Source organism: Gluconobacter sphaericus NBRC 12467 (genome assembly GCF_006539125.1).
GTDB lineage: Bacteria > Pseudomonadota > Alphaproteobacteria > Acetobacterales > Acetobacteraceae > Gluconobacter > Gluconobacter sphaericus.
This window is the reverse complement of sequence record NZ_BJMK01000007.1, coordinates 57,672-115,342: the sequence shown is the minus strand read 5'-3', so window position 1 is coordinate 115,342 and position 57,671 is coordinate 57,672. Positions and strand designations below refer to the sequence as shown.

General features: G+C 60.4%; 49 protein-coding genes and 1 pseudogene (2 of these 50 cut by a window edge). 28 read left to right on the top strand and 22 right to left on the bottom strand.

Going from position 1 to position 57,671, the window contains the following annotated elements; all coding sequences use genetic code 11:
• Positions 1-664, bottom strand: partial view of a penicillin-binding protein 1A gene (locus tag GSP01_RS07070; RefSeq protein ID WP_141352126.1) — the beginning only. Its footprint begins 1,997 nt before the window's first position; the window shows 664 of its 2,661 coding nt (coding positions 1-664); the start codon lies at positions 662-664; its stop codon lies beyond the left edge, outside the window.
• 103 nt (positions 665-767) lie between these two features.
• Positions 768-1,838, bottom strand: coding sequence for a heat-inducible transcriptional repressor HrcA (gene hrcA / locus GSP01_RS07065; protein ID WP_141352125.1), 1,071 nt, complete (start codon positions 1,836-1,838; stop codon positions 768-770).
• An 82-nt stretch (positions 1,839-1,920) separates the two neighbouring features.
• Here hrcA and rph point away from each other — a divergent pair, with 82 nt between their 5' ends.
• From rph to GSP01_RS07040, 5 genes and pseudogenes are all read left to right on the top strand, one after another.
• Complete coding sequence (gene rph / locus GSP01_RS07060) at positions 1,921-2,643, top strand: ribonuclease PH (protein WP_141352123.1); 723 nt, start codon at positions 1,921-1,923, stop codon at positions 2,641-2,643.
• On the top strand, positions 2,643-3,248 hold the full coding sequence (rdgB, locus tag GSP01_RS07055; protein WP_141352195.1) for an RdgB/HAM1 family non-canonical purine NTP pyrophosphatase: 606 nt from the start codon (positions 2,643-2,645) through the stop codon (positions 3,246-3,248). The genes rph and rdgB overlap by 1 nt, the downstream gene beginning before the upstream one ends.
• Positions 3,249-3,498: 250 nt before the next feature.
• A pseudogene (locus GSP01_RS15130) lies at positions 3,499-4,021 on the top strand (IS5 family transposase); the annotation flags it as partial.
• 203 nt (positions 4,022-4,224) lie between these two features.
• On the top strand, positions 4,225-5,568 hold the full coding sequence (locus tag GSP01_RS07045) for a glycosyltransferase family protein (RefSeq protein ID WP_141352121.1): 1,344 nt from the start codon (positions 4,225-4,227) through the stop codon (positions 5,566-5,568).
• A gap of 180 nt (positions 5,569-5,748) precedes the next feature.
• Positions 5,749-6,972, top strand: a complete 1,224-nt coding sequence (locus GSP01_RS07040) for a cation:proton antiporter (RefSeq protein WP_141352119.1) — start codon at positions 5,749-5,751, stop codon at positions 6,970-6,972.
• 7 nt (positions 6,973-6,979) lie between these two features.
• Here GSP01_RS07040 and GSP01_RS07035 read toward each other — a convergent pair whose 3' ends face one another.
• Entirely contained in the window at positions 6,980-8,359 is a 1,380-nt protein-coding gene (locus GSP01_RS07035; RefSeq protein ID WP_141352117.1) for an amidohydrolase family protein, read from the bottom strand.
• A gap of 119 nt (positions 8,360-8,478) precedes the next feature.
• Entirely contained in the window at positions 8,479-10,296 is a 1,818-nt protein-coding gene (locus GSP01_RS07030; protein ID WP_228123876.1) for an ABC transporter ATP-binding protein, read from the bottom strand.
• A gap of 167 nt (positions 10,297-10,463) precedes the next feature.
• Between GSP01_RS07030 and nth the strand changes: the two genes are divergently transcribed.
• Positions 10,464-11,162, top strand: a complete 699-nt coding sequence (gene nth / locus GSP01_RS07025) for an endonuclease III (RefSeq protein WP_174787561.1) — start codon at positions 10,464-10,466, stop codon at positions 11,160-11,162.
• On the opposite strand, the gene GSP01_RS07020 is transcribed toward nth, so the two are convergent.
• From GSP01_RS07020 to GSP01_RS07005, 4 genes are all read right to left on the bottom strand, one after another.
• The gene (locus GSP01_RS07020; protein ID WP_141352113.1) at positions 11,159-11,668 is read right to left on the bottom strand and encodes a hypothetical protein; all 510 of its coding nucleotides are present in this window, start codon (positions 11,666-11,668) and stop codon (positions 11,159-11,161) included. The two genes, nth and GSP01_RS07020, sit on opposite strands and share 4 nt — an antisense overlap.
• A 64-nt stretch (positions 11,669-11,732) precedes the next feature.
• Positions 11,733-13,934 (bottom strand): ComEC/Rec2 family competence protein, encoded by a 2,202-nt coding sequence (locus GSP01_RS07015; RefSeq protein WP_255320881.1) that lies wholly within the window; start codon positions 13,932-13,934, stop codon positions 11,733-11,735.
• Between the two features lie 75 nt (positions 13,935-14,009).
• Complete coding sequence (locus GSP01_RS07010) at positions 14,010-14,645, bottom strand: NADPH-dependent F420 reductase (protein WP_228123864.1); 636 nt, start codon at positions 14,643-14,645, stop codon at positions 14,010-14,012.
• Positions 14,646-14,732: 87 nt separating this feature from the next.
• Positions 14,733-15,320, bottom strand: coding sequence for a cupin (locus tag GSP01_RS07005; RefSeq protein ID WP_141352187.1), 588 nt, complete (start codon positions 15,318-15,320; stop codon positions 14,733-14,735).
• 178 nt (positions 15,321-15,498) lie between these two features.
• Here GSP01_RS07005 and gltX point away from each other — a divergent pair, with 178 nt between their 5' ends.
• The 9 genes from gltX to GSP01_RS06960 all read left to right on the top strand — a co-directional run bounded on the left by gltX (position 15,499) and on the right by GSP01_RS06960 (position 27,330).
• On the top strand, positions 15,499-16,917 hold the full coding sequence (gene gltX / locus GSP01_RS07000; protein WP_141352111.1) for a glutamate--tRNA ligase: 1,419 nt from the start codon (positions 15,499-15,501) through the stop codon (positions 16,915-16,917).
• Complete coding sequence (locus GSP01_RS06995) at positions 16,910-17,851, top strand: aspartate carbamoyltransferase catalytic subunit (protein WP_141352109.1); 942 nt, start codon at positions 16,910-16,912, stop codon at positions 17,849-17,851. Before gltX ends, GSP01_RS06995 begins: the two co-directional genes overlap by 8 nt.
• On the top strand, positions 17,848-19,149 hold the full coding sequence (locus GSP01_RS06990; protein WP_141352107.1) for a dihydroorotase: 1,302 nt from the start codon (positions 17,848-17,850) through the stop codon (positions 19,147-19,149). Before GSP01_RS06995 ends, GSP01_RS06990 begins: the two co-directional genes overlap by 4 nt.
• On the top strand, positions 19,146-19,778 hold the full coding sequence (gene plsY / locus GSP01_RS06985) for a glycerol-3-phosphate 1-O-acyltransferase PlsY (RefSeq protein ID WP_141352105.1): 633 nt from the start codon (positions 19,146-19,148) through the stop codon (positions 19,776-19,778). The genes GSP01_RS06990 and plsY overlap by 4 nt, the downstream gene beginning before the upstream one ends.
• Positions 19,779-19,822: 44 nt before the next feature.
• Positions 19,823-21,007 (top strand): DNA-processing protein DprA, encoded by a 1,185-nt coding sequence (gene dprA, locus GSP01_RS06980; protein WP_141352103.1) that lies wholly within the window; start codon positions 19,823-19,825, stop codon positions 21,005-21,007.
• A gap of 25 nt (positions 21,008-21,032) precedes the next feature.
• A complete protein-coding gene (topA, locus tag GSP01_RS06975) occupies positions 21,033-23,729 on the top strand; it encodes a type I DNA topoisomerase (RefSeq protein ID WP_141352101.1) in 2,697 nt (898 codons plus the stop codon).
• Positions 23,730-23,907: 178 nt separating this feature from the next.
• Positions 23,908-25,659, top strand: a complete 1,752-nt coding sequence (locus GSP01_RS06970) for a S41 family peptidase (RefSeq protein ID WP_255320880.1) — start codon at positions 23,908-23,910, stop codon at positions 25,657-25,659.
• Between the two features lie 25 nt (positions 25,660-25,684).
• Positions 25,685-26,026, top strand: a complete 342-nt coding sequence (locus tag GSP01_RS06965) for a DUF1491 family protein (RefSeq protein ID WP_141352097.1) — start codon at positions 25,685-25,687, stop codon at positions 26,024-26,026.
• Positions 26,027-26,181: 155 nt separating this feature from the next.
• Positions 26,182-27,330 (top strand): OmpA family protein, encoded by a 1,149-nt coding sequence (locus GSP01_RS06960; protein ID WP_141352095.1) that lies wholly within the window; start codon positions 26,182-26,184, stop codon positions 27,328-27,330.
• Positions 27,331-27,479: 149 nt separating this feature from the next.
• On the opposite strand, the gene GSP01_RS06955 is transcribed toward GSP01_RS06960, so the two are convergent.
• Positions 27,480-28,025 (bottom strand): hypothetical protein, encoded by a 546-nt coding sequence (locus GSP01_RS06955; RefSeq protein WP_373320010.1) that lies wholly within the window; start codon positions 28,023-28,025, stop codon positions 27,480-27,482.
• Between the two features lie 312 nt (positions 28,026-28,337).
• Between GSP01_RS06955 and GSP01_RS06950 the strand changes: the two genes are divergently transcribed.
• The 5 genes from GSP01_RS06950 to GSP01_RS06930 all read left to right on the top strand — a co-directional run bounded on the left by GSP01_RS06950 (position 28,338) and on the right by GSP01_RS06930 (position 34,655).
• Positions 28,338-28,898, top strand: coding sequence for a hypothetical protein (locus GSP01_RS06950; RefSeq protein ID WP_141352093.1), 561 nt, complete (start codon positions 28,338-28,340; stop codon positions 28,896-28,898).
• Positions 28,899-28,965: 67 nt separating this feature from the next.
• Positions 28,966-30,981 (top strand): DNA topoisomerase IV subunit B, encoded by a 2,016-nt coding sequence (parE, locus tag GSP01_RS06945; RefSeq protein WP_141352091.1) that lies wholly within the window; start codon positions 28,966-28,968, stop codon positions 30,979-30,981.
• 2 nt (positions 30,982-30,983) lie between these two features.
• Positions 30,984-31,874 (top strand): EamA family transporter, encoded by an 891-nt coding sequence (locus GSP01_RS06940; RefSeq protein ID WP_141352089.1) that lies wholly within the window; start codon positions 30,984-30,986, stop codon positions 31,872-31,874.
• A gap of 103 nt (positions 31,875-31,977) precedes the next feature.
• Complete coding sequence (locus GSP01_RS06935; RefSeq protein ID WP_141352087.1) at positions 31,978-32,400, top strand: DUF2946 family protein; 423 nt, start codon at positions 31,978-31,980, stop codon at positions 32,398-32,400.
• Positions 32,401-32,513: 113 nt separating this feature from the next.
• The gene (locus tag GSP01_RS06930) at positions 32,514-34,655 is read left to right on the top strand and encodes a TonB-dependent receptor (RefSeq protein ID WP_141352085.1); all 2,142 of its coding nucleotides are present in this window, start codon (positions 32,514-32,516) and stop codon (positions 34,653-34,655) included.
• 15 nt (positions 34,656-34,670) lie between these two features.
• On the opposite strand, the gene dld is transcribed toward GSP01_RS06930, so the two are convergent.
• The 5 genes from dld to ileS form a co-directional block, all read right to left on the bottom strand.
• Positions 34,671-36,401, bottom strand: a complete 1,731-nt coding sequence (gene dld, locus GSP01_RS06925; RefSeq protein ID WP_141352083.1) for a D-lactate dehydrogenase — start codon at positions 36,399-36,401, stop codon at positions 34,671-34,673.
• An 81-nt stretch (positions 36,402-36,482) separates the two neighbouring features.
• Positions 36,483-38,342 (bottom strand): DNA mismatch repair endonuclease MutL, encoded by a 1,860-nt coding sequence (gene mutL, locus GSP01_RS06920; protein ID WP_141352081.1) that lies wholly within the window; start codon positions 38,340-38,342, stop codon positions 36,483-36,485.
• Positions 38,343-38,431: 89 nt separating this feature from the next.
• Positions 38,432-39,004, bottom strand: coding sequence for a DUF3035 domain-containing protein (locus GSP01_RS06915; RefSeq protein ID WP_141352079.1), 573 nt, complete (start codon positions 39,002-39,004; stop codon positions 38,432-38,434).
• A gap of 65 nt (positions 39,005-39,069) precedes the next feature.
• A complete protein-coding gene (gene lspA / locus GSP01_RS06910) occupies positions 39,070-39,582 on the bottom strand; it encodes a signal peptidase II (RefSeq protein ID WP_141352077.1) in 513 nt (170 codons plus the stop codon).
• Entirely contained in the window at positions 39,582-42,440 is a 2,859-nt protein-coding gene (gene ileS, locus GSP01_RS06905) for an isoleucine--tRNA ligase (RefSeq protein ID WP_141352075.1), read from the bottom strand. Before ileS ends, lspA begins: the two co-directional genes overlap by 1 nt.
• Positions 42,441-42,618: 178 nt before the next feature.
• Between ileS and GSP01_RS06900 the strand changes: the two genes are divergently transcribed.
• Positions 42,619-43,590: a TraB/GumN family protein gene (locus GSP01_RS06900; RefSeq protein WP_255320879.1), complete on the top strand. Its 972-nt coding sequence runs from the start codon at positions 42,619-42,621 to the stop codon at positions 43,588-43,590.
• Positions 43,590-44,366 carry a tetratricopeptide repeat protein gene (locus tag GSP01_RS06895; RefSeq protein ID WP_141352073.1) on the top strand — a complete coding sequence of 259 codons (777 nt, stop codon included), beginning with the start codon at positions 43,590-43,592 and terminating at the stop codon, positions 44,364-44,366. Before GSP01_RS06900 ends, GSP01_RS06895 begins: the two co-directional genes overlap by 1 nt.
• Here GSP01_RS06895 and GSP01_RS06890 read toward each other — a convergent pair.
• The 8 genes from GSP01_RS06890 to GSP01_RS06855 form a co-directional block, all read right to left on the bottom strand.
• Complete coding sequence (locus tag GSP01_RS06890; RefSeq protein WP_141352071.1) at positions 44,363-46,762, bottom strand: TonB-dependent receptor; 2,400 nt, start codon at positions 46,760-46,762, stop codon at positions 44,363-44,365. The genes GSP01_RS06895 and GSP01_RS06890 overlap by 4 nt on opposite strands.
• 210 nt (positions 46,763-46,972) lie before the next feature.
• Positions 46,973-47,896, bottom strand: a complete 924-nt coding sequence (locus tag GSP01_RS06885; RefSeq protein ID WP_141352069.1) for a bifunctional riboflavin kinase/FAD synthetase — start codon at positions 47,894-47,896, stop codon at positions 46,973-46,975.
• Positions 47,893-48,576 (bottom strand): acireductone synthase, encoded by a 684-nt coding sequence (gene mtnC, locus GSP01_RS06880; protein WP_141352067.1) that lies wholly within the window; start codon positions 48,574-48,576, stop codon positions 47,893-47,895. The genes GSP01_RS06885 and mtnC overlap by 4 nt, the downstream gene beginning before the upstream one ends.
• Before the next feature lie 9 nt (positions 48,577-48,585).
• The gene (locus GSP01_RS06875) at positions 48,586-49,131 is read right to left on the bottom strand and encodes a 1,2-dihydroxy-3-keto-5-methylthiopentene dioxygenase (protein ID WP_141352065.1); all 546 of its coding nucleotides are present in this window, start codon (positions 49,129-49,131) and stop codon (positions 48,586-48,588) included.
• 2 nt (positions 49,132-49,133) lie between these two features.
• Entirely contained in the window at positions 49,134-49,760 is a 627-nt protein-coding gene (locus GSP01_RS06870; protein WP_141352063.1) for a methylthioribulose 1-phosphate dehydratase, read from the bottom strand.
• Complete coding sequence (locus GSP01_RS06865) at positions 49,760-50,014, bottom strand: twin-arginine translocase TatA/TatE family subunit (protein ID WP_141352061.1); 255 nt, start codon at positions 50,012-50,014, stop codon at positions 49,760-49,762. Before GSP01_RS06865 ends, GSP01_RS06870 begins: the two co-directional genes overlap by 1 nt.
• Before the next feature lie 71 nt (positions 50,015-50,085).
• Positions 50,086-50,562, bottom strand: a complete 477-nt coding sequence (locus GSP01_RS06860) for a CHAP domain-containing protein (protein ID WP_141352059.1) — start codon at positions 50,560-50,562, stop codon at positions 50,086-50,088.
• Between the two features lie 2 nt (positions 50,563-50,564).
• Positions 50,565-51,179: a regulatory protein RecX gene (locus GSP01_RS06855; protein ID WP_141352057.1), complete on the bottom strand. Its 615-nt coding sequence runs from the start codon at positions 51,177-51,179 to the stop codon at positions 50,565-50,567.
• Positions 51,180-51,244: 65 nt separating this feature from the next.
• On the opposite strand from GSP01_RS06855, the gene GSP01_RS06850 reads away from it, so the two are divergent.
• The 6 genes from GSP01_RS06850 to GSP01_RS06825 all read left to right on the top strand — a co-directional run.
• A complete protein-coding gene (locus tag GSP01_RS06850) occupies positions 51,245-52,822 on the top strand; it encodes a D-aminopeptidase (protein ID WP_141352055.1) in 1,578 nt (525 codons plus the stop codon).
• A 168-nt stretch (positions 52,823-52,990) separates the two neighbouring features.
• Entirely contained in the window at positions 52,991-54,187 is a 1,197-nt protein-coding gene (locus GSP01_RS06845) for an aspartate aminotransferase family protein (RefSeq protein ID WP_167495487.1), read from the top strand.
• Positions 54,184-55,128, top strand: coding sequence for an ornithine carbamoyltransferase (argF, locus tag GSP01_RS06840; protein WP_255320878.1), 945 nt, complete (start codon positions 54,184-54,186; stop codon positions 55,126-55,128). Before GSP01_RS06845 ends, argF begins: the two co-directional genes overlap by 4 nt.
• The gene (gene hslO / locus GSP01_RS06835) at positions 55,128-56,057 is read left to right on the top strand and encodes an Hsp33 family molecular chaperone HslO (protein ID WP_167495486.1); all 930 of its coding nucleotides are present in this window, start codon (positions 55,128-55,130) and stop codon (positions 56,055-56,057) included. Before argF ends, hslO begins: the two co-directional genes overlap by 1 nt.
• Positions 56,054-57,013, top strand: a complete 960-nt coding sequence (locus GSP01_RS06830; protein WP_141352049.1) for a hypothetical protein — start codon at positions 56,054-56,056, stop codon at positions 57,011-57,013. Before hslO ends, GSP01_RS06830 begins: the two co-directional genes overlap by 4 nt.
• 19 nt (positions 57,014-57,032) lie before the next feature.
• On the top strand, positions 57,033-57,671 hold the 5' portion of the coding sequence (locus GSP01_RS06825; protein ID WP_141352047.1) for a hypothetical protein. 180 nt of this gene lie beyond the right edge of the window; 639 of the gene's 819 nt are visible here — the first part of the coding sequence; it begins with the start codon at positions 57,033-57,035; its stop codon lies beyond the right edge, outside the window.

The window sequence follows — 57,671 nt, the reverse complement described above, 5'->3', positions numbered from 1 at the left end:
TGTTGAAATAGCTCTGGGCGGCGGCGGCGACACCATAAGCGCCGTTCCCCAGATAGATGCCGTTCAGGTAAATCTCGAGAATCTTGTCCTTGGACAGCACCTGCTCCATTTTCATGGCAAGCAGGGCTTCCTTGATCTTGCGATCGAGGCTCACGACGTTGCTGTTGAGCAGCATGACCTTCGCCACCTGCTGAGTGATGGTCGAAGCACCCAGCGGACGGCGGCCATGACGCGCAAAAATGTCCGTCAGGCCCGCACGGCCGATCGCCATGAAATCCACGCCGCCATGCGTATAGAAATTATGGTCTTCGGTCGCGATGAAGGCATTCTTCACGCGCTCAGGAATAGCGTTGATCGGCACAAAAATCCGGCGCTCATTGGCCAGTTCCGCCATCAGACGGTCATCGGAAGCATAAATACGACTGACGGTCGGCGGCTGGTAGGCGCGCAGACTATCCACGCTGGGCAGATCCGCCACCAGCTTGGCATAGGTCGTCCAGCCCAGAACCCCTGCTCCGGCGATCCCCACCAGCCCTACACCGGCAATTATCGCCAAGGACTGCCGATAGCGGCGGAAACGTGGAGGACGGGGCGGCATAGCGCCAGGACCCTGTGGATTGCCAGAGCCTTGGGGATTATGGGAGCGGAAGGAACGTCGCGTCATGGCTTCTGCATAGCATTGTTCCGTATCCGCCGTCGCCCCCGTCTAAAAGGGTCATTTCGTGACAAAGATGCAGGTCTGGGACAAGCGGTATTTCCGCGTTACCTCAGCCCAGAAGCCGCCCAACCATCCGCGCAGTGTAGTCCACGACCGGCACGATCCGCCCATAGTTCAGACGGGTCGGGCCGATCACGCCAATGGCGCCTACAATCTTCTGGGCTTCGTTGCGGGCAGGCGCCACGATCATGGACACGCCCGACATCCCGAACATGCCGCTTTCACGCCCGATATAGATCCGCACCCCTTCGGACGCATCCGCCAGTTGCAGAAGCTGGAGCATAGTCTCCTGCGTCTCAAGATGGTCGAACAGCATCCGAATACTGGTCAGGCGTTCGATCTCAGTGATATCGGCCAGCAGTTTCCCCTGTCCTTTCACAAACAGCGTACCTCCATCAGCATCCCACGTAGCCAGTCCGCTTTCGATGACGCTGGCAGTCAGCGCTCCCAGTTCGTGACGGCTAGCATCCATCTCCGTCCGGACCCGTTCGCGAAGATTGCCGAGCGTCAGATCACCGAGACAGGAATTGAGGTAGTTCCCAGCCTCGACCAGCGCCGCGGGCGGAACACCAGGCGGCGTCTCGATGATACGGTTCTCCACCTGCCCGTCCGAACCAACCAGAATCACCAGAGCACGTCCCGGCCCGAGGGCCACGAACTCGATATGCTTGAGCGTGGCATCCGATTTCGGAGCGAGCACCAGTCCAGCTGCAGAAGATAGGCCCGACAACAGGGACGACGCTTCGGAAAGAATATCCTGATAGGAGCGGCCATGAATATCAAGGCGGCTATCGATGCTCGCTCGGTCTTCTTCCGTCAAAGAACTGAACTGAAGCAGGCCATCCACGAACAGGCGAACGCCTTTTTCGGTCGGCAATCGCCCGGCCGAGACATGTGGGCTGAACAGCAATCCGGCGCGGGCCAGTTCCGCCATGACATTGCGGATGGTGGCCGGAGACAGGCTAGGCTGCAGGCGCTGGGCCAGAGTTTGGCTGCCGATAGGTTCGCCGGTTTCAACATATTCCTCAACGATTTCTCGCAAGATCGCGGCTTCCCGATCTCCCAGTCCGTGGGACATCGGGATGGAGGGACGGAACAGGGAAGACTGGGGTCGCATCATGGTAAAACCAACTGTCGGGGCTGGATGCCTTCACGTCAAACGCGGTAGAGGCGGGACATATTCGACCACAGGATCTTTTTACATGACAGACACCGCAGGCAAACGTCCTTCAGGACGTGCGCCGGACGAAAGCCGCATTATTTCCATCGAGACGGGTTTTGCCCGCCATGCCGAAGGTTCGGCCCTCATCCGCGTTGGCGGAACCGAAGTCCTGTGCACGGCCACGATCGAAGACCGCGTACCGTCCTTCCTGCGCAACAAAGGACAGGGCTGGATCACGGCGGAATACGGGATGCTCCCGCGCGCCACGCACAACCGGGGGCAGCGCGAGGCGGCCAAAGGCAAGCAGTCCGGCCGAACGCAGGAAATCCAACGTCTGATCGCACGTTCGCTGCGGGCCTGTATGGATCTGAAGAAAATCGGCGAACGGACCATCACGCTCGACTGCGACGTACTGAATGCGGACGGCGGCACGCGCTGCGCATCCATCACAGGCGCTTGGGTGGCACTCTCTCTGGCGCTAAAAAAAGCCAAACGGTCGCAGGCCCTGACGGCACAGGTCGCGGCTGTTTCCTGCGGGCTAACGAAGACCGGAGCCGTGCTGGATCTGGATTACATCGAGGACAGCAGCGCACAGGCAGATACGAATTTCGTCCTGACAGCAGATGGTGGCATCATCGAAATTCAGGGAACGGCAGAGGACAAACCGTTTCAGGAAAGCGAATTCTTCGAACTTCTGCGGCTGGCGAAGCTCGGCACGGCCCGACTGTTCGAATCGCAGAATAAAGCGCTGGAGACTGCATGATGCGTACACTTACCCGCGGCTCGAAGATTGTTCTCGCCAGCCATAATGCCGGCAAGCTCCGCGAGTTCTCCACCCTGCTAGCCAAGAGCGGAATCACCGTACTCTCGGCCGCAGAGCTGGATCTGCCCGAGCCGGAAGAAACGGAAGAGACCTTCACCGGCAATGCCGCTATCAAGGCTCTGGCTGCCGCCCGGGCTTCCGGACTGCCCGCGCTGGCCGATGATTCCGGGTTCTGCGTTTCAGCGTTGGATAACCGACCGGGTGTCTATTCCGCCCGCTGGGGCGGCCCCACGAAAGACATGCAGGTTGCGATGGAGCGCGTGCATCGAGAGATGGGCGATAATCCGGATCACCGGGCATTCTTCGTCGCCGCCCTATGCCTGGCCTGGCCGAATGGCGAGACCCGGACCGTACAAGGCGAATGTCACGGCACCGTCGTCTGGCCCCCGAGAGGCGAACATGGACACGGTTACGACCCGATGTTCGTGCCCGAAGGTGAAAGCCGGACTTTCGCGGAAATGACTGAAACCGAAAAAAACGCCGTGAGCCATCGCGGGCGGGCTCTGACAGCGTTTCTGGACACTTGCCTGGATCTTTCCGCATGAGAAAGGCGAGGAACGCTTTTCCTGTCTTGTTGTTCAGTCCCGTATTTTAATAGTGTAGTATTTTCACGAGAGTGAAAGGAAGCCTTATGGGACAGCTGCGTTATGGAAGCGCAACGACGATATAACGCAGGCGTCAAACGGTTGAGGATTAGAAGACAGACCCTAGGCTCAGGCCCCATTGATATGAGTAATTGGAGGAATCCAAGCTCTGTAAGGGAGACTGAAGATGAACGGCCCCTTATGGATGACGGATGGTCTGTCTTCCGAAAAGGCAGAGCCTCAGACGATTATGATTGATGCGACGTATCTCAAGGCGCACCGCACAGCTTCAATCCTGCGGTCAAAAAGGGGATCCACGCTGCCTGACCAGTCGCGCCAAAGACGGCGTGAACACTAAACTGCATGCGGTCACCGATCAGAACGGACGATCGCTAAGCTTCTTCATGATAACAAGACAGGTCAGTAATGGCACCGAAGCCTCAGCTCTTCTGAACAGCCCTTCCATGGCACAGTGGCTACTGGCGGACCGGGGCTATGATGCGAACTGGTGCCGGGATGTTCTGGAGGCATAAGGAAGTAGGCCCTGCATTCCGGGAAGAAGATCCCACACAAAACCAGTCAAATACAACAGGTGGGAGTACAAACGCCGCAACCGCATTGAAATCATGTTTGGCAGCCTCAAGGACTGGCGGCGTATTGCAACATGCTATGACAGATACCCGACCGCGTTCTCCTCCGCCATCGGCCTCGCTGCAATCGTCATCTTCTGCCTATGTGGCCTGAGCCTAATATCTTTCAATTCCGCAAAAACAGACGCCAAAAAAAAGCATAATACCAGCTTCTGAACTCCTCCCCTAATCTTCCTCCAAGAGGTACTGACAGCAACCCTTACTTTCCTTTTTTCGACTGTTTGTTTCCGAATATGATTTATGCAATGTTGTGATCCGCCATTCACAAAGAAAGTGCGCGGGAACCAATGCTAAAAATTCTGGTCAGCCACGATTTGAAAGTTTTTCATGTGGAAGGAGAGCGCATCGTTCAGCGCGATCTTTCAAACATTACACGTCCTGAAGATGTCCTTTGTTTTTACAACAAAAACGGCCTCCAAGGATTCTGCACGCTGGGAGATTCAGATCGCTGGTTGGATCTTGCGACACTGACCATCACGCGTGCCGTCCCCACTGTTGCGATAACTTCAGAGTATCATGGCAATGGGCATTACAGCTTTCAGTACGATGGCAAATTTGGCCGGGCTAACCATCTTGGCGGTCTTGATTTCATTGCTGAGCACCGCAACCTCTGGGAAACATTCAAGCTTCTCGATATCGAAACCTTCCATGCCGCTAAGCGAGTTGCCAGCTACCGCTGGATTTTGGGAGGCAGCGACACCGTCGTAAAGCTGAATCTCCGAGAATCGAATTTCGACCAGGTCACTTTCGGAGAAAAGAAGCTTCCAATGGAAGCATTCTTCAACAGCGCCGCAACCACGAAACACCTGCCCCGATTCATATTTTTCGACGACTGGAAAGTTCATGAAGCGTTTCTGCTCAATCCCGCCGTCGTCCTCGTCGTTTTCGGGCATGGAGTGGCTCTGCAACAGTATTGTGAATGTATTCGCAGCATTGGATCGCTGGCAAAATACGACGGCACGATACTGATCGTCAGCAACATTGAAGCAGACCATCTGAAAGGTCTGGCCCCTGAGGCCCTTCGCGGCCAGATCCAGGTCATTCCGATGCAGGGCTCAGACCAACTCGACTATGTCGGTGCCCGCCTGACGATCTTCAACACGTCATTACTCGATGAATACCAGCCCATCCTGTATTCGGATGTTGATATCGTTTTTGACCGCCCGATTGAGCCCTTCCTTCTCGAAGCTATAAAAGCTAGGCGCTGCAGCGCACAGATCGAGCCTTTTCATCAGATCGCTACATCGGAACACACAGGATCCACCCTCGTACAGGCCGATCCGTTCATATGCGAAGGACTGCATGGTTTCAACGGCGGCCTTCTCCTGGTACCGAACATGGCAGATCATGCCCGCTACATCAGAGCCGCCTATCAGACACTGGTCCGCTACACATCGCAGCATGGCCGCAAATCCATTCCGTTCTATGACCAGAGCGTGCTAAACTACACACTGTACAAACTCGACGACTTCGATGGCGAGCCCGTCAGTGCACACACGCAAGTCGGTGGTTACGACCATCCTACAGACCCTGCCTATCCCCGTGGCTTCATCCACTTCTGGAATACTGCAGAGAAACATCTGGCTATGCGAGCTTACATCGACGAAGCTGAGAAACTTAGCCAAGCATAAGAAAAAAATGGGCTTCCGCGAAAAATTCCTGAAGCCCGTTTTTTCCGAACTCAATTATTGTTTTAACATTACGTTTTAATTCTGAAGCATTTTTATATTTATTAAGATTTTTTATTAGTTTTCATTAACCTCATTTTCCATGTTACCTTACGCGCGCCTGAAACAAAAAAAGGGAACGTCATGGGGAATGTGACAGCACTGTTTACGGATGCATTTATATTTGTCCTTATTCCGTGGGGACTGTGGCAGCTGCTCAGACGCTCCATTCCAATTGCCATCCTGCCCATTCTTATCGGCATTTTTCTGGCTGTCCTGCATTTTCCCGCGTCAAAAGTCGGTATCCCCTCGCTTTACGGCGACTATATCGGCTGGCTGGCCGTTCTGGTTCTGGCGTTCACCGCCGGACTGGAAATGTGGCAGAACCCCACCCATGCTCCCGAAACCGCAAACCTCCCCTCCCCGACACTCGGGCGCCTGCTGGGCGGAGCACTCGTGGCACTGGGAATCCCGTTCGTCATTGGAAGCATTCTGGTCAAATTTTTCTTTCTACCATTGCATGGCTGGCAGCCCCCCCACGGAAATGGCTGGATCGGCGCCATGGCGATCGGCCTTTGCATTTCCGTGAGTGCGCTACCGGTCCTGATCGGGATTGTACGCGAACTGGAGCCTGTCTACCGCCCCGTCGGGCAGCTTGCCCTGAAGCTTGCAGTTGTAGACGATGCAGCTCTTTGGATCGGACTGGCCATTCTGCAGTTCGCAGCGCGCGGCCCTGCTGCCCTGCATGGCTGGACCGGCTTCGAGGGGCTGGCCGTCCTGCTTCTCGTCGGCATGGCACTACTAAGCAGCTGGGCCACGCGAAACCTTAAGAACCCACCGATCTGGATCATCTGGGCCGCGGTTCCAGCCTATCTCGCCGCAGGCTCCTGGGCGAGCCATGAGCTAGGACTGCACGAGCTGATCGGCGCCTATTTCGCGGGTGCGCTCATGCCGCCGCGCTGGGTGCGTCACCTGCCAGTCGAGACCGTTGGGACGTTCTCACTGATCTGGCTGGCTCCGATGTTCTTTGGCCATAGCGGACTGCGGATCGACGGTGATGCACTGACCTGGCCGTCCGTTCTGGCATCCCTGCTACTGGTCGTGATTGCCATCGTCACGAAGATCCTGGCCGTCTGGGTCTTCCCGCCTGCACCGGGCCTCACGCACAGTCAGGCACTAGGAATCGGCTCTCTGTTGCAATGCAAGGGGCTCATGGAAATCGTGGCGGCAACCATCCTGCATGCCCATGGCATGATTTCGGAGTTCGCTTTTGCATCGCTAATGGTGCTGGCCGTGATTTCCACCACCCTGACGGGACCGATGTTCCGACTGGTTTCAGTGCGTTTGCGCACCCAGACTACCGGATAACCGTTCTTCAATTCTTTGAGCGCACGGGGCCGTGGCTGACAAGGACGCCCCGCTGCCAGACCTGATCGATCTGGTCCACGGCACCAATACTTTCATCAGCATTGCCGTTCACAACCAGCAGATCGGCCCGGCGGCCCGGCGCGATCACACCGCGATCAGCCAAGTGCAACAGGGCTGCAGCATTGCCCGTCGCCAGACTGATGGCTTGCACGGGCGACAGTCCCGCCTGCACCGTCAGGTAGAGCTCACGATGCTCAGCAAAGCCGGGAATACGCGTCGGAGCAGCCCCGGAATCCGTACCAAAACCAACTTTCACGCCCGCACGATACAGAACGGCAAGGTTCTTCTGATTGATAGACAGCGCATAATGTGAGGCCTTGGTCAGCGGTTTGGCCATCGTCTCCGAGCGCCATTTCGGGTCCGTGAATTGACGACGCAAAGCCGGATCGATACCCGCCAGCACAAACGGGTTGGAAAGTAACTCAGGCTGTTCGGCATAAAGATAGTTCGCCTCATCCAGATCCAGCGTCGCGATATACCACGTCCCCTGACGAAGCATCGCGGCGATCAGATCATGATCGACAGGTTGGTCCCGCACGCCATGAGCAAGGATGTCCGCCTTCGAAGCAACAATGGCCTTGGCGACGGCAAGATCATGAATATGGACCGCAACCCGCGTGCCATGCTGATGCGCTTCGTCAATGACCACCTGATAGATGGCCGGGGACAACATTGGATAGGTCTTGCCGTCGGGCACGTCATTACGGAAATCGTCCACCCACAACTTCACAAAATCCGTATGCTCCGCGATCATCTGATCCACGTCCTTGCGGGCCTCTTCCGGCGTGGTAGGCCGGAAAACCTGATCGGGACCAACACCCTTGACCATGGCTGCTGGAGGGGCGCCCTCAGGCGCACCAATACCTTGGTCCACGCCATACAAATCCGCACCCGAATTACGGCCATCATGCTGCTCCTGCCTCAACGTATCGAAAAGCGGAGAGCGGTTCAGGCCTAGCGCCGTGACCGTCAGAACACCGTAATCGGAATACTGCTTCAGGGCCGCAAGAATATTGGATCGGGTGTAGTTGTCCCGACTGCCCCCCGTGCCCTTCACAAGCCCGACATGGACGTGATTGCTGATGAGAGCGGGCATAAGCGTCTTGCCCGTCAGATCCACATGTCGCACCTCGGCCGGTGCAGGAATACCGACGGAGATGATGGTACCATTATCGATAACCACCGTCGTATCCGGCTGCGCCAGAGCACCCGTTCCATCGATCAGACGCGCATGCTCAAACGCTACCGGCTCGGCCATCGCGCTCCCTGCACTCAGAGCGGAAGGTGTTGCGAGCAGCAGGGCGGCGAAAACGGAACGGATGGTCATGGGCGGTCTCCTGTGTGGCTCCCGTCGGGCATGCATCGTCCGGCCGGTAAAACCCACTACAAAAAAAACGCTGCCGGACATGAAAGGATGCAAAAACCCCTTCCCTTTCCGCTCCCGTATCAGGCTTCCAGAGATTGAAGCTCGAACAGGCGACGGTAGATCCCGCCTTCTCGCTCGATCAGCGCGGCATGAGTCCCGTCTTCCTTCAGTTCACCCTGACTGAAGACCAGAATACGGTCCAGTTCCATGACCGTGGAGAGACGATGCGCCACGACGATGACCGTCCGGTTCTGCATGAGGCGGCGCATGGCGTCCTGCACGAGGGATTCGGACTCTGAATCGAGGCTGGACGTCGCTTCATCAAAGATCAGGATCGGCGCGTCAGCCAAAAAGGCCCGGGCGATGGCGACACGCTGGCGCTCGCCTCCCGAGAGCTTCACGCCACGCTCTCCGACCATGGTTTCGTAACCTTCAGGCAGACGCTCGATGAACGGCGCGGCATTTGCAAACCGGGCGGCCTCCTCGATTTCTGCACGACTGGCGTCCGGGCGCGCATAAGCAATGTTTTCTGCTAGCGTCCGGTGAAACAGGATCGGCTCCTGCGGGACGATAGCAATGTGCGAACGCAGGGAATCCTGCGTGACATGCGCAATATCCTGCCCATCTACCACGATCCGCCCGCCATTCACGTCATAAAGACGCTGAAGCAGCTTAGTCAGCGTCGTCTTGCCCGATCCGCTCGGTCCGACAAGCGCCACACGGGAGCCCGGCACGATATCAATGCTCAGATCATGATAAAGCGGCTTGGCCTGTCCGGGATATTGGAAGTCCACATGCTCGAACCGGATGGCACCGTGCGAGAAATGGGCCTTCTGCGCATCGGGAGCGTCCTGAATGGCGGGATCGCGGCGGAAAATTGCCACCAACTCTTCCATTTCGTTGACCGAACGCTGCACCTGACTGACCTGCTGTCCCAAATCGCGCAGATAGCCCTGCACGAGAAACATCATCGTCAACACATAGGCCACGTCACCCGGGCCCGCCTTGCCGTCCCACCACAGCAAGACAGCCAGTCCGATCAGTAGCATCCGCATGGCAAGCGACGCCAGAGCCTGAAGATTGGCGCTGTTTGTCCCGCGGATCCAGGTTTTCAGAGTGCGCTGACGCCAGCCATGGATAATGCTGTCGAGCCGCGCATCCTCACGGTCTTCCGCACCGAACGCCTTGACGACCGGGTTGCAGGTCACGGCATCAGCCATCGCTGCACCCATTTTCGTGTCCCATTCATTGGAAGCACGGGCGGTGGGCGCGACGTAACGCAGGGTCAGGATGATGGAAAGCCAGGCGAACAGCACGACCGAGACGGCCAGTACCGAACCCATGAGCGGCGAGCGGAACATGAGAACGGCCGTCGTTCCGCCCAGAACCAGCACTTCGGGCGCGATCAGAAGCAGCAGCGTATCGTCCAGCGTATCAATCGCCCAGATGCCACGCGTCAGCTTGCGGACGGTGGAGCCGGCAAAGTTGTTAGAATGCCAGTCCGTCGAAAAGCGCTGCACCCGATCGAAAGCCTGATTGGCAATATGGTGCATGATGGCGAGCGTAAGGTGCGAAATCCCGATAAAGGACGAACGCCGCCCGAAGAGCCCGACCAGCCCAAGGACAATCAGCCCCGTAACCATCAGGACCGCATCGTCCCGCAGATGCAGCAGTTCGGCAGTCTGCTGCACGGCGGAGCCTGCGGCATGGCGGGAAATATCATCCACCAGACGCCCTGCGAGAATGGGCGTGCAGACATCGGCCAGCGTGGCCAGGCCAACGCCGCCAAGGGTTTTCGACAGCAGCAGGGGATGGTGACACCAGCGACTTGAAACGAAGGAGAGGACTTCCGTGAAGGACACGTCCTGTTTGCGGCCTTCCTTCTGCTGGCGGGTCATGAGGGGGGTAGTATCGGACACAAAAGGCTCCGCCGTCTGTCTGCCTGCGCTGTGATGCAGGGCAGGCCACGGTGTGATGGCATGGAATTTTTAGAACTTTGCCGTATCTTGCTGTCTGTCCGGACCGGACGCAACAGCCTGCAAGACATCCCGGTGGAGCCCCCGTCATGACCGATGCCCCCGCAACCGCAAGCCGGGCCATGAGCAAGGCTGCCGCGAAAGCCTTCATCACCGCACTGGCCGAAGCCAACCCCAACGCGGAGAGCGAACTGGTATTCTGCAATCCGTTCGAACTTCTGGTGAGCGTCGTGCTTTCAGCCCAGGCCACGGACAAATCCGTCAACAAGGCAACGAAAGGCCTGTTCGAGGAAGCGCCTGACCCCGCATCAATGACCGCCCTCGGGGAAGAAGGCATTGCTCGCCATATCCGCACCATCGGACTATGGCGGGCAAAGGCGCATAACGTGGCGCTGTTATGCGAACAGTTGTTGGCACGGCACGGAGGACAGGTCCCGTCCGACCGGGCTTCGCTCGAAGCGCTGGCCGGTGTGGGTCGCAAGACGGCAAATGTCGTGATGAATGTCGCGTTCGGGGCGGATACGATGGCAGTCGATACGCATATCTTCCGCATCGGCAACCGGACTGGCCTGGCGCCGGGCAAAACCGTGCGCCAGGTCGAGGATGGTCTGGTCGCGCGGATCCCGAAAGACATGCTGCGTCCGGCACATCACTGGCTGATCCTGCATGGGCGCTATGTCTGCAAGGCACGTACACCGGAATGCTGGCGCTGCCCGGCAACGAAATGGTGCCTCTATCCGGACAAACGGATGCAGGCTCCGCCAACACGAAAAGTCGCTGCCACCTAAAGGATCTGGGCCGCTGTCCGGCGAGAGGCCTGATAGGACACGGAATAGACCACGACCGTATTGACCACGCGCATATGGGTCGTGACCGAAAAGCCATTGGCATTCCAGGTGATGTTTTCAGTCAGGGGGGTTCGGATATCGAATAGCGGCAGGCCGTATTTCTGACGGACCGCGCGCCCCCATTCATCGGCACAGATCCGAACATCGCCGGAATCCGTATCCGTCAGGGCATGCACCTCAACCGAAGCCAGACGGCCACCGAGAAAATTCACATCCACATTCGAAAGGCAGGAGCCTATCGAAGGCCCCTGCATCACATAGCGCGCGAAACCCGCACGCGGCACCGGCGTGGGCAGCGCCGTCATTTCCGGATGGCTGAACTTTGCTTCCGCAACGCTCATGCCCAGACTCAGCCCGTCCCAGATCACGGCGGGAGCAGCCTGTGCCGGAACGGCAGCCGTCAGTGCATATGCGAGCAGAACGCCCGTTGCGGGTTTGCAAGCCACGATAGCGGACCTCCTTGTCAGGCGATCCTACAGGGCGATTACTTTCCAAAAGGTTGAAAGATACTCATTCAGACTGGGCCAGAGGCAGGTTAGGCATGCCATGCCAGCCCACGGGCGGAACCCAGAGCCGGTTTCCACGCCAGCTCCGGTCCGACACGACTGTAAGACCCCGCTCTGTAAACACGCTGTAGGCCCCATCCCGCCAAACCGAAAACCGATCAATGGACGATACGCCCGGGCAACCTTTCCGCACGGGCGAAACGCTAATGAACAGGCTCACGCCCCCGCACTGCTCCGCAGTCGGCAGCGTATTGCCATCCGACGCATCACGTACACGCAGCAGAACAGTCTGCGCACCGAGAGGCATTCGACACAGGCCGGCCAGACAGTCTGACGGCAGGGGCGCCATGGGAAGAGCAAGCGCCTGCTGCCAGTCTTCCAATGTACGGCGTTGCAAGCTGGAATGAGGCCCGATCAGAAGGACACCCTGGCGACGCACGCCCATCAACCCCGCATCTGGAGAAATAAAAATATCCGGCTTCGGCGCAAGCCAGATCGAGACCACCCCGACCATGATGGGCAGCAATCCTACAAGACATATCCTACCTTTCCACAAACATAGGAAACACAGCCCAAGCATCACCAGAAGCAGGCCCCAGCCTGGCATTGCGGGTACGGACTGATGCGCCATCGGAAACGCCGCCACACGCTCCGCCAATGTCTGCACCACGCGGATTCCCACTCCCATGAACTTCAGGAACGGTGCTTCGGCATGGAGCGGCATGGCCACGAGCGCCAGAAGACCGACCGGCATGATCCAGACCGCCGCCAGCGGCACGGCCACGAGATTCGCCAACACGAACCAGGGCTGAAACGCGCCGAAATGCGCCATACTAACTGGCAGTGTCGCCAGTCCGGCCAGAAGACTCGTCAGAACAAGCGCGGCACAATGGGACGCGACAACGCGATACCACTCTCCCTCACCCCGCAAACGCATAAGCGGCTCACGCAAGACACCATAGCCAGCGATCAGCCCCATCACGGCGGAAAAGGACATCTGAAACGACACATCGACGACAGAAACCGGGGAAACCAACAGAATCAGAAGCGCCACAATGGACAGCGACCGCATAGACAGAACACGCCGTCCGGTCACGATGGCCAGTGTTACGATACTGGCCATGCCCAGCGCCCGCAGGCTGGGAAGATGCGCTCCTGTCAACATCACATAACCCGCTCCGGCCAACAGTCCGGCAACAGCGGCAATCTGCCGGCATGGCCAGCGCAAGGCAACATATTCAATAGTGGCCAGTCCATGGCGCAGCGTCACGATGACGACCGCCATCACGAGCCCCAAATGCAGCCCGGCCACGGCAATAAGATGCGCCAAACCCGAAGCGGAAAACGTCTCGCGCGTATGCTGGTCGATGCTCCCGGCCTCTCCTGCAAGAAGCGTGGCGGCAATGGCGGCAGTCTGGTCGGACAGCGCAGCATGGGCACGCAGAGCCACAGCCTCGCGCAGGGCCTCAAGCCACGATTGGCGGGCGTGTGCGCCTAAAAAATTGGCGGGCCCGAGCGCATAACCACTTCCAGCCACCCCCGAGAACCAGGCTTCCCGCTGAAGATCCCGTCCGCCGGGCCAAGAAGGCGGCGGCGGTGCGCGCAGCATGGTGCGGAGGCGGATCGTGCTTCCGGGTTCAAGAAGCACGTCGTCATCATCGCGCAGACGGATATGCAGCGTCCGGCGTAACGGTGCCATCCCGGCATCGACAGGCGTCTCGAACACGGCATCCGCCAAAGTCACGCGATGGCCGTCATCCTCGTCGTCATTACGAGGTGGCAGGATTTCCAGCGACTGGACGCGCCCGGTAAGAACGGTAGCATGGCTAGGCAGAGCTGGCATGGGCGGCTGCATCCGGGCCTGAAACGCCAGGTCACCAAAGCCGATCGCCGCAGAGAGCAATGCGAATCCCAACAGACGCGGAAACAGCCGCTGCCAGCCCCACCAGAAACAGGCGCCCCCCATCAGGATCGGCAGAACCGTAACGAACACACCACACAACACGGAAGGCTCGAACGGCAGAACCAGATAAAGCAGAGCGCCGAGCCCTACCGCGACCGGAAGCCAGGAGATCATCTGCCGCCCCTGATCCAAAAAGGACCGAATGATGGCAGGCGGCAGAATCAGTGCAGGGTCAGGAGACTCCACACAGACCAGAAGTTCGTCTGGATCAAGGTCCGGAACGGAAAGGGGCACTGTCTTCACGGACAGGACCGTAACGGATTTTTCCGCAGGACGCGCCTCCTCTCTCGAGGCCGACGCTTCCCGAACAGACTTCCCCTACTGCGGCAGGTGAAGTGCCTGCTTCAGACCAGCGACATCCTGTTCCAACTCAAAACCTGTGCTGCCTGGCTGGAACAGTTTTGCGGTCGCAAGATTCCCAGTCACGACAGGCTCGAATCCGGCTGCCCTCACCAACGTCTCTACCTGTGACACCGCCCCCGCATCATCCCCCGCAACCGGCACAGCCAGCAAAGGGAGAGCACGATGCGCTTCAGAACGAAGCGTAGTCATGTCAATTGAGTTGAACGCCCGGACCACATGCGCGGAAGGAAAATAACGCTGTGTCGTCACCCCCGCCCCGTCCTTCTGCGCGGTCTCCGCAATAGGCCCATCCCTCCACGGATAAGGGTTGGATGGATCAAGCACTACCTTGTCCAACAACGTCCGACTCAGTTGCGGGCCAAGCTGCGGGATAGCCCGATAGGGCACAGCCAGAACTACTATGTCTCCATAAGCCGCCGCCTGAGCCGGAGTTCCCGCTGTTGCGAGCGGGCCCAGCGAGGTGGCCAGCGATTGCGCCTCACCCAGGGAGCGGGCTGCGACCATGACGTGGTAACCCGCGTGGACCCAGAATTCAGCCAGCGTTGTGCCGACATGTCCGGTGCCGATGATGCCGATCCGCGTCTGCTGCATGTGGGGAACCCACCGCGCCGGCATTACTGACGGTGGCCAGACCGGCGAGTGCTGCGAGGAAAGGGCGTCGTCTGAGAGGAAAGGCCATCATGAAGGGTGCCACTCCCGCGCGAGAACACCTGCTGCGCCCTGAACCGGATCGGTTTTCGGGAATGGTAGACCGTGAATACGGGCACTCTGCTCCGCCGTAGGCGCAGCGCGGAGGATGTCGAAAGACTGGTTGGGTGGATAAGCGCCGATGACGGCGAACTCCGTGTCCGATCCGAGATTGCAATGCCCCGTTCCGGCCGGAAGCACGGCGATGTCGCCACCGCGTACCTCGACCGTCCGGGCGTTCGGGCCGCCAAGCATCAGGCGTGCGGAACCATTGGAAAAGCCCAGAACTTCATGACCAAGGCTGTGATAGTGATGAAACGGATAAACACCGTTTCGCCACTGCGGCGGCCAGTCGTTCCGGCTGAACAGGTCTTCATACACCGCCTCGCGATCCGGCCCGGCTTCAAGCGCATTGCGATAGACGATGACGGGCAGATCCGGATTATTCGGAACCCAGTCATTGGCGCGCAGCTTAAAGACATCCACACGAGAGGTCGTGGCGCTGGCGTGATGGATCTTCCCCTCTCCGAAGGTCAGACCCAGCCCTGCCAGCAGGGCATTGAAATCTCGTCTGTTCATTGGAAAGGCACCACCCGGACTATTGAATCCCACAATAGGCCGCTTCGGGAGGCGGTTGGAAATCACACGCGCTTGAAGAACCTTAGCGTTTTGTAAAGCGATGGCGCGTGACGAAACACCTGAGCTACGCAGGCGCAGGCGGATGGAAGCGCGGGTCAGAGCATGATATGACGGCGGCATGACCATCCGTACGCGATTTGCCCCCTCCCCAACGGGTCTGCTGCATGTCGGCAACGCCCGCGCCGCCCTGTTCAATTTCCTCTTTGCCCGTCATCATGGCGGCGAATTTCTCCTGAGGATCGAGGACACCGACAAGGAACGCTCCACTCAAAAAGCAGTGGACGTGATTTTTGACGGTCTGGCCTGGATGGGAATCGAGGCAGATGCGGAACCGGTTTTCCAGTCCGCCCGGCAGGACCGCCATACGGAAGTGGCGCTTGAGCTTCTGGAAAAGGGTCAGGCTTACAAGTGCTTTTGCACCCCCGAAGAGCTGACCGCCATGCGCGAGAAGGCCATGGCCGAGAAGCGCCCGCCCCGTTACGACGGCACATGGCGGGACCGGGATCCATCCGAAGCGCCTGCTGGTGCACCCTATGTCGTGCGTCTGAAGGCGCCGCGTGATGGCGAGACGGTCATCAAGGATCTGGTGCAGGGCGAAGTCCGGGTCGCAAACTCCGAAATGGACGATCTGATCCTGCTGCGTTCGGACGGCACGCCGACCTATCTGCACGCCGTGGTCGTGGACGATCACGATATGGACATCACCCATGTCATGCGCGGTGACGATCATCTGACGAACACGTTCCGTCAGGCCATGATCTATCGCGCCATGGGCTGGAACCTGCCGCATTTCGCGCATCTGCCGCTGATCCACGGCCCCGACGGCGCCAAGCTGTCCAAGCGCCATGGCGCACAGTCGGTCGTGGATTTCCGCGAGGAAGGCTATCTGCCGGAAGCCCTGTGCAACTACCTGCTGCGTCTGGGCTGGGGTCATGGCGATGCCGAAGTCCTGTCCCGCGAAGAACAGATCAAGCTGTTCGATCTGGATGGCGTGGGCCGCTCCCCGTCCCGCATGGATTACGTCAAGCTGGCGCATCTGAACGGGATCTGGATGCGTATCGCCGATGATGCGCGTCTGACAGATGACGTCATGCAGCGCCTTACAGGTCGAGACGACGTTGTGACGGATGACAAGACCCGCGCACGCATCCTTGCAATGATGCCGGGTCTCAAGGAGCGCGCAAAAACGCTCGTGGAACTGGCGGACAATGCCGCTTTCGCAGGTTTCACCCTGCCCCTGACCTTCACACCCAAGGCCGAGAAGCTGCTGGGCGAGGACGGACGCACGGTTCTTGAAGGCGTCGGCAAGGATCTGGCCGCGCTTTCGGACTTCACGCCCGAAACAGTCGATGCGACGCTGCGCGCCTATGCTGAAAAACACGAGATCAAGCTCGGCTCCGTGGCCCAGCCGCTGCGCGCGGCCATGACCGGCTCCACGACGTCTCCGGGTATTGACCTGACACTCGCGGCTCTGGGACAGGACGAGGTTCTGGCCCGCATCGCAGCCGTTCTTGCTTCTGCATCCACCGATGGCTGAGCGGCCCTCCGTCCCCCGGCATCTCCTGGGAATCGAGGGGCTGTCGGCCGAACAGCTCGTGCCGTTCCTTGATCTGGCGGAGAGCTATGCGCTGCTGAGCCGTTCGCGCTCCGCGCCGCGCGATGCGCTGCGGGGGCGGACGGTCATCAACCTGTTCTACGAAGACAGCACCCGCACCCGCACGAGTTTCGAACTTGCGGGCAAGCGGCTTGGGGCGGACGTCATCAACATGTCCGTCGCCACAAGTTCGGTGAACAAGGGCGAGACGCTGCTGGATACGGCGGCAACGCTCAACGCCATGCGCTGTGACCTGCTGGTCATCCGCCACGCGCAGTCCGGCGCACCCGCCCTGCTGTCGCAGAAAGTCGAAGCCAGCGTTGTTAATGCGGGCGATGGCACGCATGAACACCCAACACAGGCGCTGCTGGATGCGCTGACCATCCGGCGACATTTCGGCCGCCTTGAGGGCCTCACGGTCGCGATCTGCGGAGATGTCGGGCACAGCCGTGTGGCGCGCTCCAACATTCATCTGCTGACAGCGTTCGGAAACCGGGTGCGGCTGGTCGGACCACCGACGCTGCTTCCGGGGGCCATGGCCAGCCTCGGCAATGTCGAGATGTATTCGGACATGGACAAGGCGCTGGATGGCGCGGACGTCGTCATGTCCCTGCGGCTTCAGAAGGAACGCATGGGCGCGGGTCTGGTGCCAAGTGCGCGGGAATATTTCCATTTTTTCGGACTGGACCGCCGCCGTCTGGCACTGGCCAAACCCGGCGCGCTCGTCATGCATCCGGGGCCAATGAACCGCGGGGTAGAAATTGCCTCAGACGTGGCAGATTCGGACCAGAGCGTGATTTCCGAACAGGTTGAAATGGGCGTGGCTGTGCGGATGGCGGTTCTAGACCGTCTGTCCCGGGCACGGATGCCAATATGACTGATATTGTTTTTGAAAATGTCCGCCTGATCGACCCTGCTTCCGGTCGGGACGAGACCGGACGGCTTGTCGTCCGTCAGGGTAAAATCGTCGCCTGCGAGGACGGATCGATTCCCGAAGGGGCGCGGGTCATTGACGGAGCGGGGGCCATTCTGTGTCCTGGTCTGGTGGACATGCGCGTGGCACTTGGCGAGCCAGGCTCGGAATATCGCGAGAGTGTCTCTTCTGGTGCGCGAGCGGCCGTGGCAGGCGGCATCACCACCATGGCGGTCCTACCCAACACCTCGCCCCCGATCGACAATCCGGCGCTGGTTCATCTCCTACGTGTCCGAGGCGAAGAGACAGGCATGGTCTCGATCCATCCCTATGGCGCGCTGACACGCGGCTGCGAGGGCGAGGAGATAGTCGAACTCGGCCTGCTCCAAAACGCCGGAGCTGTGGCATTTACGGACGGGACGCGGGCCATTTCGGACGCCAAGCAGATGCGCAATCTGCTGTCCTATTCGCGCTTCATCGACGCCATCGTGGTGCAGCATCCGGAAGAACCTTCTCTCGCCAAAGGCGCCTGCGCCACAGCCGGAGCGCGGGCTGTGCGGATGGGGTTGCCCTCGGCTCCGGCAGAAGCCGAGGGCATCATGATCGCGCGAGATCTGCGTCTGGCCGCCATGACAGGGGCGCGGTTGCATTTCGCACACGTCTCTACGGCAGAAGGGCTGGACCTGATCCGCGAGGCCAAAAGCCGCGGCATCCGGGTGACCTGCGATACGGCACCGCCCTATTTTGCCATGACCGAAGACGATATCGGCGATTTCCGCACCTATGCGAAACTGTCGCCTCCCCTGCGCAACGAAGCGGACAGCAAGGCCGTCTGTGCGGCGCTGGCGGATGGCACGATCGACGCCGTAGCGTCGGATCATGCCCCGGCGGATGCGGATGACAAACGGCTGCCATTTGCACAGGCACGGGCAGGCGGTACAGGACTAGTCACCCTTCTGGGCGTCACACTCGGGGCTGGACTACCGTTGATTGATGCCCTGCGCCTGGTGACATCGGCCCCTGCGGCACTGCTTGGCCTTCAAGCCGGAACGCTGGCGGTCGGAAGCGATGCCGATCTGTGCCTATTTGATCCGGAAGGCTCCTGGACCGTCGTGGCCGGAAGCCTTCCGGGCCGGGCGCAAAACACGCCATTCGATGGAAAAGACCTGAAGGGCCGCGTCCTTCGGACCTTCAAACGCGGTGTGGAAGTCTTTACCGCGGATAAGCTGTCTGATGATGAATGGGCGGGAGCCGCTTCATGAGCGGCTTTCAGGCACAGCTGATCCTGCTGTCTCTTGTATCCTATGCTATCGGGAGCATCCCTTTCGGCCTACTTTTGACGGCCATGGCCGGTGGCGGCGACATCCGCAAAATCGGCTCGGGCAATATCGGTGCGACTAACGTCCTGCGCACAGGCCGTCGGAGTCTCGCAGCCGCAACACTGCTTCTGGATGCCTTCAAAGGAGCTTTGGCAGTCCTGATCGCCCGGTTTTTCTTCCCTGGCGCCAGCGAAACTACCATGGCGGTGGCGGCCGTAGCGGTTGTCAGCGGACACTGTTTCCCGGTTTGGCTCGGTTTCCGGGGCGGGAAAGGCGTTGCAACGGGGCTCGGAACGATCTGGGTCCTGTGCTGGCCGGTGGGACTGGCCTGCTGCGTGGTCTGGCTGCTGGTCGCACGGCTAAGCCGGATTTCCTCGGCCGGGGCATTGGCGGCATTCCTGCTGGCACCAGGACTGATGGTGCTATTGTCCGGACGGACACTCCACACGCCGATCCCGGTGGCGACTCTTCTTATTTCGCTTCTGATTTGGGCCCGGCACTCCAGCAATATTGCCCGGCTTGTAACGGGACGCGAACCGCGCGTGAAGGTTGATCAGGCATCCCGGCGCTAGATTTTAAGTATCCGTTAAGAAATCTGTCTTAAGGAAAATATCCTATGACAGCTTCTCCGGACATGCGTCCCGTCCTGCCCGCAGCAGACCGAATCGACATACTGCGTCTGGCGCGGACAACGGGCGTCGGCCCGATCAACTTTGCGCGACTGATGACGCAGTATGGCAGTGCGGGCACTGCCCTTGCCGCCCTCCCCGACCGTATGCGCCAGGCGGGACGCCGGGAAGACCCTGTTATTCCGACCGTCTCGCGCATGTCGGATGAGCTGGAACGCCTTGAAAAGCTGGGTGGAAAAATGCTGGTGCGGGGTGATGCGGACTATCCGCTGCTCCTGTCCTGCATCCCGGATGCCCCGCCTGTCCTGTTCACACTTGGAGATATCCGCAAACTCTCGATGCGGTCCGTGGGAATTGTGGGCGCCCGCAATGCGTCTGCAGCCGGAATCCGGATGGCCGAGAGCCTTTCGGCCGAAATTGCCCATTCGGGACTTTGCGTGATTTCTGGGCTTGCACGGGGCATCGACTCGGCGTCTCATGCCGCGGCACTCCATACGGGACTGACGGTCGCAGCCATCGCGGGCGGACTGGATCATGTCTATCCACACGAAAATGCCTCCCTTCAGCAGCAGATCGCGGAAAGGGGCTGTCTGGTGACGGAAGCCCTGCTCGGCACAGCTCCGCAGGCCCGCCATTTCCCACGGCGCAATCGCCTGATCGCCGGAATTTCACTTGGATGCCTGATTATTGAAGCAACTATCGGGTCCGGCACTCTGATCACGGCCGATCTGGCACAGTCCTATAACCGCGAACTCCTCGTCGTGCCCGGCTCACCGCTCGATCCCCGGTCCCGGGGCGGAAACCAGTTACTGAAAACAGGCCAGGCTACTCTGACAGAAAATATCGTCGATATTCTTCAGGCCCTGCCCTCGGCGCTTCCACCACGCGAGGCGGCGCCTTGGCAGCGTTCATCCGCCCACAGCCCGCCTTTGACGGGCTTTTCCGAGCCCTCCATAGCTTGGGGCAACCCTGTCAGCGAGAACTGGGTTGAGCCGGATCTGGCCCAAAAGACAGTATGTTCCCTCCTGTCTGTAACACCGGTAGCAGTTGACGAGGTGGTGCGCCGCTGCCAGTTCTCCGTGTCGGTAGTGCTTGCGACGCTGGCCGAGCTGGAGCTCGGCGGGGTCGTGGAGTTTGTGCCCGGCGGACGCGTGGCGTTGCTGCCGAACTGAAGTGACGCGGAATACCGGAGTAGCGATGACGGACGTTGTGGTGGTCGAGAGCCCGGCAAAGGCCAAGACGATCAACAAGTATCTGGGAAGCGGATATACCGTACTCGCTTCGTTCGGGCATGTGCGAGATCTGCCACCCAAGGACGGCAGCGTGCGCCCGGACGAGAACTTTGCCATGAGCTGGCAGACGGACGAGCGCGGCGCCAAGCAGATTTCCGCCATCACCAAGGCGCTGAAAGGGGCGAAAAACCTTTACCTCGCCACTGACCCGGATCGCGAAGGTGAGGCGATCTCTTGGCATGTCCGCAGCGTTTTGGAAGAGAAAAATCTTCTGAAGAACGTGGACGTCCACCGCGTCACCTTCAACGAAATCACCAAATCGGCCGTTACGGCGGCAATGGCCGCTCCACGCGAGCTGGACCGCCCGCTGATTGACGCCTATCTGGCCCGCCGCGCGCTGGATTATCTGGTGGGCTTCACGCTGTCTCCCGTCCTGTGGCGCAAGCTGCCGGGCAGCCGGAGTGCGGGCCGTGTGCAGTCCGTTGCTCTGCGCCTGATCTGTGAGCGCGAAGCCGAAATCGAAGTTTTCCGCCCCAAGGAATACTGGACTGTCACCGGCGGCTTCACGACGCCCGGCAAGGCCGCGTTCCAGGCCCGTCTGACGCATCTGAAGGGCGAAAAGCTCGACCAGTTCGATCTGAGCAACGAGCAGCTGGCCTTCGGCGCACGCGATACGGTCCTCAGCGGACAGTTCACGGTACGCTCCGTCGAGCGCAAGCGTACCAAGCGCAACCCGCCGCCGCCATTCACGACTTCGACCCTGCAGCAGGAAGCGTCTCGCAAGCTCGGCATGAGCGCACAGACGACGATGCGTACGGCGCAGCAGCTTTATGAAGGCGTGGATTTGCGCGGCGAAACCACCGGCCTGATTACCTATATGCGAACCGATGGTGTGACGATGGCGAAAGAAGCCATCGGGTCCATCCGCGGGCATATCGGCAAGGCGTTCGGCGATGACTATGTGCCGGATTTCCCGCGCGCCTATTCCACCAAAGCCAAGAATGCGCAGGAGGCCCATGAGGCCATCCGCCCGACGGACGTCTTTCTGACGCCCCAGCAGCTCGGCCACGCGCTGACACCCGACCAGAAGAAGCTGTACGAGCTGATCTGGAAGCGCTCCGTCGCCTCGCAGATGCAATCGGCGGAACTGGATCAGGTGGCGGTAACGCTGGCGGATGCGAGTGGCCAGACGCTTCTGCGCGCCACGGGTTCGACCATCGCATTCGACGGCTTCCTCAAGCTCTATATCGAGGGCCGTGACGATACGAAGGCTGAAGACGAAGACGGCAAGCTCCTGCCGCCGATGAAGGAAGGCGACCGCCTGACGACCGGCGCCGTGGACGCCGAGCAGCATTTCACCCAGCCGCCTCCGCGTTATTCGGAAGCCTCGCTCGTCAAGAAAATGGAAGAGATCGGCATTGGCCGTCCCTCGACCTACGCCTCCATTCTCGGCGTGCTGCGGGACCGTAATTACGTGCGGCTTGATGCACGGCGTTTCGTGCCCGAAGATCGCGGACGGCTGGTCACGGCATTCCTGACATCGTTCTTCGAGCGCTATGTGGATTCAGGTTTCACAGCCTCGCTTGAAGAACAGCTTGATGATATTTCAGGCGGCCGTGCGGACTGGCATGATGTCATGGCTGCGTTCTGGCATGATTTCTCGGCTGCTGTAGCGCAGACCAAGGATCTGAAAATCTCGGACGTTATCGACGCTCTGGACGAGGACCTCGCGCCGCATTTCTTCCCGCCGCGCCCTGATGGTGGTGATCCGCGCGTCTGTACCTCCTGCGGAACCGGACGGCTGGGCCTGCGGCTTGGCAAGTTCGGCGCCTTCATCGGCTGTTCAAACTATCCTACCTGCCAGTTCACACGCCGTCTGGTGGCCGAGGAAGGCGATACCGAAGGGCTGAATGACGGGCCGAAAATTCTGGGCCAGGACCCGGATACCGGGGAGGACATCTCGATCCGGCGCGGACCGTACGGGCTGTATATCCAGCGCGGCGAACCCAATCCCGAGGACAAGAAAGCCAAGCCCAAGCGGACGACCATTCCCAAGGGAATCGACGGCAATACCATAACCATGGAACAGGCGCTGGGACTGCTGTCCCTACCACGTCTGGTCGGACTTCACCCCGAAACGGGCGAAAAGATCGAGGCCGGCCTTGGACGCTTCGGGCCATATGTGAAGATGGGCGCCATCTATGGCACGCTCGACAAGGACGACGACGTCCTGACAGTCGGGCTGAACCGGGCCGTAGATTCGCTGGCAAAAAAGCTCGCCTCCATCCGCAATCTGGGACCACACCCCAAGGACGGCGAAGCGGTCATGATCCGTAAGGGACGGTTCGGCCCTTACGCCCAGCACGGTCAGCTGATCGCCAACCTGCCGAAGGGGCAGGACATGGAGGAGGTCACGCTCGATGAAGCGGTGGCGCTTCTGGCGGAGAAGGGCAAGCCACTGAAAGGTGGCACAAAAAAAACTTCTACGAAAAAAGCGGCTCCGAAAGCAGCAAAGACAAAAAAAACCGTTGCGGCTGCGGAAGGGGATGAAACGACCCCAAAGAAGGTAACAAAGCGTAGCCCGACCAAATCTGCCACAAAGACAAAAACCATAACGCCGCGGAAGCGTAAAACTGTTTCCGACACGTCGTCGGAAGACTGAAAACAGGATCGGGTCAACAGTGTTGCCTGACGGCACTGCCGACCCCACATTCGGTCTGGCAAGTCTTTACCGTGGATGAAGTTTGTGGCGTGGTCGCCTTACGGGGAGCAGCCTTCTTTGCCGTCCCGTCTCCAAGGACCCCGTCTTGCGTCATGCCGTCCGCCCTATGATCCATTTCATGCCGCGCAGCCACGAGACGTCATGTCGTCCGGCTCTCTGCCTGGCGTTCTGCATGTTCATCCTGATCGCCCCGACAGGACCAGCAAAGGCACAGACACCCGCGGATACAACCGGAACCACGGCGCAGGCGACCTCCGCCCTCTCCGCTGCTGCGCCCGTACCACAGCCGGCACTTTCAATTTCCCTGACACGCGAAGTGCTGATTGCAGCCCTTGGCTTTCTGGAACCCCGCACACTCGAGGCGCACTCCGCGCGGGATTTCTGCCTGTGGGGTCTGGACGGGCTGACGGCCATCGACCCCACCCTTTCCGTCACGGAAACGCGCCCTGAAGTGTCAGGACCCGTACCCTCGCCCACTGGGGCAATGACAGCGACAAAGAATTCTGCCGATGCATCTGCGCAGGCACCCGCAATACTGAACGTTCTCCAGGGGCAGACGGTCGTGTTCAGCCGGATCATGCCGGGCGCAGACAGCAACGGGGCATGGGCCGATCTGGTCACGGCTGCTATGCAGGCCGCTTGGCAGCATTCCGCCACACTGCGGGAGGCCGGATCAGACGCACTTCTGCAGGGCTTTTTCGACGAACTTTTCAATCATCTTGACCCCTATTCCCGGTATCTCGGTCCCTCTCCCGCCATTTCGGACCGCACGCGGCGGACCGGAGATACGGGAACGGTGGGGCTGAGTCTGGGCCAGAGCGGCCGCATGATCGTGATTACGGCCGTCAACGCCAATGGCCCCGCCTGGGAGGCCGGCGTGGATACGGGCGAGCGCCTGGTCTCCGTCAACGGCCGTTCGACGCGTGGTCAGGATGTCACCACGGTCCAGGAGTGGCTGGAGGGCAACGAACATACTTCCGTCACGCTGGGGATTGCCGCAAAAGGCCATCGAACAACAATGCTGCAGCTGGAACGGACACAGGTCCCGCCCGAAACCGTATTTGCCTCGACAGACGGGCCATTCACTGTTCTGCGCGTCACCTCCTTTTCGACCCAGACAGCAGAAGAGATCAGCCAGTATCTTGATCAGGTCGTAGATGAGCCGACACCAGATACCTCTGCTCCCTCTACCAACAAAAACAAGACCGCGGGGATCATTCTCGACCTGCGCGGTGATCGCGGCGGCGTCCTTCAGCAGGCCGTCACCACGGCGGCCCTGCTGCTGGATCATGGCGTGGCCGTGACCACGTATGGCCGGAATCCTCTGGCTAACCATATCTGGGCCGTTCAGGGTGGTGACATGACCAATGGCACACCGGTGGTGATTCTCGTAGACGGACGGACGGCTAGCGCGGCTGAAATCCTGGCTTCCGCACTGGCCGATCACCGACGCGCGGTCGTGATCGGAAGCGAGACGCTCGGCAAGGGACTCGTGCAGGTGATCGGGCAGATGCCGAACGGAGGTGAACTGTTCGTGACGTGGAGTCGCAATCAGGCCCCGCTCGGCTGGCCCATCCAGGGTTTGGGAGTCATGCCGCAGGTCTGCACATCGCTCGGTGCCGAGTCCCTTCAGGCCCAGCTCTCTGCCCTGAAGCAGGGCAACACCCTGCAGGGCGAGGCCGTGCAGATGGCACGCGCGGCCCGCTACCCGGTTCCGGTGACGAAAATTCTCGATATCCGGAAACATTGCCCGGCCGCCATCGGCTCGGATGCCGACATGGACGCCGCCAAGGTGTTGATGTCTTCCCCTGCCGCCTACAAGGCGGCGCTGGAGTCTGTTCCTGACGAGAACAGCGCGCCCATCCACTAACTTTGCAAGACGAACGGAAACAGTCATGGGCGCACGATTGAAAACGGGACTCTGGGTACGGGCTGTCCTTCGCCGTATTTCCTCGGACGGAACCTCAGCCATGGTTCTGAAGAAAGGCGACGAAGACGCCGGCGCGGTCCTGATCGTCCTGACTGATCGCTCAGGTGGAACAGGCGTCCTACGCGAAGACGGGAACGGATGGTCCCGTGTAGATGCTACCAATCCGGCAGACGTGAACGCCTATCTGGAGCGACAGAAAAAATATGATCCTGACCTGTGGATCATCGAGCTGGAGATGCGGGACGTGTCCCAGCCCATAGAGCGCACCCTCGGCTCGCGAAGGCTCGATCTGGACGAAGAGGCGTAAACTGTGGGAGTGAAGACACAGCACATGGTGAACCTGCCATAAAGAAAACCGCATGATGCGGCATTGTGTCGTGTGATGCGTTGCCATCGTCCGAGCTTTCGGCAAAAACACACGCAGATAAGGTTGGCAGATTTGTCTGGTTGGAGAGAAATGACATGACGCAACGATCCGTTGTCAGGACCTGGCTTACCCGCGCCGGGTTCACTGCAGGCGTTTCGATGCTCGTCATGGGTGCCGCAACCGCGCAGCCCGTCAAAGGCCTGTATATTGCAGGTGAAGGCGGTGCGAGCTTCAATCAGGACCAGACCGCACGCCTGTCCCCGGTCTTTCCAAGCGGACGTGACCATTATCAGGCCGGTGTGACCGGTATTGGCAGCTTGGGCTACGGACTCGGAAACGGATTCCGCGTCGAGGTCGAAGGCAATTACCGAAACAACCGGCTGCAGCAGTTCCGCTCCAGCACCTTCCCGTCTTCCGTCGGCGGCCGTCAGCAGGGCTATGGCGTCATGGCTAATGCCCTGTTCGACATGGATATCGGCAAGTCTTGGGTCTTTCCGTATTTTGGCGCTGGTATCGGCTATGGCTGGCAGGCCATGAACACCTATGTTCGTGCCCCGAACGGCGCCTTTGACCAGCATGTAGGCGGCACGGCCGGAAACTTCGCCTATCAGGGCATCTTCGGCCTGTCGTTCCCTGTTCCCTGGGTTGTGGGTCTATCCGCTACCGCCGAGTACCGCTTTTACACGCTGATGGGCCCGAACGGCCACCATGCCACGGCAACCGGAATCTATGGCGGCTGGGACAAGACCAAGGAATTCGGGGTGTCCAGCGGTAACCGCGATACCCGCACGGACTTCAATCATTCACTGATGCTGGGATTGCGCTACGAGTTCAATCCTGCGCCCCCGCCGCCGAAGCCGGTTGCGGCTCCCATGCCGATCCCGGGTCCGGCCCCCACCCGCACCTATCTGGTGTTCTTCGACTGGGATTCAGCTGAGCTGAGCACGCGCGCGAAAGCCGTTGTTGCCGCCGCAGCACGCAACTCGACCTCCGTGCAGGTCACGCATATCGAGGTCAGTGGCTATACCGATACCTCCGCCGCCCATCCGGGACATCGTGGCGAGGCCTACAACATGGCGCTCTCACAGCGTCGCGCAAACACAGTCAAGGAAGAGCTGGTTCGTGATGGCGTGGCTGCCGGACTAATCACGACGCAAGGCTTCGGCGAGAGCCACCCGCTGGTGGTCACCGCCGCCAATACCCGCGAGCCCCAGAACCGCCGCGTGGAAATCGATTTCAAATAAGGCCTACGAATAGACCCGGATCCCGGTCAACCGGCGGCTTCTCATGAGGTCGCCGGTTTTTTTGCACCTGTTATACGCTCTGCCGACACAAAAAAGGGCGGAGAGAAATCTCACCGCCCTTTCAGACCCATCAACGTGATGGAAAAGACTTACTTCTTGCGGCGCACCGTATGACGGACGGTGGCTTTCTTAGCAGTCGTCTTCGCATGCGTCGGAGCGACGACTGCTGGCGGCTTGGCGACAACGACGCCTGTTGCATCCACCGTGGCGTGAATCGTCAGATGCTCGCGCTTCTGGCCACCACCGGGGATCAGCTCGGCCGTGAACGAATCCGTTCCGGCATAAGCCGTGGCCGGCGTGTAATCCACATAGGTCTTGCCATCATAATTGTAGAGGAAAGCCTTGCCGTGAGCCGGCGGCGGATTAACGCCGAAGGACGCATAGTTGCCACCCATCGGCTTCTGGATAGCGATGGAGCACAGCCCATCATCGCTGCGGACCGTCATGTCGACACTCATTGTCCCGTCAACAGCCTTCTTGACGGCGGAAACGTGACAGACAGCGGAGGTCCGCTGATAACCGAAGGGATTCGGAGCCACGGAACGCTGGACGATCGGCTGCTGGGCACAACCGGAGAGAAGCAGGGATACGGCAAGTGCCGAACCCAGGGTAATGGCAGAACCTCGCAGACGCACGGTCAACTCCAACGCATCGTGACTGGACATGCCGCATTTTCACGGCGGACAGACGTTCGGATGTAGAACAGGACAGCACGGGGCGAAAGACTGCGTGAAGGGACAGCGGCCATTTTGACGGTATTTTATGCCTGATGGCGGATAAATTGCTGTTGAGACGGCGTGCGCCCATTTTCTGCCACGAAATCATGTTTCGGATTAAGGGCTTGCCGCACGTTCCTCAGACGCAGATTCAGCTTTCACGGGGGGTCGACCGCGGGTAGTCTGTTCCAGTGGTTGTGGCCGGTCGATCCGGCCTTGTGGAGTCTGTCAATGCCGTCGATCTTCCGTCGTTCCTTCAAGAGCCTGCTTGCTGTTGGGCTTTCCTGCGCTACGCTTGCTGCCGCTCATCCCCTGTCCGCCCGCGCTGCGGACTGCGGCAACTCGCCCGCTCACGAAGCCTTCGATGTGGCTGGCCTGAAATCCGAGCTGATGGTGACGGCACTGTCGTGCAAGGCGCAGGACCGTTACAACGCTTTCGTCAGCAAGTTTCGCCCGGCACTACTGAATGCGGACGAACGTCTGAACAGCTATTTCCGCACGACCTATGGCCGTCGCGCGCAGGTCGAACATGACGACTACATCACGCAGCTTGCCGACATCCAGTCACTCGGTGGACTGAAATCCGGCACAGTGTTCTGCCAGCAACGCGAGGCGATGTTCGACGAGATCAACGCCCTCGAAAGCTCGGCCGACCTCGCCCATTACGCCGAAGCCAAGGACGTGGCCCAGCCAGCCTCCTATGAGAGCTGCGAAGCTCCGGCGACCATTGACCGCCACTCCCGCAAAGGCGTGACGAAGCGGGCAGCCACCCGCCACACAAACCGCGCCTGAGCCAATCTCTGATCCTGTCGCGAAGCGTGCGCTTGACGTTCCGTGACGGGACAGCGACAACGCAGACATGAGCGATCTGTTCGAGTCAGGAAAGACAGGCAAAACCCGGACCGGCGGCGCCCGCAAGGGCACGGTCGACACGGAATATGGCGCCCACGACATTGAGGTGCTGGAAGGGCTGGAGCCCGTCCGGCGCCGTCCGGGTATGTATATCGGCGGCACGGATGATACCGCATATCATCACCTGGCTTCCGAAATCCTCGATAACGCGATGGATGAAGCAGTGGCCGGGCACGCCACGACCATCGATGTACGGCTGGAAGGCCCGCGTACGCTGATGGTGCGCGACAATGGCCGTGGCATCCCGACCGATCCCCATCCGAAATTTCCCGAGAAATCCGCGCTTGAGGTGATTTTCACCACACTGCACGCAGGCGGAAAGTTCTCCGGCAAAGCCTATGACACCTCCGGCGGCCTGCATGGCGTTGGCAGTTCGGTCGTCAATGCGCTGTCCGAGAAGCTGGAAGTCGAGGTCGCGCGGGACAGGACGCTGTACCGGCAGGATTTCGTGCGCGGTGTCTCGTTGGCACCGTTGGCGGAAGTCGGCAATGCGCCCAACCGTCGTGGCACGACGGTGCGTTTTACGCCCGACCCGGAAATCTTCGGCAATCATCACTTCTCTCCTGCCCGGCTCTATCGGATGTGCTGCTCCAAGGCGGCACTCTTCCGAGGTGTGACGATTCAGTGGAAATGCGAAGCATCCCTCATCAAAGCGGACGACGAGACGCCGGTTGAAGCCACCATTCAGTTCCCCAACGGTCTGGAAGACGCCCTTTCGACAGAGCTCGGGCCGGATCCGGATCTACTGACGCCGATCTGGGCCGGCGACGTCGAGCTGCCGATTGCGGCAGACGGCCGCACGGGCGGCCGCGTGGAATGGGCGGTAGCTTTCCTTGAAAGCGGTACGGCCTCACTGTCCTCGTTCTGCAACACAATTCCCACGCCGCAGGGTGGCACGCATGAAGCTGGCTTCCGGGCAGCTCTGGTCAAGGGGCTTCGCGCCTGGGGCGATCAGCGCAAGGTCAAGCGGGCTGCAGCGATCTCTGCCGAGGACGTACTCGGCTCCGTGGCCGCCAAGCTCTCGGTCTTCATTCGCGATCCGCAGTTTCAGGGCCAGACCAAGGACAAGCTGACTTCTCAGGAGGCATCGCGACTGGTCGAGGGTGCGCTGCGCGACCGCGTGGATCACTGGCTGGGCGGTAATCCGCAACAGGCGGACAGTCTTCTGGCCTTCATGGTGGAACGTGCGGAAGAGCGTTTGCGCCGCCGCGAAGTCAAGGACACGGCCCGCAAGAGCGCCACGCGCAAGCTGCGCCTTCCGGGCAAGCTGACGGATTGCACACGCGAAAATGCCGCCGAGACGGAACTGTTCCTCGTGGAGGGCGAATCGGCTGGCGGCTCCGCCCGTCAGGCGCGCGACCGCGAGACACAGGCCGTGCTGCCGCTGCGGGGCAAGATCCTCAACGTGGCCTCCGCCACGACCGACAAGCTGCGGGCCAATCAGGAACTTCGGGATCTGACCGAGGCACTGGGCTGCGGCATCGGGGCATCGTTCGATATCAGCCGTCTGCGCTATGGGCGCGTCATCATCATGACGGATGCCGACGTGGACGGAGCGCATATCGCCTCGCTTCTGATGACGTTCTTCTATCGCGAGATGCCCGAACTGATCCGGCAGGGGCATCTGCATCTGGCCCAGCCTCCGCTCTATCGCATCACGCATGGACCAAAGACGGTCTATGCCATGAACGATCAGGACCGGCTGCGGCGGATCAAGACAGATTTCAAGGCCAATGCAAAGGTCGAAGTCTCGCGGTTCAAGGGTCTGGGCGAGATGCCAGTGAAAGATCTCAAAGAAACAACCATGGACCCGGCCCGGCGGACGCTTCTGCGCGTCATCACGCCGCCCGAGGACCGTTTGGCGACCAGCGAACGTGTAGAAAGCCTGATGGGCCGCAAGCCGGAACTGCGGTTCCGCTTTATTCAGGAACACGCCCGCTCCGTTGACGATCTCGACGTCTGAGCGTGTCATTACCGGCCAGTTCCACGGAATCGAATAGCCAGCTCAAGGCCGTCGGATGTCTGATCGGAGGAATTTCCTCCTTTCAGGTCGGCGCAACGCTCGCGAAAGGACTGTTCCCGCTGTTTGGCCCGACCGGCATGGTCGGGCTACGCGTGTGTCTGGCAGCAGTGATCCTGCTATGCATCTGGCGGCCGACACGCGGTTCGCTGACCGTCGAACGGCTGAAACTGCTGCTGCCCTATGGCGCCGCTGTCGCGGTCATGAACTTCTGCTTCTATGTGGCGCTGGTCAGGCTGCCCTTGGGCGTCGTAGTAGCCCTTGAATTCACTGGCCCTCTGACGCTGGCACTGGTCGGATCCCGCCGATGGCTGGATCTATGCTGGGCCGGACTTGTGGTGCTAGGGCTCGTCCTGCTGCTGCGGCCCGAGGGAGCGACGACTGACCTGTCATCACTCAATCTGTTTGGCGTGGCCGCAGCCCTGCTGAGCGGGTGTGGGTGGGTGGTCTATATCCTGACCGGCACACGCATGGGCAAGATGTTCCCCGCCCCCGTCGCCACCACTCTGGGCATGAGCACCGCGGGTATCCTGCTGCTACCCTGCCTGATCCCGACGATTCCGACGGTGCTGAGTCATCCCTGGCAGGGGGGAGCCGCACTAAGCGTCGCGGTCCTCTCCTCGGCCGTACCCTATATTCTGGACATGATGGCGATGCGCACCCTGAACCCGCGCGAGCTGGGAATCCTGCTGAGCATGGAACCCATGCTGGGTGCGCTTTCAGGATTTATTTTCCTACATGAGGCGCTGTCCATCATGCGCTGGATGGGCGTTCTGTGCATCGCGGCGGCATCGGCCGGGAATGTCCTGACAGGGCGGCAGAAGCCGCTCCACTGAGCCCGCCTGAGCAATAATCGGCTGAAAACTGACAGAAATATAGGGATGGGCCGTATTTCGCGCCCTTGACCGGCCTGCGACACACGCGCCAGATGCAGACGTCATGTCCCGCCTCTTTCCCTCCTCGAACCAACGGTCCGATCTGTCTGCCCTTGCAGTCATCGCCTTGGTTCTTCTGGGATTTCTAGGGCAGTTGGTCCTTCAAGGATGCGCCTACCCCGAAGAAAGTCCACGGGCGACGATTGAGCGCCTGACGGGGATTGATGTCGCGCCGTCACCCATGGTGATGGCCGGGCCCATGCCCGGAATGACGACCGGGCAGCATCACGACCACCATTCTCATGACGGCACCTGCCCGCTCTGCCCGCTGTTGCAGCTGCTGGCAGTCATCCTCGCCAGCCTGCCTGCCGTACCGGCACGTGGGGCCACAGGACGTCAAATCCGGCAACACCCGGGCACATCACGCGCACCGCCAGCGATCTGGCGTCTGCTCCCACCGTCCCGAGGACCACCTCGCCTCGTCTGACCCCCATCGTGCTCATGGCGGAGGAAGGAACTTCCTGTGGTCTGCCCGTTTCGGGAGCCCTTCAGGACGTGATCCGCCGTGACTGGATTTCAGATCAGTCGAGGATGCAAATCATGCTCCCCTTTGTCAGTACCCGCGCAGGCGGTGCACCTCACGTGCGCCCGTACCTGACGACCATCATTATGACCCTGAGCGCCTTTTCAGGGGCCTATGCTCAGGAAACCCTGCCCCAGCCAAATTCCATCGAATCCGGCAAAGCCGAACATCTGACCGTCAACGGTCTGCGCCAGCCCCGGACGAGCAACGCGGACACGGCGCATCTTCTGGACCATGCACTCGGGTACAGCACCTATTCTGCAGGTGGTGTCTCCGCCCTGCCTGTCCTGAACGGCATGGCCGACGACCGGGTGGCGACGCTCGTGGACGGGATGCGGATTGATGCCGCCTGTCCGAACCATATGAATCCCGCCATGTCTTACGTCGATCCGGACAGCGTCTCGCGTGCCGTGGCGATTGCGGGGATCACGCCCGTGAGTCTGGGCGGAGACAGTATCGGCGGGACCGTCGAGATCGAACGCAAAGACCCGCTCTTTGCCAAGACGGGCAATATCCTCGTAACCGGGCATGTGCGGGGGGATTATCGCAGCAATGGTGGCGGTTCGGGGGCTTCAGGGTCCCTGACAGTTGCCAATGACATGTTCAGCCTGCGTTATACGGCGTCCTATTCCCATGCCAGCGACTATCAGGCAGGCGGGAGCGGGAAACAGGTGCGGTCCACCGAGTATCTGAGCTTCAACCATGCCGTGACGCTGGGCGTGAAGAAGGCCAACCATCTTCTGGCCCTGACCTTCGGTCAGCAGGACATCCCCTATGAGGGCTTTCCCAACCAGTACATGGACATGACCAATAACCGCTCCACCTTCGTGAACGGCAAGTACAAGGGCGACTTCGACTGGGGCACGCTCGATGTGCGCGGCTCCTGGCAGCGGGTGACGCATGTCATGGACATGCTTTCGGACAAGGGCGGTCACAGCGCGACCACGGGTATGCCGATGAATACGGATGCGCGGACGGCGACCTATGCGATCAAGGCGACCATTCCGCTCGGGCTGAAGCACACGCTCAAGCTGGGCAGTTCCTTCGACCATAACGGACTGAACGACTGGTGGCCGCCGCTTCAGGGCAGCATGATGATGGGGCCAGGCACCTATCACAACATCAATAACGGCCATCGGGACCGGCTGGGTCATTTCGCGGAATGGGACGCGCAGTGGCTGCCCCGCTTTTCCACACAGCTCGGATTCCGCAACGATCTGGTGATGATGAATACGGGCAAGGTCGCGCCCTATTCCTGGACCGGGATGATGTCCATGGCCGATGCGATGGCGGCGGAGCGGTTCAACCAGGCGTCACGCGGGCGCACGGACGTCAATTTCGACGTGACCGCAACGGGCCGCTGGAAGCCGCTGGACAGCCTGTCCATTGAAGGGGGCTATGCCCGCAAGACGCGCTCGCCAAACCTGTATGAGCGTTATGCCTGGGGCATGGGCAGCATGGCGACGCGGATGATCGGCTGGTTTGGCGATGGCAACGGCTATGTGGGGAACCTGAACCTGTCGCCCGAGGTCGCGAATACGGCTAGTGTCACGGTGGACTGGCATGATCCGAACCCGACCCAGCGCTGGGATCTGAAGATCCAGCCGTTTTATACCTATACGCACAATTACATTAACGTCCGGCGGTTGAGCAGCTTCTCGAACGGACTGTCGATGCTGGGTTTCGTCAATCACAACGCCCAGAGCTATGGCATCAACGCCTCAGGCTCCGTGCGCCTGTGGGACAGGACGGCTTATGGACGGGGCGAGCTGGTCGGGAACATCAACTGGGTGCGCGGTGTGGATCTGGTCACGCATTCGGGCCTGTATCACCAGATGCCTGCGAATGGCCTGATCGGGCTGCACGAGACCTATGAGAACTGGACAGGTCGCGTCGAGGTGACGCTCGTGAAATCCAAGGACACCGTGGACTGGCTGCGCAACGAGCCCCGCACGCCCGGCTATGCTCTGCTGGGGCTTGGGGGGACCTATCACTGGCGGTATTTCACGCTCAATGCCGAGCTCGCGAACGTGCTGAACCAGCGATATTACCTGCCGCTGGGCGGCCTCTCGCTGGGGGATTACGACGCTACGGGTGTTCTGGGGCCGTTGCCGGGAATGGGGCGGTCTTTCAACATGAACCTGACCGCCGCATTCTAAGGAGAGTCGGGAGCGTCAGACGCTCTCGGCAACCCAGTTCCGGGTCTTTGTCGCAAGGCCAATGCCCGGATTGAAGCAGTTGCACGGATCGAGGCTGCGGTAATGGGCGACCATCTCGTCCGGCGCCTTGTAGAGATGCCCGACATTGTGTTCCGCCGGATAGCGCGCGCCGCGGGCGTCCAGTCCGGGGAGCATGTCGTGCTCCACCTGCATGGCGTTGTAGCCCTTTTTGATCACGTAATCCTGGTGCATCACATGGCAGAAGAAATGACCGTAATAGAGTTTGACGATGATCTTGTCCTCGATCTCCTTCGGCAGAACCTCGAACCACTCACGATCATTGCGGCGCAGGGCGACATCGAGCGCCACGATGTCTTCGGCGGTTTTCGTGTGGATTGCGCGGTACCGCACGGCCGCACCGGCCGCGGCAAAGCGGTGCAGGAAGGCAAGCTTGCCTTCTTCGGGCGTACATTCGAAGAAAGCGCCCCCCGTGCCTGAGGCCCACTGTCCCAGATAGGTCCGAACGGGCGCGGTCATAGGGGCCGAGACCTTGAGCATCAGGTGATGCTCGAAACGGTCACGGTACTCGCACATGCGCCGGGGAAGCTGCTTCGGCAGGAAGTGGCTGAGGACCTGCATCGCCAGATCGCTGAAATGATCGGACAGGAACGGCAGCTTCTGAGCGAAAACGTCGAAGCGGGACTTCATCGAGAAGAATTTCGGCAGGTATTTCGTGCCAAAATAGCGGATGACCGCAAACGTGTCCTTACCGTATTTCTCGGCGATGTCGAACGCATCGCGGTGCAGATACTCACCGGCGATCGGCAGTTCGTCAAAATGGGTCAGGGCATGACGGCGGAGGTCTTCAAGATCGGACGTGCTGTTCGTCCCGATATAGAACACGGCCGGGTTTTTGTTTGCCTCGAATGTGTCCAGGCGGACCGCAAACACGACCAGCTTGCCCGCGCATCCCGCAGCTTCATACCAGCGGTTGGGATCGGCATTGAACCGGGCGGGCGTATCGGCATCCACGTCCCGGACATGAGTGGCATAATTCTCGTCGTGACCGCGACCAGCCTTCCAGTCGATGGCATTTTCCAGAAACTGACCGGATTGTACAGCCGCAAGGATCTGCTCGGGATTGCCTTCAATACGGATACCCAGATGGTTAACAAGGTGGAGCTTGCCGTCCTCACCCATCTGGCCGAACAGGGCCATCTCGGTGAAAGCCGGTCCGCGCTGCACCAACGCGCCGCCTGAGTTGTTGCTGACACCGCCAAGAACCGAGGCACCGATACAAGACGAGCCGATGACAGAATGAGGCTCACGGCCAATGGCAGCGAGTTTTTCTTCAAGGTCATGCAGAGTGGAGCCCGGCAGGCAGACAACCTGCCTGCCCTTACCGATCAGGTGAATGCCGTCCAGGCGGTTCGTACTGATGATGACAACATCACGGTCATAATCGTTGCCGTCAGGGGTGGAACCGCCGGTCAGACCGGTATTGGCGGCCTGCATGATGATGACCCGGCCCGTTTCAGCACAGAGTTTTGCAGCGCGCCACAGTTCCACCAGACTACCCGGCTGCAACACTGCAACAACGTTGCCCATGCCGAAACGGAAGCCCTTACGGAAGCGGTAGGTCGCTGACGGCTTCGTAAGGACGTGTCGCGCGCCCAGGATGGCCCGCAGAGAATGGATGAGTGAGGCATTGTTGACCTCGGAACTGCCTTTTAGTGACGCTGGCATGCTATTGTCTTTCTTGCCGCGAAAGCGATCGCCGCTGGTCTTAACATGGTGTTACAAGAAACCGATCTTCAACCCTACGTGTTATTTAACGCGACCAAAAAGACGCTCAAGTTCACGCCGTGTCAATTTGAGCCATGTCGGCCGTCCATGTGAGCAAGTATTTGCACGCGGTGTCAGTTCCATCTCACGCAACAGGGCGTCCATTTCCTCTGACTTGAGGCGACGACCTGCGCGGATGCTGCCATGACATGCCATGCGCGCGAGAATGGCATCCAGATGATGCGAGAAACTTCCCGTACTGGCAGCGTCTAGATCCGGATCGCTGGCCAGTTCGTCGGCAACATCCTTCAGAAGCCCCTGAATATCCTGAGCACCCAAAAGGGCCGGCACCGAGCGTAAAAGAACACTGCCGGGGCCGAAAGATTCAAGATCGATCCCCAGTTTTGACAGATCTTCGGACCGGGCCATAAGTGCTTCCGCCTCGCGACGCGGCAGGTCCACCACTTCCGGCAGGAGCAAGGCCTGCGACCGCAGCGTGCCACCATTGGCGTACTGTTCGCGCAGGCGTTCATGTGTCAGGCGCTCATGGGCGGCGTGCTGGTCCACGAGAACGAGGTCCCCGTCGGGTGCAAGAGCCAAGATGTATGTGTCAAAGACCTGCGCAATGGCGGCACCCAGCGGAAATGCAGGATCAAGCGCTTCAGGTTGCTGCGGAGCACGGGCAGCGGGAGCGAAAGCCGGATCCGTTTCCGCAAAACCCTGTCGAGCCAGAGATGAAGTGACGTCCGGCAAAGACGAGGGCCGCGGGTCATAACCGGTCGGTAGGCTGCCCTGTAGCGGAACAGAGGCCGGTGCCCCCTGTGGCTCCGCCAGGCGGGACGGATAAACGATGGATGGGCGCGAACCGAAACTCGCATGAATGCCGCCACCGCCATTCGAACCATGACCCAGCGCCCGGCCCAGACCGCCAATCACGAGAGACCTGATTTCGGCTTCGTCGGCGAAACGCAGTTCCGTCTTGGCAGGATGGACATTCACGTCTAGCCGTTCCAGTGGCACTGTCAGATGCAGTGCCATCACCGGGAACCGTCCACGTTCGATCACGGGCCGATACGCCACACGGATGGCAGTGCGGAGCATGGGGTCCGTCACCGGGCGGTTGTTGACCAGAATGAACTGCCCCGATCCGGTGGCACGGGTCCGGGCCGGACCACAAGCAAAACCCGACAGGCGAACCGCACCGCGCTTTTCGTCGAGTGGGATCAGTGTATCGGGCGTGGTATCGAGGATGGACGCCGCACGACTGATCGGGCTCTGTTCGGGCAGGTCGAACAGGACCTTGTCGTCCAGCAGGACACGCATGGCACAATGGGGAGCGGACAGGGCCAGCCGCCGCATGACGGACTCGGCATGCCCGCTCTCGACGCGCGCGCTCTTAAGGAACTTGCGTCGCGCCGGGGTGGCGAAGAACAGGTCCGTTACGACAATGCGCGTGCCGACCGGGCCGGAAGCGGGTTGTGGCGGGGTAATGACGCCGCCATCAACGCGGATGCACCAGGCGGTGTCGGCATCGGGCGTGCGGGACGTGATGGAGAGCCGCGCGCTGGCGCCGATGGAGGGCAGAGCCTCGCCTCGGAACCCGAGCGTCCGGATCTGGACGAGATGGTCGTCCTGAAGTTTGGAAGTGCAGTGTCGTTCGACCGCCAGTTCCAGCTCAAACGGATTCATGCCGCAGCCATTATCCGTAACGTCGATCCGGTCCGTCCCGCCTGCACGCAGCGCGACTACGATGCGGGTTGCGCCGGAATCAATGGCGTTTTCGACCAGTTCCTTGAGGGCAGCGGCGGGGCGTTCAATGACCTCGCCGGCTGCAATCAGGTCAATGACATGGCCGGAAAGACGACGGATTGTGGGACGGGAAAAAGACGGGGCCTCGGACACGATGCCTCCTCATCGTCCGGACAGAGGCCGAACGGCAAACAGGGCCGTCCCGTCCACCCAATCAGGGGAAAGTCGGGACGGAGAGTAATTCAGAGAACGCCGAGGAAGGCCTTCTTCTTTTTGACGGTCGGGGTCGCACCCGTTGCGGGATTACGTCCTAGAGCAGAATTCTCGCGGATACGGCGGTTTTCGGCGTCACCATCAACAACGGAACCGGCATTACCGCCCTTCCAGAACATCAGGTTATCCACGAAACCAGCATCTGCCGTGCCAAGTTCGGCGTTGTTCGGTGCGCTGGCGGACTTGTCCACCTGTCCTACCAGTGCGGTCTGGCCGGTGCTGCCCTTACCGGAATCCGGATGCAGTGCCGTGTCCGGCGACAGGGTTTCGAGCGCCTGCATCCGCGGGCTTTCGTCCGGACGATGGGCATCTGCGGCACCAGGGAGCTGCATCTGCTCAGAAGGCGGCATCGACAGCGGAGCGCGCGTGGTAACGGTATACTCATCGGGCATGGCCCGTTCGAGACCGATCGCGCGTGAGACATCGGCGCCCGAGCAGCCCGAAAGCAGCAGGCCGACGGAAGCCATGGCACCCATCTGGACACTGAGACGGGCAACGGAAAGACGGTTACGGCGCATGGAGGGCCCCTGGGACGCGATCATGATGCAACACTCCTACAGTCCGCGCGACGCGGGGGCAAGCCATTGGAACAAGTTCCGCAATCGCATCACTTGGCTGCTGCCTGACGTTCCGCGAGCAGGGAATCGATTAGCCAGACGATGACGCCGCAGACAATCCCTGAATCCGCGATATTGAAGACATACCATGACCAACCGAATGCATGGGCATGCAGGAAATCCACGACCGCGCCATAGCGCAGGCGGTCGATGACATTGCCTATGGCCCCACCGGCAATCGCCCCACAGGACGCCGCAACCAAGGTGCGCCTCGTCCGCGTCAGGGTCCAGACCAGAAGCCCCACCGCGATCAGCGAGACACCGCAGAAGATCCAGGGGCCCCGCCTGCCCAGACCGCCGAACATACCAAAGGTCACGGCATGGTTCCAAACCATCGTGAAGTTCAGGAACGGCAGGATCTCGACCGAGCCGCGATCCGGCAGATGATAGACATACAGGATCCAGTCCTTACTGGCCTGATCCAGAACGAGAACCAGAAGCAACAGAACGAAACCCAGAGCCATGCGTCTCGTGCGGCTCATGCCTTCATGCCACAGGGACATCAGGCACTCACCACGCTGATGCAGCGGCGGCACAGGGCTGGATGTTCTGCATCGTCACCGACTTCGGACAGGACCTTCCAGCAGCGGGCGCATTTATGGCCCGGCGCACGCTCGACCTGCGGGCCGCCATGGGCCGTGTCGCCCGGCAGAAGCTCGGTTTCAGCATGAGACGTGATGAGAAGTTCGGCCCAGTCCAGTCCACCAAAAATCCCAGCCTCTTCCTGCGACAAAGGCAGCGTGACACTGGCTTCGAGCGAGGAGCCGATCGTACCGTCACGGCGAGCCGTTTCCAACTCGGTCGTGACAAGGCGACGATAGGCACGGATGTCTTCCCAGCGGTTGCCGAGTTCGGGGTCGTTCCATGCGCCGTCCGGCTCGAAGAACTGCGCAAGATGCACGCTGTCGTTTTCGCCGAAGCGGGCCTGCCAAGCTTCTTCTGCTGTAAAGACGAGAACCGGCGCGAGCCAGGTGCAGAGCGCGCGGTGCAAAACATCCAGAACCGTGCGGGCCGCGCGGCGCGTCGGATCGGATTTGGCGTCGCAGTAAATCGCGTCTTTGCGGATGTCAAAATAGAACGCCGAGAGATCGGTGGTGCAAAACCCGTGCAGCGCCGGATAGACACCGACCCACTGATGCGTTTCGACTGCGTTGGAAATCAGGCCGCGCAGTTCGGACAGGCGATGCAGGATATACTGCTCCAGCGGCGGCAGATCCGCGTAAGGCACGGCCTCTTCAGCCGTGAAGCCATCCAGCGCGCCGAGGAGCCAGCGCAGCGTGTTCCGCAAGCGGCGATAGAGCTCGCCCTGCTGCTTGAGGATTTCCTGCCCGATGCGAAGGTCTTCGTTTGTGTCGGAATTCAAGACCCACAGACGCAGGATGTCCGCGCCGAGACTGTCAGTCACGTCAGACGGGGCCACGACATTGCCCAGCGACTTGGACATCTTGCGGCCCTGCTCGTCCATGACGAAGCCGTTGGTCACGAGTGCCTTGTAGGGCGCAACGCCCATCGTGCCGACGCTTTCCAGCAGGGAGGACTGGAACCAGCCGCGATGCTGATCCGAGCCTTCAAGATAGACATCGGCGGGGAAGTTCAGCCCCTCCTGCCCCAGATCGAAGCGATGGGACGAACCACTTTCAAACCAGACATCTACGATGTCGAAAACCTGTTCGTAATCGGCAGGATTGCGATCGGCGCCAAGGAACACGGCCGGATCGGCCTCATACCAGACATCGGCCCCCTTCTCACGGAACGCATCGACGATGCGTTGCATAACAGTGGGGTCGCGCAGGACCTCGCCGGTGCGTTTCTCAACGAAGACCGCGATCGGCACGCCCCAGGCGCGCTGACGGGAGATGCACCAGTCGGGACGCTGCTCGATCATGGAAGTCAGGCGGCGGCGGGCCGCTTCGGGGACGAAGGTGACATTGTCCAGCGCGCTCAGGGATTTTTCGCGCAGCTTCGTCTCGCCATCCATCGCGATGAACCATTGCGGCGTGGCGCGGAAAATGATCGGGGCTCTGGAGCGCCAGGAATGCGGATAGGAGTGACGGACCGAGCCGCGGGCCATAAGGCCGGTGGCAGGTGCGTCGTCATGTTCGGCTGACTGGCGGGCTTCCGTCAGCAGGTCACAGACCGGATCGGCGGCCTTGAAGACGTGAATACCGGCCAGATGCGGAACCCACGGCGCGTAACGACCATCGTCTTCAACCAGTTCGGGGACTTCGATGCCGTACTGGCGACAGAGCGCAAAGTCGTCCTGACCGTGCGACGGGGCCATATGGACGAGGCCCGTACCGGCATCGGTGGTGACGAATTCACCCGGCAACATGGGCACATCATATTCGTAGCCACGACCACGCAGCGGATGAGCGCAGACCGCACCTTCCAGGGCGGTGCCCGGAAGAGTGTAGAGCGTATGATAGGCGATGATCCCGGCTTCCGTGCAGAACGCTTCCACACGGTCTTCGGCTACCAGCAATTTTGCGCCCTGCGGGACGAGGCTGTTTTCGTTCGTCTCGTCGATCCGCAGGACGACATAGGTGATATCCGGGCCATAGGCGAGCGCACGGTTGGCCGGAATGGTCCAGGGCGTGGTCGTCCAGATGACAGCGGACACACCTGCGAGGGCATGGGCGGGCGTCGGGTCCTTGATGACCGGGAAGGCCACGAAGATCGTGGTGGAGTCGATGTCGTGATATTCGATTTCGGCTTCGGCCAGGGCGGTCTTCTCGACCGGGCTCCACATGACAGGGCGCAGGCCGCGATAGAGGCTGCCATTGAGCAGGAACTTGCCGATTTCATCGACGATCTTGGCTTCGGAGCTGAAGTCCATCGTCACGTAGCGGTTGGCCCATTCGGCCTGCACGCCGATGCGCTTGAAATCGTCCGCCTGCTTCTGCACCCATTCGGCAGCATACTGGCGGCATTCGGCGCGGAACTGAAGCAGGGGCACCTGATCCTTGTCCTTGCCAGCCTTGCGGTACTGTTCCTCGATCCGCCATTCGATCGGCAGGCCATGACAGTCCCAACCCGGAAGATAACGAACTTCGTAGCCCGACATGCGATGGGCGCGGTTGACCACGTCCTTCATCACTTTGTTCAGGGCGTGTCCGATGTGAATGTGGCCGTTAGCGTAGGGAGGGCCGTCGTGAAGCGTGAAGACGGGACGTCCCTTCCCGGCTTCACGGATCCTGTCGTCCAGACCCATCGCAGCCCAGCGGGCGAGCGTCTCAGGCTCGCGCTTGGGCAGGCCGCCGCGCATCGGAAAGCCGGTGCGGGGGAGGAACACAGTGTCGCGGTAGCGGTCCTGCTGTTCCTTGAATGCGGCGACGGAAGGATCGGGAGTCTTATCGGACATGGGGGACGGGCCAGTTTCGGTCATTCACACTAAGGGGGACCATATGGAGATCGGGAGCCAATCCGGTCAAGTCCAGGGTTGAGGGCGGCAGCAATGCAGGGCCGCCTCAAAGCGGGTTGCCGGGACAGCGGGACTGGCGGATGATGCGGGATATGGCGCTTTTTCAGAAGGCAGAACCGTGAACGCACTTCGTCTCTTCCAGTCTGTTGCAGGAGCCGTTCTGGGCGTCTGTGCGGGGTTCGACATGGCCGCACACGCGCAGTCTCCCCGTTGTCCGGCTCCGGCAAGCGTGCCGGATAAGGCCCGGATGGCACAGATGTTCCAGACGGCACCGGACAGGGGCTTCCTGTGGAAAGTGACGAAAGACGGTCACTCTTCTTGGCTGTATGGGACGTTGCATGTGGCGAAACAAGACTGGCTGCTACCCGGTCCACTAACACGCGCCGCGATCCTGCACAGCAGCGAGGTCGCCCTTGAGCTTGATCTGAACACCCCGGACATGGCCACCACGCTACGACAGCCGGAAGACCCCGCCCGATGGTCGCATCTCGTCCAGTCGGGGCGCAAGGCAAAAGTAGATGCACTTATGGATCAGCAATGTGTACCCAGCGCAGCATTCGCACATGTGGCGGTTGGCGTGGAAGCGGCAGGCATAGAATCCCTAGCCTCACGGCAGGACGGATATTATCCGGATTATGCCGTGGATAGCGTTCTGCAGGGCATGACAGGCAGTCTAAAAAAGCCCCTGGTCGGACTGGAGACAGTACAAATGCAGCGGGACTTACTGATTGGACCGGATCAGGCAGATGAAGATGCTTTTGTTGATGACATCATCAAGGGCGTGTCTTCCGGCAAGACGCAGGCCGAGAACCAACGTCTGGCGGAGATGTGGGCATCGAGCGACGTAAAACGGCTGGATCATTATCCGGATTGGTGCGACTGCCTGAATACCGCGCAAGAACGGCGCTTCATGACGCGGCTCCTGGATGATAGGAATGTCGGAATGGCGCAAAAAATCGAGAATATCCATGAGAGCGGCACATCGCTGTTCGCGGCCGTAGGATCCCTGCACATGGCGGGACAGAAAGGGCTGCCCAGCCTGCTCCGCAAGGACGGGTTCGAGGTCCAACAGATCGTACCCGCACTCTGATGAAACGGATCGTTCAGAAATTCCTAAGCCGCAGGGCGTCCACGCATCGACCTGCGCCCCCTGTCCTGCCGCCGCAAATCGAGGAAATCCGACAGGGCGCACTCAAAGGGCAGCACCTTCAGATCGTGCAATGGGGACAGGTTCTGCTGGACAGCGTGTATATCCCGCGTGATCCGGTAGCCGCTCTGGACTGGTTCACGATCGCGGCAGATGCCGGGTTCGGCCCGGGACACAACATGCGTGGTCGGTGTTTCCAGTTCGGCTGGGGCTGCAGGAAGGACCTTCAGCAGGCCGCGCGTTGTTATGAGGCCGCCGCCACCGCGGGCGACGAATGGGGGCGTTACAATCTGGGCATCATGACCATGCGGGGGATCGGCATGAACGCGGATCTGCCGCGCGCGCTGGATCTGTTCCGCACGGCAGCTGGTCACGGTCATGCGAAATCCATGAATCTCTATGCGCGGTTTCTGGAAGAAGGCTGGGTCGTACCACAGGACCGGGCAGCGGCGCTGGACTGGTACCGGAAATCGGCCGAAGGCGGCGATTACCGAGGGCAGCACAATTATGCGACAGCTCTAGTAGACGCCGGAAAAACCGAAGAGGCACTGGACTGGTGGCGTCAGGCGGTTGTGGATGCGACATCCGACATCCTGCTGGCGATGGACCAGAAGCTCACGGTGCTGGGGCCGCAAGGTGATGCGGCCCTACTGGAGCGGGTCCGCGAACGCCTGAAGGGGATGGGAATTTCTCCTTCAGGCGGGGGCGTTTCGACTTAGTAATTCGCCGAAAGATTGAAGAGGAAAGAACGCCCGACCGCCGGGGTGGCGCGGTCGCTGAACAGGTTGCTGTAGTTCAGGCGGTTGTCGAGGTTGTAGCCGTTCATGGCCACGCGCCAGTGCTTGCCGAAATTATGCGACACCACGGCATCCCATTCCACGGTCGCAGGCACCCAGCCCGTATTCGCGGCATTCAGGTAAACTCCATCGCGCCATGTCAGGCCGCCGCCGAACGTGACGTTCCAGGGGCGGTTGGGCGCGATCGTGTAGGTGGACCAGATCGTGGCCGAATTCTTCGGAGCGTACTGAATACGCTTACCGATATTGGCAGCGGTCTGAGACCAGACAGTGGTGGCGTCATAATAAGCGTAAGTGCCGATCATGGTCCAGTTCTTGAGGATCTCGCCCGAGACGCTGAGTTCGACGCCCTGATTGCGCTGGCGGTCGCTGGAAGATGACACATTCCCCGTTGTAGGATCGGTCATGAGGGCGTTACCCTTCTCCAGCCGGAATACGGAGGCCGCAAAGCCCATGCGGCCATGAAAAGCGCTATACTTCGCACCCAGTTCGTAAAGACTGCTGCGCTCGGGGCTGAAACCCTGCGTGGATGATTTCAGGGGTTCGGAGCTGTTCGTCACATACAGGCCAAGCGGCGTGGTGGACTGCGCCCAGTTGAAATAGACCATGGCATTGCTGGTCGGCGTATACATCAGGCTGACGGTCGGATTGAACGTGTCCTGCGTCTGTCCGTAAGACACGCCGGCACCGGCCGTGCCCCCATTAGCGGAATAATGACTGTCCCAGTGATCCCAGCGAAAGCCGCCACGGATCGAGAACCAGGGTACCAGCCACATCTGTTCAGAGAAGAACGCACCAACATCGGTGGCATCGCCCGTCTTGTACATGGCATGACCAACACCGGATATGTTTACGAGATTACCACTATACTGGCCAAGCGTCCCGAGCAGAAGACCGGGCTGGGTGGCGGATGGGTGCAGCAGGCTCGTCGTGTCTGCTTTCGTGCCGTTCTGGCCGTTAAAATTATACGCATAGTTCGTGCGACGATCATAAACGTGCGAGATATCGACACCGGCGATCATCTGGTGACGAATGCTGCCAGTCGAGAATTTCGCAATGCCCGAGAACACGTCCTGCACGGACCAGTCGTTCTGCTGATAGGGCTCCGGACCGCCAAGATGACCACGACGATTGATGGTCGCCGCTTCAGGATCAGTGAAATAATTAGCGGCGCAGGTCGTATCACAGCCTGGCTGTGACGCGGAGAAGTACCGACTGTACATGCCACCGCGAGCATCGTTGTAGAACGTGATGTTCTTGTTCAGGTCGAATTTCAGGCGTGCCGTCAGCATGTCCACATTCGATGCATCCTGATCATACGTTGTGCCGTACCAGTTATTGCGGTTCAGACCATACTCCGTAAGTGGCTTCGCAATGCTTGTCCCCGGCTTGGTGACGACCGGCACACCATAATCCGGCACACGGTTATCCGTCTGGTGGAAATATTCCAGCGTGAAGGTCGTACGTTTGCCCAGACCGAAAGCGATGGACGGGGCAATCCCCCAACGATGGGAGAAAACATTATCCCGGCCGACGGTATTGTTCTCGTTGCCCATGCCGGTGATGCGGATGGCCGTGGAATCCCCGATCTGTTTGTTGAAATCGAGCGTGCCGCGATAATAATCCGCAGACCCGCCCGAGAAGCTGCCGCCATAGCTGTCCCCGAGATGCGCGACCTTGGTGCTGATGTTGATGGCGCCACCCGTCGTCCCATTGCCGAAGACTTCCGAGGACGGCCCTTTGATGACCGTGACATGATCGTAATCAAAGCTGTCACGGGTATAGACGCCGAAATCGCGCAGGCCGTTCTCGTAGATGTCGTTCTGGGCCTGAAAGCCACGGATCAAGAACTGGTCGCCTGCCATACCACCCTCGCCCTCCCCGACCGATGCTGTAATGCCCGGCACGTTGCGGAGGGCCTCGTCGAGAGATTTGACGTTCTGCTGTTCCATCAGGAGCTTGGGCACAACGTTGATCGTCTGCGGCGTGTGCAGGACGTCTTCAGGCATCCGGCCGATGCCGATGGGGGTCTGCAACGTGTTCATCGGTGAGCCGACGACCTGCAGGTGTTCGGCTTCCTCAGGCGTTGCGACGATGCTGTTGTCCGCCGTTTTCGGAGCAGTCCCCGATGTGGGAGCTTTAGGCTGAGGGGCCTTGGATGACTGGAGGTTCGCTACGTTATTTTTGGAAACAGGGTGGCGACGGGCCTTGTGATGATGCCGGCTATCGTCCTGTGCGTGGGCGGCGGAGCAGACGAGCGTCAGACCAGCAGCAAGGGACAGGGGACCCAAAGGGTGACGAGGTGTTCTGGACGACATCGGATCATGATCCTGCAAACGAAAACGGATGCTGCCCTTAAAGAGTTAATGCGAATAATTCTCAATACAGATTCAGCAACATTGCGAAAGATTCTCATTCTCTATGCCAAACGTGACATAAATGACACAGAACAATGCGTAATAAAAATCCCCTTTCCTGGACTGGAGAAGGGGATTCAACGACGCTGAAAAAAGGAAAAATCGAGGTCGTCATATGCCCAGGATAAAGCGGGCCTGCGCGGCATCCGCTGCAATCTGGGCCTTGAGTTCCTCCAGACTGGAAAATTTCTTTTCCTCACGCAGCAGCGCGATCAGGGCAACGCTGAGGGTCTGGTCGTACAGATCTTCGTTGAAGTCGAAGAGATGGACTTCAAGACGGCTTTCCCGACCGTCATTGATCGTGGGACGACGGCCGATATTAGCGACACCGGGAACGATACGGCCATCGGGCAGTGTAACGCGGACGGCATAGACGCCGCGCGCGGGTTCGAGATGTTGGGTTAGAGGAATATTGGCCGTCGGAAAACCGAGAAGCCGCCCGCGTTGGTCTCCGTGCATGACAGGACCGGCGATGCTCCAGAGACGGCCCAGTTCCTCGGCTGCACGCTCGGGATAACCTTCCTGCAACAGGCGACGGATGCGACTTGAGGAGATCGGACCGCCATCATCGGCAAGCTGGGGCACGATGGTCAGGCCGATTCCGTGTGGCGCGAGAAGCGCCTCAAGACGGTCGATATTGCCGTGACGACGGTGGCCGAATGCGAAATCTGCGCCGCAGGCCACGTGCGCCACACCGAGGCCCTTCACGAGGACATCGTTTACGAACCGGTCGGCACTCAGACGGGAGAATTCCGCATCGAATGGGATCTGAAAGACGTGCTCAACGCCCTGCTCGCCAAGGGCTGCGGCGCGGACATCCGGCAGCATCAGACGGAACGGCGGGTCCTGCGGGCGGAACAGCGTGCGGGGATGCGGGTCGAACGTAACGACCGACAGCGGATGATCTGGTCGGGCCATCCGCAAAGTGTCGAGAAGGTGGACATGGCCGCGATGCACGCCGTCGAAATTGCCGAGTGCTGCCACCGTATTGCGGGCGGAGGCGGGAATATTGCGCCAGTCCGTGTGCACAATCATGCGACGGGCAGGCCGAACTGACTGGCGACCGAAGTTAGATCCGGGGCCTGCGCGACACCCGGATGTGGGACGGTGCCGTCCTGTTCGCGAACGAGTTGGCAGACGCTCATACCCGCCGCCCGGGCAGCGTCCAACTCTGCGCCGATATCGGACAGGAACAAGATTTCGTCTGCGGGCAGGCCGACGGCGGCGGTGATCTTTTCGTAGGATTCGGCGTCTTTTTTTCCACCGGTCGAAAGATCGAAGAAGTCTTCGAACAGGGGCGTCAGATCGCCCTGTGCCGTATGACCGTAAAGCAGCTTCTGGGACGGGATGGAGCCGGACGAGTAGACCGCCAGACGCAGGCCGCCTTTCGACCATGCTTTAAGAGCGGGTGGCACATCCGGATACAGGTCGGCCCGAAGGGTGCCGTCCTCGAACCCCTGACGCCAGGTCAGGCCCTGAAGCGTCTTGAGAGGGGCTGCCTTCACGTCCGCCTTCATCCAGTCCTGACAGACTTTCAGCGGGTCCTGCCCCGGGTGCTCCATGACGATATCCGCCCGCGCCGCCACGACCGTCGGGTTCGTGTGGTCCTGAAGCAGGGCCGGAAGGGCTTTCGCCGCATAGGGGAACATGACGTCCCGCACGAAAGAGATCGGCAGGGTTGTGCCCTCGATATCAAGCAGGACGAGACGGATCATGGGGGACTTTCAGGGAACTTCAGCGGGGAAGCGGTTGGCAATATCATCGCCGGTATATTGCGCGATCCAGCCGGTCGTGTCGGTGAAGACGCGCAGGGCCACCACGTCCGGCTTCGGCCCGGCGTCGAACCAGTGCGGGATGCCTGCAGGAACAGAGATCAGGTCCCCTTGGGTGCACAAGACGGAATAGACGCGCCCTCGGATATGCAGGACGAACGCGCCCTGCCCGTGCACGAAGAAGCGGACTTCGTCTTCGCTGTGGGTATGCTCGGACAGAAATTTTTTCCGGAGTTCCGGAAGGTTTGGCGTAGACGCGTTGATCCGCACCACGTCCGCACTGCCTGCGCCTGTCTCACCCATCAGCGTGTCGAGATAGGGTCGGTAAGCCTCGAGAACATCTTCTGCCGGGGCGTCCGGTGCCGGTGTGACGGGAGCCGACCAGCGGTCAAAGCGGATATTGTGAGGACGCAGGGTCTCCGCAATCTCGCCGGGCGTAGTGACGTCCAGCAGGATCGTGTCGGGAGCATCATCGCGGTAAACGGTCAGGCGGCTCATGGTCAGGCCTTCTTCTGCAGACGGGCGAGTTCGCAGGCCAGCAGGAACTCAAGCCCTTCGAGGCGGGCCAGGGCCGTGAACATGTCCTTGCCCCAGACATAGACGCCGTGGCCGCGAATCAGATAGCCGAGGCGCATATCCGCGAGCTTTGGCGCAACAACCGTGGCCAGCAGGGCGATGTCCTGATCGTTGTGAAACAGGGGCAGTTCGAGGCTCGTGTCGTGGGTCGTCTGGCCTTCGAAGACCTTGAGAACTTCATAGCCTGCCAGTGTGATCGCGTCGGACGGTTCATCCATCGAAAGAATAGTCGCGGCGACGGAATGGCCATGCAGCACGGCGCCGATCGCGGGGTCATGGGCGTAAAGCTGCGTGTGCAGCAGCGTTTCCGCACTCGCGCGATTGGCGGGATCGACCGGCAGGCCGTCCGGCGTGATCTCGATGACGTCGCTATCGGTCAGAAAGCCCTTGTGGCCACCTGAGCGCGTGATCGCGATGCGACCGTCCGGCAGGCGACAGGACAGGTTCCCCGCCGTGGCCGGAACCCAACCGCGCTGGTCCATCCGCTGGCCAGCCTGCACGATCTGGCGGCAAGCATTGCCCCAACCTTCATCAACCTTGAGGTTCTGCATCAGGCCTGGTTACGGTGCGTTTCGCTGCTGGTCGTCTGGCTGTAGCCGGGATTCTGGTTCGGCGGAGAGATATGACCCGGAGCCTGCGTGGCGTCCGTCGCAGTCATAGATTCATCGTCGGCCATGTTCTTCTTGAAGGACTTGATGCCCTTCGCGAAGTCTCCCATCAGGCCGCTGATCTTGCCGCCACCGCCAAACACGACAAGCAGGACGACCGCCAGGATCAGCCAGTGAACGGGGCTCATGCTACCCATAGTGTGTTACTCCGAAAAGCCAAGGCTTCCCCTCATGTGGCAAGGCTTGGACGATTGTGCAAGCGTTCCTCTCAGGAAGAGTCGTCACTGTCCCGTGGGGAAATGAAGCCGTAAGTCGGATAGGAACGCCTTCCCAGACCATGAACCGGTGCCCACCAGACGCGGACCAGCGTCCAATCATTGCGGGCCGAGACGTCCGTGACGGGAACGGCACGATCAATGCGTCCAGGTTCCCAGTTGGCGTGATCGACGAGGATCGTGCGATCCGAGACCTGTCGGCGCACGATGGAAACATGACCGCTCGGAACACGGGACGTGGCGCGGAAAACCAGTACTTCTCCGGGACGGGGCGTATGGGTGTGGGCATAGCGCCCGCTGGACTGCCCCCACCATGAAGCCGCGCTTCCTCTCAGTTTCAGCCCGGTGCGTTCGCGGGCATAGGGCGCGCATTGCAACGGGCCGTTAAAGCTGGCGCGGCTGTATTCGTAGCGGTTGCCACAGGCTGCGAGCATCACGAGAAGGCCGAGCGGCAGGAAGCGGAATGTCATGCTCACAGACTCCGGAAGGCGATAATGCGGTCTTCTGCCTCATCGGGGTCCATGTCGAGCACGCTCTGCGCAACATCGCGTGAAAAGCCGTTCCGGGCGAAAACTCCAAGCCCCCTGAGGGGATCATCGTCTTCACGGTCGGGCCTCTGGAACGGGCCGAGGCGGCGTTTGCGGGCCAGAACGAGGGCGGCCGCGAGTTCCGCTTCCCGTGCGGTGCTGTCCGAGCGTTCGCCCAGCGAGTCGTTAAGGGCGTCGCGTACAGTCTCCTGATCGACCCCCTTGTTGGCGAGATGCGCTTCCACAGCACGGCGGGAACGACCGGTCCGGGTCAGGCTCGTGGCGCGGCTGCGGGCAAACCCAGCATCGTCCACGGCGCCCAGATCAGTCATGGACGTGACGATTCCGTCGATGGCGCGGCGGAGACCAGCAATGGCGGATTCGATATCTTCGTTCGGCAGACCGGCATGCGACGCACGCACGCCCCAGCGGCGCAGACGACGGTCCAGCATCTGACGCAGACCCTGTTCGGTCGTGGCAAAGCGGGCGAGATGTGCCAGCGCGGCTTCACGCAGGGACGCGGCATCCGGAACGGGGGGCGGGGCGGGATTGTCCTCCATGATGGGACAATTATGCCGGGTGAAAGGCATTTACGGCAAGACGGTCTGGAGCCATCATTCCATCCATGAGTGATTCACTTTTTACCCGCGTTGAAGCGGCCATCTCCGCCCTCCCTGCCTGCTTTCCCGGCCCAGGCGGGGCTGTGGCCGTTCTGAAGGACGGTGAGGTTCTGGTCCGGCATGGGTGGGGCTATGCGAATGTGGAGCGGCGCATTCCGTTCACGCCTTCCACGCTGTTTCGCATGTGCTCCATCACCAAACAGTTCACCTGCGGCACGCTGCTGGATCTGTATGACGATCCGTCGGAGCTGGACGCGGATGTGGATGCGCGGCTGCCGCAGCTCGACGAGCCTTCGCCGGGAATGCTGCATCTGGCGCATAACCAGTCGGGCCTGCGGGATTACTGGGCCGTAGCGATGCTGCATGGCGCGCCCATCGAAGGGGATTTCGGAGACCGCGAGGCCCGGCGTGTCATTGAGGGAACTCGGACGCTCCAGTTTCAGCCCGGCACGTCCTATTCCTATGTAAACCAGAATTTCCGGCTGATTTCCGACATTCTTCAGGACCGGACAGAACGCAACTTTGCCGAACTGCTCCAGACATCCATTTTCAATCCGGTGGGCATGGAACGCGCCATTCTGGCCGCCGATACGCGTGCCATGCCGGATGGGACAGTCGGCTATGAAGGAACCGTGGAGAGCGGTTTCCGCCCGGCGGTCAACAATGTCATCTGGACGGGAGATGCCGGGCTTGGGGCGTCTCTGGAAGACATGATCGCCTGGGAGCGGTTCATTGATGCCACACGTGAAGCGCCGGACAGTCTGTACCGGCGTTTGACCGCGCCGGTGACGTTCAGCGACGGTCAGGCCGCGCCTTATGGATTTGGCCTGCAACGCAGCACGATGTTCGGACAGGATGTGACGATGCATGGCGGCGCGTTGCGGGGCTGGCGCTCCCATCGACTGCACGTCGCGTCCGAGCGTCTGTCAGTCGTGGTAATGTTCAATCACATGAGCGCAGCACAGGTTGCGGCGGCGCAGATTCTGGCAGCGGCTCTGGGCGTTCCCTATGAGTCGGACCGCAGCACGCAGCCTCCAACCGCGCTGTATGGGACCTATCTGGAGCGGGAGACGGGACTGTCGGCCCGAATCGAACCTGCAACCGGTGGAGCAACGCTGCGCTATCTGATGGTGCCGGAGGCTCTGGAAGGGATTTCGACAACGCGAGCTGAAGGGGGATCGGTCATCGTAAAGGCGCAGGAAACCACGGAGAGTCCGGAAATAGTGGTGGAACGTCCGGGCGAAAACCGGACGAGCATCCTCACGCGCTGCGACAAAACTCCCGGCGAGGATATTGCCGAACTGGCTGGCGTCTATCGCTGCGAGGAACTGGACGAGGCCGAAGTCACCATCACACTGGCCGGTGGCGTGGTTTATGGCGGCTTTTCGGGAATCCTGGGCGATGGACGGATGGAAATGCTCCAGCGTCTGGCAAAGGATGTGTGGGTTCTGCCCTGCCCGCGCGCACTCGATCACACGGCTCCCGGAGACTGGACCCTGGCATTCGAGCGGCAGGGCGGCAGCGTGACGGCAGTGCGGGTCGGGTGCTGGCTGGCGCGGGATCTGTCGTATCAACGGGTCTGATCTGCCGGGTTGACCGCCACATTCCGGCACGCCGGGGTTTGACGGAACCCCGTTCTGCCCTTCACTATGCACGGGCGGAATTTGAAGCCCTGCTCCGGGCAACCGGAGCAGGGTTTTGCGATTCCGCATAAACCGTTTCGTTTTCAACCAGATATTCAGAGATCCATCATGATCCCCGCGCTGATGCCGAATTACAAACGTGCCGACCTCGCTTTCGAGCAGGGCGAAGGCGTCTGGCTGACGGCGACGAACGGGCGACGATATCTGGATTTCGGGGCCGGCATTGCCGTGACTTCGCTGGGACATGCCCATCCGAAACTGGTTAAAACCATTGCGGAACAGGCCGCGAAGGTCATGCATGTCTCGAACCTTTACCGGGTTCCGCAGGCGGAGGCGCTGGCGGAACTTCTGGTGCAGAACACGTTTGCGGACTCCGTGCTGTTCTGCAATTCGGGCGCCGAGGCCAATGAAGGCATGGTCAAGATGATCCGCCGCGCCCAGTTCGAGAACGGGCATCCGGAGCGGACCAGCATCCTGTGCTTTGACGGGGCCTTCCACGGCCGGACGCTCGCCATGATCTCGGCGACAGGCAATCCCGCCTATCAAAAGGGCTTTGGCCCTGTGGTGGAAGGGTTCGACCATGCGCCGTTCAACAACACCAACACGCTGCGTGAGGCCATTACGCCGCACACGGCGGGCATCATCGTCGAGCCCGTTCAGGGCGAGAGCGGCATTAAGCCCGCAACGCGCGAGTTCATGGAAGGGCTGCGCGCCGTCTGTGACGAATACGGGCTGTATCTGGGTTTTGATGAAGTCCAGACGGGCGTTGGCCGGACGGGCAAGCTATTTGCACATGAATGGTATGGCATCCGTCCGGACGTGATTTCAGTGGCCAAAGGCATCGGCGGTGGCTTCCCGCTTGGCGCCGTGCTTGCGACGGAAGAGCTGGCGCGACACCTGACACCGGGCTCCCACGGAACGACCTTTGGCGGCAATCCGCTGGCTTGCGCAGCCGGGGTTACCGTTCTGGAAGAAATTCTGAGCCCCGACTTTCTGGAGCATGTCCGCACGGTCGGAGACGCGTTCGGCAAGATGCTGGAAGACGTTGTCAGCCGCTCGGAAGGCGTTTTCGACAATGTCCGCGGTCTTGGACTGATGCGCGGCCTGCACTGTGTGCCGCCGGTCGCTGACGTCATGCAGGCCGTTCTGGATCAGGGACTCCTGACAGTAGGCGCGGGGGACAATGTGCTGCGTCTTGTTCCGCCGCTGATCGTCACAGAAGCCGAATGCCGTGAGGCCTGCGAGCGGCTGCTGAAGGCCGCCCTGTCCCTGAAAGCCTCTGCCGCGCAGGAGAAAGTATCGTGAGCGCGACAACATCCCCCCGGCACTTTCTGGATCTGCGCGATTTCAGCCCCGAAATCATCAGGCAGATCATCGACCTTTCAGCGAAGGTCAAGGCCATGCAGAACGGGCGGCGTCAGCCTCTGCATCCGGATCGCCCGCTGGAAGGCCGTACCCTCGGCCTGATCCTCGCCCAGCCTTCGACGCGCACCCGCGTGTCGTTCGAGGTCGGGATGGGGCAGCTTGGCGGGTCCGTTTCAGTCCTTTCGCCGGGCGACATGCAGCTTGGCCGGGGCGAGACGGTGGCCGACACGGCCCGCGTCCTGTCGCGCTTTCTGGACGTGATCGTGCTGCGGACCGGGAATGACGCCAATCTGCGCGAACTCGCGAAGTGGAGCTCGGTTCCGGTCATCAACGGCCTGACGCCCGTCTCCCATCCGATCCAGATTCTGGCGGATGTCCTGACGTTCGAGGAACATCGCGGGCCGATCCGCGGCAAAACGCTGGCCTGGATCGGAGACGGCAACAACGTCGCGACATCCCTGATGGAAGGCGCGGCCCTTCTCGGCTTCAATGTCCGCCTGGCAACACCGGAAAGGTTCGCGCCCAACCCTGACGCCGTGGCGTGGGCACGCACCCATGGTGCGACGATCGAGGTTTTCCACGACCCTGCGGAAGCCGTCGCGGGCGCTGATGCCGTGCTGACGGATACCTGGGTCAGCATGGGTGACAAAGACCGTGAAACGCGCCTCAAGGTATTCCAGCCCTATCAGGTCGATACGGCGCTGATGGCAAAAGCTGCGCCCGATGCCCTGTTCCTGCACTGCCTGCCTGCCCATATCGGAGAGGAAGTAACGCCGGAGGTCTTTGAAGGCCAGACGTCCGTTGTCTTCGATGAGGCGGAAAACCGCCTACACACGCAGAAGGGCCTGCTACTCTGGGCTCTTGGGAAAGAAAATAGTTGATGGATACACCACCCTTCCTGGACACGAACCGGCCTGACGTTCCCAACATGGTCGTCTCGGGCGGCGTTACGCCCTTCTATCTGGAACGCTCCCCGGTGCGGGGACGTCTGGTGCGGCTTGGGCCTCTGGCAGATGCCATCCTGTCGCGGCATGACAATCCCGATGCGGTTTCGCAGCTTGGGGGAGAAGCGCTGGCCCTCGTGGCGGCCATGGTGTCGGCCCTGAAGTTCAAGGGGGCCTTTTCCCTCCAGGTCAAAGGCGACGGGCCGGTTTCAATGCTGGTGACGGATGCCACAGACAGCGGGGATCTGCGGTTTTTCGCGCGTCTGCGCGACGATGCGGACCGAGATGCCCTCCCTGAGACGGCCAAGAGCCTTCTGGGAGACGGCTACATGGCGTTCACCATTGACCAGGGACCGGACATGGACCGGCATCAGGGGATCGTGGATCTGACCGGCACGACGCTGGCGGACATGGCCGTGAACTACTTCCAGACCAGCGAGCAACATGACTGCTGGATCCGACTGTTCTGTGCGAAATCGGCGGACGGATGGAAGGCTGGAGCGCTAGTTCTGGAACGGATCGCAGCGGAAGGCGGGATCGAGACTTCCGAACAGGATGAGGACGCCTGGGAAACCGCCTGCACGCTGGCCGGAACGGTGACCGAGCAGGAAATCCTTGACCCGGACCTGTCCAATGAGCGCCTGATCCAGCGGCTTTTCGGCACGCTGGACGTCCGCGTAGGCACGCCACGCGCGCTGGCGTATGGCTGCCGATGCAACCGGGCAAGGCTGGCGTCCGTTCTGGAGACATTCCCCGATGACGATCTCGACCACATGGTCGAAAATGGCGCCATCACGATGAACTGTGAATTCTGCAATGTGGGTTTCAGATTCACGCGCGATGAACTTGGAGCACACTCTGCATGACTCTACCCCTGCTTGATGACGCAAAGCTCAATGGCTTTCCGGTCGAGCAGCTTTATCCCGGCTGGGCGCCTCTCAGCCGGGCGCCTCTAGAGAATGATTTCAGCGTTGTGGTGTTTACTGAAACAAGCACCAACCGCCGAGCCTGCTGGTGGCTTGAAGGCGAAAATTATCGTGCCAGCCATGTTCTGGCACTTGATCCCTCCTTGCAGAAACGCCTTCTGACCACCATGGATCCGGTGTTCTGGCCGCTGGCATCAGGAGTGCTGGGCTCTCCCCTACCCGACAAGACCGGCCCCTCCTGCGACGCCCTGCCCGAAATTGCCGTGAACGAGCTTGCCGGTTCCTGGCTTGAAGGATACGCACCGCATACGCTTCTTCTGCCATCAGGCCATGCAGATAGCGGCGAGGCACTGCCATGTCCGAACGGCCGCAAAATCGGCGCCAACCGGATAACGGCACTGCTGGCTGCCCAGCGCGGAAATGGCCCGCTGATCGTTTCTTCGCCCTTCACGGCGCTCCCCCTGCTGGCACAGATCACGTTCCAGACGGGCTCCCTGAATGTCAGCCGTTTTCAAGAAGCCGATACAGTTTTCTACCTGATCTGGAACGACACTCTTCCAGCCCTTCGCCCCTCTTTCTACTATCCCGATGCCCCGCTGCTTATCAGTGATGATCCGGGCGGCGCGATGATCCCTGGGATGATCCTAAGCTGGTATGCGCGCCATCCCGAACATGCAGAGCTGATCCGAGAGGCGCGGCCCTTCAGGGCCGAGGATTTCGGCGTCGGACAGGCGTCCGGCCTGCGCCCGAAACCATCGGAAGAAAATTCTCCACCTCCACTGGCTGCGCCAGCTCCTTCGTCGCTCCCAGTGGCACAACCGGCTTCCGCAGTTCCACCTCAAGCATCTAGACAGGGGCTAAAAAGTCGACTCAAGTCCCTTTTCGGGCGTCTGTAGCGCCTTCAGGAGACAGGATATGCGCGTACATTACTGGACTGGTCTGAGTGCTCTGGTGCTGTCTCTTGGCATGGCGGCATGCTCCGATGGAGATGCGAACCAGACCTTTCCTCCGCTCGATTACAGCTATCTGTCCCAGATCCATCTAAACGTAGCGTCGATTGACGTGCAGGATGAAGCTCTCGCTGCGCCGGATTCATTATCCGCAAAAGCCCCTGTTGCACCGGACCAGGCCCTGAAGGCCATGGCAAACCAGCGTCTGGTAGCCAGCGGTACCTCCGGCAAGGCCGACTTCATCATCAAGCAGGCCTATCTAAACCGGGCAGGCGATAACGTGATAACCGGCGCCATGGATGTACAACTCAACGTCGCAGATGCCGGTAACCAGCATACCGGTTTCGTGCATGCACGCATCACCCACAAGCTGGATGCGGGAGATCGGGATCCGACCTCGCGCAAAGAACTCTATACCCTTACCAACGAGATGATGCAGGACATGAACGTGGAACTGGAATTCCAGATCCGCAAGAAACTCCTCTCCTGGATGACGGATGCTGCCGGAACTCCGCTCATCAATGGCGGTATCCAGCAGCAGGCGCTTGGAGCACCTGGGACAGCACCAGCACCCACTCCGACGACGCCGACACTTGCTACAGAA

What these genes read in the sequence shown, in the direction of transcription:
- dld (WP_141352083.1), bottom strand. Translation starts at nt 36,401, where the DNA reads ATGCCAGCGTCACTAAAAGGCAGTTCCGAGGTCAACAATGCCTCACTC.
- GSP01_RS06860 (WP_141352059.1), bottom strand. Translation starts at nt 50,562, where the DNA reads ATGACATTCCGCTTCCTGCCGCTCGGCCTTCTCGTGATGCTCGCAGCC.
- GSP01_RS06845 (WP_167495487.1), top strand. Translation starts at nt 52,991, where the DNA reads ATGATCCCCGCGCTGATGCCGAATTACAAACGTGCCGACCTCGCTTTC.
- GSP01_RS06850 (WP_141352055.1), top strand. Translation starts at nt 51,245, where the DNA reads ATGAGTGATTCACTTTTTACCCGCGTTGAAGCGGCCATCTCCGCCCTC.
- GSP01_RS07030 (WP_228123876.1), bottom strand. Translation starts at nt 10,296, where the DNA reads ATGACCCGCCAGCAGAAGGAAGGCCGCAAACAGGACGTGTCCTTCACG.
- lspA (WP_141352077.1), bottom strand. Translation starts at nt 39,582, where the DNA reads ATGTCCCTGTGGCATGAAGGCATGAGCCGCACGAGACGCATGGCTCTG.
- GSP01_RS06995 (WP_141352109.1), top strand. Translation starts at nt 16,910, where the DNA reads ATGGCTGAGCGGCCCTCCGTCCCCCGGCATCTCCTGGGAATCGAGGGG.
- GSP01_RS06935 (WP_141352087.1), top strand. Translation starts at nt 31,978, where the DNA reads ATGTCCCGCCTCTTTCCCTCCTCGAACCAACGGTCCGATCTGTCTGCC.
- GSP01_RS06930 (WP_141352085.1), top strand. Translation starts at nt 32,514, where the DNA reads ATGCTCCCCTTTGTCAGTACCCGCGCAGGCGGTGCACCTCACGTGCGC.
- rdgB (WP_141352195.1), top strand. Translation starts at nt 2,643, where the DNA reads ATGCGTACACTTACCCGCGGCTCGAAGATTGTTCTCGCCAGCCATAAT.
- GSP01_RS06950 (WP_141352093.1), top strand. Translation starts at nt 28,338, where the DNA reads ATGCCGTCGATCTTCCGTCGTTCCTTCAAGAGCCTGCTTGCTGTTGGG.
- GSP01_RS07045 (WP_141352121.1), top strand. Translation starts at nt 4,225, where the DNA reads ATGCTAAAAATTCTGGTCAGCCACGATTTGAAAGTTTTTCATGTGGAA.
- mtnC (WP_141352067.1), bottom strand. Translation starts at nt 48,576, where the DNA reads ATGATCCGTCTCGTCCTGCTTGATATCGAGGGCACAACCCTGCCGATC.
- GSP01_RS07005 (WP_141352187.1), bottom strand. Translation starts at nt 15,320, where the DNA reads ATGAACAGACGAGATTTCAATGCCCTGCTGGCAGGGCTGGGTCTGACC.
- nth (WP_174787561.1), top strand. Translation starts at nt 10,464, where the DNA reads ATGACCGATGCCCCCGCAACCGCAAGCCGGGCCATGAGCAAGGCTGCC.
- GSP01_RS06970 (WP_255320880.1), top strand. Translation starts at nt 23,908, where the DNA reads ATGCCGCGCAGCCACGAGACGTCATGTCGTCCGGCTCTCTGCCTGGCG.
- GSP01_RS06875 (WP_141352065.1), bottom strand. Translation starts at nt 49,131, where the DNA reads ATGAGCCGCCTGACCGTTTACCGCGATGATGCTCCCGACACGATCCTG.
- parE (WP_141352091.1), top strand. Translation starts at nt 28,966, where the DNA reads ATGAGCGATCTGTTCGAGTCAGGAAAGACAGGCAAAACCCGGACCGGC.
- GSP01_RS07040 (WP_141352119.1), top strand. Translation starts at nt 5,749, where the DNA reads ATGGGGAATGTGACAGCACTGTTTACGGATGCATTTATATTTGTCCTT.
- hrcA (WP_141352125.1), bottom strand. Translation starts at nt 1,838, where the DNA reads ATGATGCGACCCCAGTCTTCCCTGTTCCGTCCCTCCATCCCGATGTCC.
- GSP01_RS06915 (WP_141352079.1), bottom strand. Translation starts at nt 39,004, where the DNA reads ATGATCGCGTCCCAGGGGCCCTCCATGCGCCGTAACCGTCTTTCCGTT.
- GSP01_RS06830 (WP_141352049.1), top strand. Translation starts at nt 56,054, where the DNA reads ATGACTCTACCCCTGCTTGATGACGCAAAGCTCAATGGCTTTCCGGTC.
- GSP01_RS06890 (WP_141352071.1), bottom strand. Translation starts at nt 46,762, where the DNA reads ATGTCGTCCAGAACACCTCGTCACCCTTTGGGTCCCCTGTCCCTTGCT.
- GSP01_RS06990 (WP_141352107.1), top strand. Translation starts at nt 17,848, where the DNA reads ATGACTGATATTGTTTTTGAAAATGTCCGCCTGATCGACCCTGCTTCC.
- rph (WP_141352123.1), top strand. Translation starts at nt 1,921, where the DNA reads ATGACAGACACCGCAGGCAAACGTCCTTCAGGACGTGCGCCGGACGAA.
- gltX (WP_141352111.1), top strand. Translation starts at nt 15,499, where the DNA reads ATGACCATCCGTACGCGATTTGCCCCCTCCCCAACGGGTCTGCTGCAT.
- GSP01_RS06885 (WP_141352069.1), bottom strand. Translation starts at nt 47,896, where the DNA reads ATGATTGTGCACACGGACTGGCGCAATATTCCCGCCTCCGCCCGCAAT.
- GSP01_RS06870 (WP_141352063.1), bottom strand. Translation starts at nt 49,760, where the DNA reads ATGCAGAACCTCAAGGTTGATGAAGGTTGGGGCAATGCTTGCCGCCAG.
- plsY (WP_141352105.1), top strand. Translation starts at nt 19,146, where the DNA reads ATGAGCGGCTTTCAGGCACAGCTGATCCTGCTGTCTCTTGTATCCTAT.
- topA (WP_141352101.1), top strand. Translation starts at nt 21,033, where the DNA reads ATGACGGACGTTGTGGTGGTCGAGAGCCCGGCAAAGGCCAAGACGATC.
- GSP01_RS06855 (WP_141352057.1), bottom strand. Translation starts at nt 51,179, where the DNA reads ATGGAGGACAATCCCGCCCCGCCCCCCGTTCCGGATGCCGCGTCCCTG.
- hslO (WP_167495486.1), top strand. Translation starts at nt 55,128, where the DNA reads ATGGATACACCACCCTTCCTGGACACGAACCGGCCTGACGTTCCCAAC.
- GSP01_RS07010 (WP_228123864.1), bottom strand. Translation starts at nt 14,645, where the DNA reads ATGCAGCAGACGCGGATCGGCATCATCGGCACCGGACATGTCGGCACA.
- GSP01_RS06965 (WP_141352097.1), top strand. Translation starts at nt 25,685, where the DNA reads ATGGGCGCACGATTGAAAACGGGACTCTGGGTACGGGCTGTCCTTCGC.
- dprA (WP_141352103.1), top strand. Translation starts at nt 19,823, where the DNA reads ATGACAGCTTCTCCGGACATGCGTCCCGTCCTGCCCGCAGCAGACCGA.
- GSP01_RS06960 (WP_141352095.1), top strand. Translation starts at nt 26,182, where the DNA reads ATGACGCAACGATCCGTTGTCAGGACCTGGCTTACCCGCGCCGGGTTC.
- GSP01_RS07035 (WP_141352117.1), bottom strand. Translation starts at nt 8,359, where the DNA reads ATGACCATCCGTTCCGTTTTCGCCGCCCTGCTGCTCGCAACACCTTCC.
- GSP01_RS06865 (WP_141352061.1), bottom strand. Translation starts at nt 50,014, where the DNA reads ATGGGTAGCATGAGCCCCGTTCACTGGCTGATCCTGGCGGTCGTCCTG.
- GSP01_RS06895 (WP_141352073.1), top strand. Translation starts at nt 43,590, where the DNA reads ATGAAACGGATCGTTCAGAAATTCCTAAGCCGCAGGGCGTCCACGCAT.
- ileS (WP_141352075.1), bottom strand. Translation starts at nt 42,440, where the DNA reads ATGTCCGATAAGACTCCCGATCCTTCCGTCGCCGCATTCAAGGAACAG.